50 protein-coding genes and 1 pseudogene (1 of these 51 only partly in view) are annotated in these 56,484 nt (G+C 64.4%); 32 read left to right on the forward strand and 19 right to left on the reverse strand.

Going from position 1 to position 56,484, the window contains the following annotated elements; genetic code table 11:
• The 3 genes and pseudogenes from AC0L3C_RS00005 to AC0L3C_RS00015 form a co-directional block, all read left to right on the forward strand.
• Window positions 1–309, forward strand: a pseudogene (locus AC0L3C_RS00005) (hypothetical protein); the annotation flags it as partial.
• 455 nt (window positions 310–764) lie between these two features.
• Window positions 765–2,489, forward strand: a complete 1,725-nt coding sequence (gene ilvD / locus AC0L3C_RS00010) for a dihydroxy-acid dehydratase (protein WP_473406828.1) — start codon at window positions 765–767, stop codon at window positions 2,487–2,489.
• The gene (locus tag AC0L3C_RS00015; protein WP_473406829.1) at window positions 2,476–3,297 is read left to right on the forward strand and encodes a tetratricopeptide repeat protein; all 822 of its coding nucleotides are present in this window, start codon (window positions 2,476–2,478) and stop codon (window positions 3,295–3,297) included. The genes ilvD and AC0L3C_RS00015 overlap by 14 nt, the downstream gene beginning before the upstream one ends.
• A 15-nt stretch (window positions 3,298–3,312) precedes the next feature.
• On the opposite strand, the gene xth is transcribed toward AC0L3C_RS00015, so the two are convergent.
• Entirely contained in the window at window positions 3,313–4,110 is a 798-nt protein-coding gene (xth, locus tag AC0L3C_RS00020; RefSeq protein ID WP_473265812.1) for an exodeoxyribonuclease III, read from the reverse strand.
• Window positions 4,111–4,243: 133 nt separating this feature from the next.
• Between xth and AC0L3C_RS00025 the strand changes: the two genes are divergently transcribed.
• Entirely contained in the window at window positions 4,244–6,574 is a 2,331-nt protein-coding gene (locus tag AC0L3C_RS00025) for a hybrid sensor histidine kinase/response regulator (RefSeq protein WP_473406830.1), read from the forward strand.
• 9 nt (window positions 6,575–6,583) lie between these two features.
• On the opposite strand, the gene erpA is transcribed toward AC0L3C_RS00025, so the two are convergent.
• Window positions 6,584–6,913 (reverse strand): iron-sulfur cluster insertion protein ErpA, encoded by a 330-nt coding sequence (gene erpA, locus AC0L3C_RS00030; RefSeq protein ID WP_007610737.1) that lies wholly within the window; start codon window positions 6,911–6,913, stop codon window positions 6,584–6,586.
• A gap of 134 nt (window positions 6,914–7,047) precedes the next feature.
• Here erpA and AC0L3C_RS00035 point away from each other — a divergent pair, with 134 nt between their 5' ends.
• The 12 genes from AC0L3C_RS00035 to surE all read left to right on the forward strand — a co-directional run bounded on the left by AC0L3C_RS00035 (window position 7,048) and on the right by surE (window position 19,179).
• The gene (locus tag AC0L3C_RS00035) at window positions 7,048–8,256 is read left to right on the forward strand and encodes a deoxyguanosinetriphosphate triphosphohydrolase (protein WP_473265814.1); all 1,209 of its coding nucleotides are present in this window, start codon (window positions 7,048–7,050) and stop codon (window positions 8,254–8,256) included.
• A 9-nt stretch (window positions 8,257–8,265) separates the two neighbouring features.
• Complete coding sequence (gene argS / locus AC0L3C_RS00040; RefSeq protein ID WP_473406831.1) at window positions 8,266–10,056, forward strand: arginine--tRNA ligase; 1,791 nt, start codon at window positions 8,266–8,268, stop codon at window positions 10,054–10,056.
• Window positions 10,057–10,195: 139 nt separating this feature from the next.
• A complete protein-coding gene (locus AC0L3C_RS00045) occupies window positions 10,196–11,782 on the forward strand; it encodes an SPOR domain-containing protein (protein WP_473407097.1) in 1,587 nt (528 codons plus the stop codon).
• A gap of 45 nt (window positions 11,783–11,827) precedes the next feature.
• Entirely contained in the window at window positions 11,828–12,856 is a 1,029-nt protein-coding gene (nagZ, locus tag AC0L3C_RS00050) for a beta-N-acetylhexosaminidase (RefSeq protein ID WP_473406832.1), read from the forward strand.
• Window positions 12,853–13,692, forward strand: a complete 840-nt coding sequence (locus tag AC0L3C_RS00055) for a segregation and condensation protein A (protein WP_473265817.1) — start codon at window positions 12,853–12,855, stop codon at window positions 13,690–13,692. Before nagZ ends, AC0L3C_RS00055 begins: the two co-directional genes overlap by 4 nt.
• A gap of 21 nt (window positions 13,693–13,713) precedes the next feature.
• A complete protein-coding gene (scpB, locus tag AC0L3C_RS00060) occupies window positions 13,714–14,466 on the forward strand; it encodes an SMC-Scp complex subunit ScpB (protein WP_473265818.1) in 753 nt (250 codons plus the stop codon).
• A 166-nt stretch (window positions 14,467–14,632) separates the two neighbouring features.
• Window positions 14,633–14,869, forward strand: coding sequence for a twin-arginine translocase TatA/TatE family subunit (locus AC0L3C_RS00065; RefSeq protein WP_007610722.1), 237 nt, complete (start codon window positions 14,633–14,635; stop codon window positions 14,867–14,869).
• Window positions 14,870–14,958: 89 nt separating this feature from the next.
• The gene (gene tatB / locus AC0L3C_RS00070; protein ID WP_473265819.1) at window positions 14,959–15,513 is read left to right on the forward strand and encodes a Sec-independent protein translocase protein TatB; all 555 of its coding nucleotides are present in this window, start codon (window positions 14,959–14,961) and stop codon (window positions 15,511–15,513) included.
• Window positions 15,510–16,322 (forward strand): twin-arginine translocase subunit TatC, encoded by an 813-nt coding sequence (gene tatC / locus AC0L3C_RS00075; protein WP_473265820.1) that lies wholly within the window; start codon window positions 15,510–15,512, stop codon window positions 16,320–16,322. The genes tatB and tatC overlap by 4 nt, the downstream gene beginning before the upstream one ends.
• 195 nt (window positions 16,323–16,517) lie before the next feature.
• Window positions 16,518–17,849, forward strand: a complete 1,332-nt coding sequence (gene serS / locus AC0L3C_RS00080; RefSeq protein WP_473265821.1) for a serine--tRNA ligase — start codon at window positions 16,518–16,520, stop codon at window positions 17,847–17,849.
• Between the two features lie 94 nt (window positions 17,850–17,943).
• Window positions 17,944–18,306, forward strand: coding sequence for a hypothetical protein (locus AC0L3C_RS00085; RefSeq protein WP_473265822.1), 363 nt, complete (start codon window positions 17,944–17,946; stop codon window positions 18,304–18,306).
• A 105-nt stretch (window positions 18,307–18,411) separates the two neighbouring features.
• The gene (gene surE / locus AC0L3C_RS00090) at window positions 18,412–19,179 is read left to right on the forward strand and encodes a 5'/3'-nucleotidase SurE (protein WP_473283428.1); all 768 of its coding nucleotides are present in this window, start codon (window positions 18,412–18,414) and stop codon (window positions 19,177–19,179) included.
• Between the two features lie 24 nt (window positions 19,180–19,203).
• Here the strand turns inward: surE and AC0L3C_RS00095 are convergent, their stop codons facing one another.
• The gene (locus tag AC0L3C_RS00095) at window positions 19,204–19,575 is read right to left on the reverse strand and encodes a response regulator (protein ID WP_007590670.1); all 372 of its coding nucleotides are present in this window, start codon (window positions 19,573–19,575) and stop codon (window positions 19,204–19,206) included.
• Between the two features lie 226 nt (window positions 19,576–19,801).
• Here AC0L3C_RS00095 and AC0L3C_RS00100 point away from each other — a divergent pair, with 226 nt between their 5' ends.
• On the forward strand, window positions 19,802–20,452 hold the full coding sequence (locus AC0L3C_RS00100) for a protein-L-isoaspartate(D-aspartate) O-methyltransferase (RefSeq protein ID WP_473265824.1): 651 nt from the start codon (window positions 19,802–19,804) through the stop codon (window positions 20,450–20,452).
• A 109-nt stretch (window positions 20,453–20,561) separates the two neighbouring features.
• Window positions 20,562–21,944: a peptidoglycan DD-metalloendopeptidase family protein gene (locus tag AC0L3C_RS00105; RefSeq protein ID WP_473406833.1), complete on the forward strand. Its 1,383-nt coding sequence runs from the start codon at window positions 20,562–20,564 to the stop codon at window positions 21,942–21,944.
• A 163-nt stretch (window positions 21,945–22,107) separates the two neighbouring features.
• Here AC0L3C_RS00105 and AC0L3C_RS00110 read toward each other — a convergent pair whose 3' ends face one another.
• Window positions 22,108–23,136: an ATP-binding protein gene (locus AC0L3C_RS00110; RefSeq protein ID WP_473406834.1), complete on the reverse strand. Its 1,029-nt coding sequence runs from the start codon at window positions 23,134–23,136 to the stop codon at window positions 22,108–22,110.
• Window positions 23,137–23,316: 180 nt separating this feature from the next.
• On the opposite strand from AC0L3C_RS00110, the gene yajC reads away from it, so the two are divergent.
• Genes yajC through AC0L3C_RS00140 form a run of 6 tightly spaced genes read left to right on the forward strand, consistent with a single transcriptional unit; the run spans window position 23,317 to window position 28,970 of the window.
• Window positions 23,317–23,682: a preprotein translocase subunit YajC gene (yajC, locus tag AC0L3C_RS00115; RefSeq protein ID WP_007610701.1), complete on the forward strand. Its 366-nt coding sequence runs from the start codon at window positions 23,317–23,319 to the stop codon at window positions 23,680–23,682.
• Window positions 23,683–23,741: 59 nt separating this feature from the next.
• The gene (secD, locus tag AC0L3C_RS00120; RefSeq protein WP_473406835.1) at window positions 23,742–25,346 is read left to right on the forward strand and encodes a protein translocase subunit SecD; all 1,605 of its coding nucleotides are present in this window, start codon (window positions 23,742–23,744) and stop codon (window positions 25,344–25,346) included.
• A gap of 10 nt (window positions 25,347–25,356) precedes the next feature.
• Window positions 25,357–26,376 carry a protein translocase subunit SecF gene (gene secF, locus AC0L3C_RS00125; RefSeq protein WP_473406836.1) on the forward strand — a complete coding sequence of 340 codons (1,020 nt, stop codon included), beginning with the start codon at window positions 25,357–25,359 and terminating at the stop codon, window positions 26,374–26,376.
• A gap of 60 nt (window positions 26,377–26,436) precedes the next feature.
• Window positions 26,437–26,820: an Mth938-like domain-containing protein gene (locus AC0L3C_RS00130; RefSeq protein WP_473406837.1), complete on the forward strand. Its 384-nt coding sequence runs from the start codon at window positions 26,437–26,439 to the stop codon at window positions 26,818–26,820.
• Window positions 26,817–27,680: a phytoene/squalene synthase family protein gene (locus tag AC0L3C_RS00135; protein ID WP_473406838.1), complete on the forward strand. Its 864-nt coding sequence runs from the start codon at window positions 26,817–26,819 to the stop codon at window positions 27,678–27,680. The genes AC0L3C_RS00130 and AC0L3C_RS00135 overlap by 4 nt, the downstream gene beginning before the upstream one ends.
• A gap of 45 nt (window positions 27,681–27,725) precedes the next feature.
• The gene (locus AC0L3C_RS00140; protein ID WP_473406839.1) at window positions 27,726–28,970 is read left to right on the forward strand and encodes a threonine ammonia-lyase; all 1,245 of its coding nucleotides are present in this window, start codon (window positions 27,726–27,728) and stop codon (window positions 28,968–28,970) included.
• A gap of 17 nt (window positions 28,971–28,987) precedes the next feature.
• Here the strand turns inward: AC0L3C_RS00140 and AC0L3C_RS00145 are convergent, their stop codons facing one another.
• The 7 genes from AC0L3C_RS00145 to AC0L3C_RS00175 form a co-directional block, all read right to left on the reverse strand.
• Window positions 28,988–30,166 (reverse strand): aminotransferase class V-fold PLP-dependent enzyme, encoded by a 1,179-nt coding sequence (locus AC0L3C_RS00145; RefSeq protein ID WP_473406840.1) that lies wholly within the window; start codon window positions 30,164–30,166, stop codon window positions 28,988–28,990.
• Between the two features lie 90 nt (window positions 30,167–30,256).
• A complete protein-coding gene (locus AC0L3C_RS00150) occupies window positions 30,257–30,814 on the reverse strand; it encodes a CAP domain-containing protein (RefSeq protein WP_473265833.1) in 558 nt (185 codons plus the stop codon).
• Between the two features lie 104 nt (window positions 30,815–30,918).
• On the reverse strand, window positions 30,919–32,013 hold the full coding sequence (locus AC0L3C_RS00155; protein WP_473265834.1) for an AMP-binding enzyme: 1,095 nt from the start codon (window positions 32,011–32,013) through the stop codon (window positions 30,919–30,921).
• 7 nt (window positions 32,014–32,020) lie between these two features.
• Window positions 32,021–33,448, reverse strand: a complete 1,428-nt coding sequence (trmFO, locus tag AC0L3C_RS00160) for a methylenetetrahydrofolate--tRNA-(uracil(54)-C(5))-methyltransferase (FADH(2)-oxidizing) TrmFO (protein ID WP_473406841.1) — start codon at window positions 33,446–33,448, stop codon at window positions 32,021–32,023.
• A gap of 125 nt (window positions 33,449–33,573) precedes the next feature.
• Window positions 33,574–33,726 carry a DUF1127 domain-containing protein gene (locus AC0L3C_RS00165; protein ID WP_007590701.1) on the reverse strand — a complete coding sequence of 51 codons (153 nt, stop codon included), beginning with the start codon at window positions 33,724–33,726 and terminating at the stop codon, window positions 33,574–33,576.
• A 469-nt stretch (window positions 33,727–34,195) separates the two neighbouring features.
• Window positions 34,196–35,020 (reverse strand): lytic murein transglycosylase, encoded by an 825-nt coding sequence (locus AC0L3C_RS00170; RefSeq protein ID WP_473406842.1) that lies wholly within the window; start codon window positions 35,018–35,020, stop codon window positions 34,196–34,198.
• Window positions 35,021–35,150: 130 nt separating this feature from the next.
• The gene (locus AC0L3C_RS00175) at window positions 35,151–36,059 is read right to left on the reverse strand and encodes a DUF2189 domain-containing protein (RefSeq protein ID WP_473265837.1); all 909 of its coding nucleotides are present in this window, start codon (window positions 36,057–36,059) and stop codon (window positions 35,151–35,153) included.
• Window positions 36,060–36,390: 331 nt separating this feature from the next.
• Here AC0L3C_RS00175 and AC0L3C_RS00180 point away from each other — a divergent pair, with 331 nt between their 5' ends.
• Window positions 36,391–36,780 carry a DUF3597 domain-containing protein gene (locus AC0L3C_RS00180; RefSeq protein ID WP_473406843.1) on the forward strand — a complete coding sequence of 130 codons (390 nt, stop codon included), beginning with the start codon at window positions 36,391–36,393 and terminating at the stop codon, window positions 36,778–36,780.
• Between the two features lie 53 nt (window positions 36,781–36,833).
• Here the strand turns inward: AC0L3C_RS00180 and AC0L3C_RS00185 are convergent, their stop codons facing one another.
• On the reverse strand, window positions 36,834–37,109 hold the full coding sequence (locus AC0L3C_RS00185) for a GNAT family N-acetyltransferase (protein WP_018458006.1): 276 nt from the start codon (window positions 37,107–37,109) through the stop codon (window positions 36,834–36,836).
• A gap of 103 nt (window positions 37,110–37,212) precedes the next feature.
• Here AC0L3C_RS00185 and AC0L3C_RS00190 point away from each other — a divergent pair, with 103 nt between their 5' ends.
• Window positions 37,213–38,148 (forward strand): tetratricopeptide repeat protein, encoded by a 936-nt coding sequence (locus AC0L3C_RS00190; RefSeq protein ID WP_473406844.1) that lies wholly within the window; start codon window positions 37,213–37,215, stop codon window positions 38,146–38,148.
• A gap of 63 nt (window positions 38,149–38,211) precedes the next feature.
• Here the strand turns inward: AC0L3C_RS00190 and AC0L3C_RS00195 are convergent, their stop codons facing one another.
• Entirely contained in the window at window positions 38,212–38,568 is a 357-nt protein-coding gene (locus tag AC0L3C_RS00195; protein WP_473406845.1) for a hypothetical protein, read from the reverse strand.
• A 179-nt stretch (window positions 38,569–38,747) separates the two neighbouring features.
• Here AC0L3C_RS00195 and AC0L3C_RS00200 point away from each other — a divergent pair, with 179 nt between their 5' ends.
• Both AC0L3C_RS00200 and AC0L3C_RS00205 read left to right on the forward strand, forming a co-directional pair.
• Complete coding sequence (locus tag AC0L3C_RS00200) at window positions 38,748–40,355, forward strand: acyl-CoA synthetase (RefSeq protein ID WP_473406846.1); 1,608 nt, start codon at window positions 38,748–38,750, stop codon at window positions 40,353–40,355.
• Between the two features lie 9 nt (window positions 40,356–40,364).
• Complete coding sequence (locus tag AC0L3C_RS00205) at window positions 40,365–41,225, forward strand: PCC domain-containing protein (protein ID WP_473406847.1); 861 nt, start codon at window positions 40,365–40,367, stop codon at window positions 41,223–41,225.
• A gap of 16 nt (window positions 41,226–41,241) precedes the next feature.
• On the opposite strand, the gene AC0L3C_RS00210 is transcribed toward AC0L3C_RS00205, so the two are convergent.
• Window positions 41,242–43,314, reverse strand: coding sequence for a DUF1217 domain-containing protein (locus tag AC0L3C_RS00210; RefSeq protein ID WP_473406848.1), 2,073 nt, complete (start codon window positions 43,312–43,314; stop codon window positions 41,242–41,244).
• A 1,161-nt stretch (window positions 43,315–44,475) separates the two neighbouring features.
• Here AC0L3C_RS00210 and AC0L3C_RS00215 point away from each other — a divergent pair.
• Both AC0L3C_RS00215 and AC0L3C_RS00220 read left to right on the forward strand, forming a co-directional pair.
• The gene (locus tag AC0L3C_RS00215) at window positions 44,476–45,057 is read left to right on the forward strand and encodes an SRPBCC family protein (RefSeq protein ID WP_473265844.1); all 582 of its coding nucleotides are present in this window, start codon (window positions 44,476–44,478) and stop codon (window positions 45,055–45,057) included.
• Window positions 45,058–45,059: 2 nt separating this feature from the next.
• Window positions 45,060–46,013: a YVTN family beta-propeller repeat protein gene (locus AC0L3C_RS00220; protein ID WP_473406849.1), complete on the forward strand. Its 954-nt coding sequence runs from the start codon at window positions 45,060–45,062 to the stop codon at window positions 46,011–46,013.
• A 72-nt stretch (window positions 46,014–46,085) separates the two neighbouring features.
• Here the strand turns inward: AC0L3C_RS00220 and AC0L3C_RS00225 are convergent, their stop codons facing one another.
• The 5 genes from AC0L3C_RS00225 to AC0L3C_RS00245 all read right to left on the reverse strand — a co-directional run bounded on the left by AC0L3C_RS00225 (window position 46,086) and on the right by AC0L3C_RS00245 (window position 52,445).
• Window positions 46,086–46,718, reverse strand: coding sequence for an HAD-IA family hydrolase (locus tag AC0L3C_RS00225; RefSeq protein WP_473406850.1), 633 nt, complete (start codon window positions 46,716–46,718; stop codon window positions 46,086–46,088).
• Window positions 46,719–46,760: 42 nt separating this feature from the next.
• On the reverse strand, window positions 46,761–47,339 hold the full coding sequence (locus AC0L3C_RS00230) for a YcxB family protein (protein ID WP_473406851.1): 579 nt from the start codon (window positions 47,337–47,339) through the stop codon (window positions 46,761–46,763).
• Between the two features lie 119 nt (window positions 47,340–47,458).
• On the reverse strand, window positions 47,459–50,440 hold the full coding sequence (gene uvrA / locus AC0L3C_RS00235; protein ID WP_473406852.1) for an excinuclease ABC subunit UvrA: 2,982 nt from the start codon (window positions 50,438–50,440) through the stop codon (window positions 47,459–47,461).
• 277 nt (window positions 50,441–50,717) lie between these two features.
• Window positions 50,718–51,413: an outer membrane protein gene (locus AC0L3C_RS00240; protein ID WP_473283464.1), complete on the reverse strand. Its 696-nt coding sequence runs from the start codon at window positions 51,411–51,413 to the stop codon at window positions 50,718–50,720.
• 231 nt (window positions 51,414–51,644) lie between these two features.
• Window positions 51,645–52,445: an outer membrane protein gene (locus AC0L3C_RS00245; protein WP_473265851.1), complete on the reverse strand. Its 801-nt coding sequence runs from the start codon at window positions 52,443–52,445 to the stop codon at window positions 51,645–51,647.
• A gap of 459 nt (window positions 52,446–52,904) precedes the next feature.
• On the opposite strand from AC0L3C_RS00245, the gene AC0L3C_RS00250 reads away from it, so the two are divergent.
• Both AC0L3C_RS00250 and gyrA read left to right on the forward strand, forming a co-directional pair.
• Entirely contained in the window at window positions 52,905–53,402 is a 498-nt protein-coding gene (locus AC0L3C_RS00250) for a single-stranded DNA-binding protein (RefSeq protein ID WP_007590726.1), read from the forward strand.
• A gap of 372 nt (window positions 53,403–53,774) precedes the next feature.
• A protein-coding gene (gyrA, locus tag AC0L3C_RS00255) for a DNA gyrase subunit A (RefSeq protein WP_473265852.1) crosses the window boundary here: on the forward strand, window positions 53,775–56,484 show its 5' portion. The gene runs 35 nt beyond the window's last position; only the first 2,710 of its 2,745 coding nucleotides appear in the window; its start codon is at window positions 53,775–53,777; its stop codon lies off the right edge, out of view.

Consider the following 56,484-nt stretch of genomic DNA (forward strand, 5'->3'; position numbering starts at 1 on the left):
GTTTTCCTGCGTGTGCTTTTCGCGCAGCGGACCGCGGGTGCGAGGTCAGCACCCGGCCTTCCCTGCGCCCTCTTGGACAAGAGGGGTGGAATGACCAGGCAAAGCTCGGGCGAAACGCGCCGCGAGGACGAGAAGGCGTGCGGCTACACACTCTCTGTCATCGCCCGGCTTGACCGGGCGATCCAGTACTCCGAGACAGTTATGATTGAACCGAGAAGCCGCGGCGTACTGGATTCCCCGCTCTCGCGGGGAATGACAGTGGTGCTGGGAGGACGAAGCCGTCACCTCATACTCGCAAAGACGCTTTGAGAGAGTGTGCGCACCACTCCACCCTTGCGTCTCCGATGCGCAGCGCAGAGGCCTTTGCAGCACGTAGGGGCACGCGCGGGGGGGATGATGCGCCGACTCACCCCTGGCTGCGCCTTGGCGTCGCGCCGAAGTTGCTGCGCAGGCACGTACTGGAAACCTGAAGTTGTGGATTGTCCTCCCGCCGGGGGTATTGCAGTAAGCTCGCCCGTGTCCTCCAGGCCACGATTGTGCCGTCCATGCAACACCCGTCATGGATTTAACCATCATCTCTGTCCGTTCGCATGAACGCCGCTTTTTGGCCACACCGGAACATGAATAAAATCACTCGAATGTTTTAGCGGCAGCGGTGGTCCTGGAAGGCGACGGAAATCCCCAAGGTCGATCCAAAAGGTCGATTCAAATCTTGGCTCTGATTTTTCGGGTCTGAAAGGGTTGGCCGGGGAAACTGGTTGGCGATGGACGCGAAGAGCAACATCAAGCAGAGGCTGCCGAGCCGTCACGTGACGGAAGGCCCTGCGCGCGCGCCCCATCGGTCCTACCTCTACGCCATGGGTCTGACCACCGACCAGATCCACCAGCCCTTCGTCGGCGTCGCCTCGTGCTGGAACGAGGCCGCGCCCTGCAACATCTCCCTGATGCGCCAGGCGCAGGCGGTGAAGAAGGGTGTTGCATCCGCCGGCGGCACGCCGCGCGAGTTTTGCACCATCACCGTGACCGACGGCATCGCCATGGGCCATGACGGCATGCGCTCCTCGCTGCCGTCGCGCGAATGCATCGCCGATTCCGTCGAGCTGACGATCCGCGGCCACGCCTATGACGCCCTCGTTGGCCTGGCCGGCTGCGACAAGTCGCTGCCGGGCATGATGATGGCGATGGTCCGCCTCAACGTGCCCTCGATCTTCATCTATGGCGGCTCGATCCTGCCCGGCAATTTCCGCGGCCAGCAAGTGACCGTGCAGGACATGTTCGAGGCCGTCGGCAAGCACTCGGTCGGTGCGATGTCGGACGAGGATCTCGACGAGATCGAGCGCGTGGCGTGCCCCTCGGCGGGTGCCTGCGGCGCGCAGTTCACCGCCAACACCATGGCGACCGTCTCCGAGGCGATCGGGCTGGCGCTGCCGTACTCGGCCGGTGCTCCGGCACCCTATGAAATTCGCGACGCCTTCTGCATGACCGCGGGCGAGCAGGTCATGGAGCTGATCGCCCAAAACATCCGGCCGCGCGACATCGTCACCCTCAAGGCGCTGGAGAATGCCGCCGCCGTGGTCGCCGCATCCGGGGGCTCGACCAATGCTGCACTGCACCTGCCGGCGATCGCGCACGAGGCCGGCATCAAGTTCGACCTGTTCGACGTCGCCGAAATCTTCAAAAAGACACCGTACGTCGCGGATTTGAAGCCGGGCGGCCGTTATGTCGCCAAAGACATGTTTGAAGTAGGTGGCATACCGCTTCTGATGAAGACGCTGCTCGACAACGGATTTCTCCACGGTGACTGCCTCACCGTTACCGGTCGAACGATCGCCGAAAACCTCAAAAGCGTGAAGTGGAATCCGCACCAGGACGTGGTGCACCCGGCAGACAAGCCCATCACCGTCACCGGCGGTGTGGTCGGTCTGAAGGGCAATCTGGCGCCAGAAGGTGCGATCGTGAAAGTCGCGGGAATGTCCAACCTCAGGTTCACCGGTCCGGCCAGGTGCTTCGACCGTGAGGAGGATGCTTTCGAGGCCGTCCAGAAGCGCACCTACCGCGAAGGCGAAGTCATCGTGATCCGCTACGAGGGGCCCAAGGGCGGTCCCGGGATGCGGGAAATGCTCCAGACCACCGCGGCGCTGACCGGCCAGGGCATGGGCGGCAAGATCGCGCTCATCACCGACGGCCGCTTCTCCGGCGCCACCCGCGGCTTCTGCATCGGCCATGTCGGGCCGGAAGCCGCCATCGGCGGCCCGATCGGGCTGCTCGAGGACGGCGATGTCATCGAGATCGACGCGGTCGCCGGTACCCTTAACGTAAAATTGAGCGACCAGGAGCTTGCCCAGCGCAAGACCAAATGGACCGCTCGCGCGACTAACCACACGACGGGCGCGCTCTGGAAATATGCTCAGCAGGTTGGACCAGCGGTCGGTGGGGCAGTGACCCATCCGGGCGGCGCGCACGAGAAACAGTGCTATGCGGACATCTAGGCGTACCATCGTTGCGTTTGTGTTGGGGGCTGCCGCGCTGGCCGCGCCGGCGCTCGCCTTTGACGGCGCACCCGTCAGCCAGAAGGATGCGACCATTCCGGTGGTCACGACCTTGCCGGGCGCAGCGGGCAAGGTGCGCAATGTACCGCCAGTCGTGCCCCAGGAAACCTCGCTCAGCGCCCTGCAATATGCCGCGGAGGGTGGCCACCCCATCGCGCAGTGGAAGCTCGGCCGCATGTACGCCAATGGCGACGGCGTCGTCCAGGACGATGTGCGTGCGTTCGAGTATTTCACCCGCATCGCCAACGCGCATGCCGAGGATAGCCCGTCGGCGCCGCAGGCGCAGATCGTCGCCAACGCCTTTGTGGCGCTCGGCCGCTATTATCTCAGCGGCATCCCGAATTCGAAGGTCAAGCCGGACCAGGAGCGGGCGCGGGAGATGTTTTCCTATGCCGCGTCCTATTTCGGCAATGCGGATGCGCAATACGATCTCGCCCGCCTGTACCTCAAGACACCAGACGCTTCGCGCGAGGATTTCCGCTACGGCGCACGCTGGCTTGGGCTCGCCGCGCAAAAGGGGCAGCACGAGGCCCAGGCGCTGCTCGGCCAGATGCTGTTCAACGGCGACCGCCTGCCGCGGCAGGCCGCGCGCGGCCTGATGTGGTTGACGCTGGCACGTGACAGCGCGGGCAGCGACGAGACCTGGATCAAGGAAAACTACAACCGCGCCTTCGCAAAGGCCTCCGACGACGATCGCGCCATGTGCCTGCAAATGCTGGAGCAATGGGTGCAGGGCCGCCGGGAGTAAGTGGTTGAGGCGGCCTCACGCCGCCTCAAGATCGAGATCCGCCCACACCGGCACGTGGTCCGACGGCTTCTCCCAGCTGCGTACATAGCTGTCGATACCGACATTGGCGAGCCGGTCGCTGGCCTGTGGCGACAGCAGCAGATGGTCGATCCGCAGGCCGTGGTTCTTCTGCCAGGCGCCGGCCTGGTAGTCCCAGAAGGTGTAGAGCCCGGGCTCGTCGGTGACGGCCCGAAGCGCATCGGTCAGGCCAAGGCCGAGCAGGGACTGAAAACTCTCCCGCGTCTCGGCCTTGAACAGGGCGTCCTCGCTCCAGGCGGCGGGATTATGGACGTCCCGGGCATGCGGGATGACGTTGAAGTCGCCTGCGAGGATCAGCGGCTCCTCGGTCTTGAGACGCTCCTTCGAATATTCAAGAAGCCGCGACATCCATTTGAGCTTGTAGGGATATTTCTCGGTCCCGACCGGATTGCCGTTGGGCAGATAGAGGCAGGCGATGCGCAGCACTCCGCGCTTGAGCGTCACCACGCCTTCGAGGAAGCGCGCATGCGCATCCTCGTCGTCGCCGGCCAGCCCCGACTTGGTCTCGTCGAACGGGAGCTTGGAGAGCAGGGCGACACCGTTGAACGTCTTCTGCCCGTGGGTGACCACGTTGTAGCCGAGCGCCTCGATCTCCAGCCGCGGGAAGGCCTCGTCCACGCATTTGATCTCCTGGAGGCAGACGATGTCCGGCTGGCACTCCTTCAGCCAGGTCAGGAGGAGGTCGATCCGCTGCCGGACCGAGTTCACGTTCCAGGTGGCAATTCTGATGGGCATTTCGACGGGCTCCGGGCAGGGGCATTGGTTAGAACAAAATGCAAACGCGCCCGTCAAGGACGCTGCGAAATCTCCACAAAATTAACCCGGCTTAAGTCGGGCCTGGGCCATTGATCGTGAAAAGGTTTTTCGAATGGGACGGCCGGACAAATCCATGAAGCGAACCGAGACCCGCGACGGGTTGATCGGCGCGTTCCTGTACTGGCTCGGCGGCTACGAGATCGAGGACGGCCTGACCGCCGGTCTCAGCGAGCGCGAGCTGAGCCGCATCCGCGCCAAGCAGATCGACGCGGTGATACGACTGATCCCGGTGACGATGGCCGTCACCATGCTCAACGTCGCCGTTGTGCTGATCCTGTTCTGGGGCAGGGGCTGGAACGACTTTCTCGCGATCTGGGGCATGACCCTCGCGACCGCCGCCTCACTCGCGGTGCGCGCGTGGCGGCGCTCCCACCAAAGCCCGCCGCAGGAAGCGTCACCCCGCGCCGCGCGGCAGATGTTGCGGCAGGCGTTTTTCCTCGCCGCGATCTGGGGCACGCTGCCGGTCGCGCTGTTCAGCCGCATCGAGCCGACCAGCCAGCTCGTCCTGGCCTGCCTGATGGTCGGCATGATGTCCGGCGGCGCCTTCACGCTCTCGACCTTCCCGCGCGCGGGCCTTGTCTATCTCGCGACGACGACGATCGCCTGCGTCGCGGCGTTGCTGTCGTGCGGCGCCGGGCCGTATCTCGTGACCGCGGTGTTTCTGCTGCTGTTCGCGTTCTTCATGGCGCGCAACATCGTCTCGCAAGGCAATCTGTTCCTCGGCAATCTCAAGGCCCAGCTCGAGCTCGAGCGCCAGACCGAGATCATCTCGCTGCTGCTCAAGGATTTTCAGGAGAACGCCAGCGATTGGCTGTGGCAGACCGACGCCGAAGGGCATCTGGTCGACGTGCCCGAGCGCTTCGCCGCGGTCGCACAGCTACCGCTGCCGCTGCTGAAGGGCTCGCATTTCGCCGACGTGCTCGACATGCTGTGCCCCGAAGACAAGAGCGCGGCCTACAACGTCGTCGGCCTGATGGAGCACGCCGAACCGCTGCACGAGATGAACCTCAAGGTGGTCGCCGGCGGCGAGGCGCGGCTGTGGTCGCTCACTGCAAAGCCGGCCTACGACCGCGACGGTCAGTTCCTCGGCTATCGCGGCTTCGGCCGCGACGTGACCGAGCGCTGGCGCGCGGAAAAGGCCGAGGCCGAGAGCCGTGCAAAATCGGATTTCCTCGCGGTGATGAGCCACGAGATCCGTACGCCGATGAACGGCGTGCTCGGGCTTGCCAGCATGCTGCTGGAGACAAAACTCGATCCGGAGCAGCACGAAGCCGTCACCACGATCCGCGAGTCCGGCGACAATCTCCAGCGCATCCTCAACGACATCCTGGACCTCTCGAAGCTCGAGGCCGGACGCTTCGCGTTCGAGGTGATCGACTTCGCGCCGCAGGCGCTGGTCGAAGCCGTGGCGACCGTCGTGCGCGCGAGCGCCAAGAGCAAGGGGCTCGCCGTCAAGATCGAGCTCGATCCCAACCTGCCGCCGACGCTGCGCGGCGATGTCGCACGTATCCGCCAGGTCCTGCTCAATCTCGCCGCCAACGCGGTAAAGTTCACCGACGCAGGCGAAGTCACAATCGCAGCTGTCTGTCAGGCCCGCCGCGATCTGCTCGCCACCGTCGAATGGAGCGTGACCGACAGCGGTATCGGCATCGCCGCCGAGAAGCTCGGGCAGCTCTTCTCCGACTTCGCCCAGGCCGACGCCTCGATCAGCCGCCGCTTCGGCGGCACCGGGCTTGGGCTTGCGATCTCCCGGCGCATCATCGAGCAGATGGGCGGCACCATCGGCGTCACCTCGATGCCGGGCGAAGGCTCGACCTTCCGCTTCACGCTGGTGCTGCCGTGGAGTCAGGTGCAAACGTCCGATCACGACGCAGGCCGCGAGGAAGCCGACGATCTCAAGGCGCGCATCGCAGGCCTCGACCGACCGCTGAAGGTGCTGGTCGCCGAAGACGACGCCGTCAACCGCATGGTCGTGACCAAGATGCTCGGTGCCTTCGATGTCGAATTGCGCGCCGTAACCGACGGTGTCGAGGCCGTCGCGGCCGTGTCCGAAGGCGATTACGACATCGTGCTGATGGACGTGCGCATGCCCGAGATGGACGGCCTCGCCGCGACCCGCGCTATCCGCGCCGAGGGCGGACGGTTCGCGGCCTTGCCGATCATCGCGCTGACCGCCAATGCCTTCCCCGAGGACGTCAGGATCTGTCGCGATGCGGGGATGTCCGACTTCCTCGCCAAACCGCTGCGTAAGCCTGCGCTGGTCACGGCGCTGCTTCGTGCGCTGGACGGCCAACGGGTGTCGGAGGACGCACCGCTTCAGCCAGAGCAGATGCCGGTCGAGGCGGACTGGACGGACGAGGAAAGGCAGATCACCGGCGCTTAGCCGGCGGCGTCAGATCGAGAAGCTGGTCCCGCAGCCGCAGGACGCGGTGGCGTTGGGATTGTTGACCCGGAACGAGGCGCCAATCAGGTCGTCGACGAAATCGACCTGCGACCCCGCCAAAAACGGCTGCGAGGCGGAATCGACCAGCACCACCGCATTGTCCTGCTCGATCACGAGATCGTCGTCGGTGCGGGCACGGTCAATGTCGAATTTGTACTGGAAGCCGGAGCAGCCGCCGCCCTCGACCGAGATCCGCAGCATCGCGCCAGACCCTTCGCCCTTGAGGATCTCCCCAATCCGGCGTGCGGCCTTGTCACTGATGGTCACGTCAGTCGTCATCGTTCGTCTCCGATAGCCCCGCGGTCACACCAAGGTCACCTGAGGGTCGCTTGCCCAATTCAGTTGGTATCCCGCGTCCGGCATAGTTAAGTGCCACCATACGCAGAATCAAATGGATAGGGACTAAATTCGCCGTGTCCGTCGGAATGGCTGCCCCCCACGCGCCCTATGCCTGCGATCCCGAGCGTAGTCGCGGCCGGTTGGTTGCGGAACCGCCGAGCCGGACCCGCAGCCCGTTCCGGCGGGATTGCGACCGGGTCATCCATTCCACCGCGTTCCGCCGGCTGAAGTACAAGACCCAGGTGTTCGTGTTCCACGAGGGCGACCACTACCGCACCCGGCTGACCCATTCGCTGGAGGTGGCGCAGATCGCCCGGGCGCTGGCGCGGCAGCTGGGGCTGGACGAGGACCTCACGGAAACCCTTGCGCTCGCCCACGACCTCGGCCATCCGCCGTTCGGGCACGCCGGCGAGCGGGCGCTGGACGCCTGCCTGAAGGATTTTGGCGGCTTCGACCACAACGCCCAGACCCTCCGCGTCGTTGTGGCGCTGGAACACCGCTATCCCGAATTCGACGGGCTCAACCTGACGTGGGAGTCGCTAGAAGGCATCGTCAAGCATAACGGCCCGCTGACCGATCGCAGCGGTGCGCCGGTCGGGCGTTATCGCGAGCACGGCATTCCCGTCGGCATCGCCGACTACATCAAGACCTACGATCTCGAATTGTGGAGTTTCGCCTCGCTGGAGGCACAGGTCGCCGCGATCGCCGACGACATCGCCTATGATGCCCACGACATCGACGACGGCCTGCGCGCGGGTCTGTTTCACCTCGACGACCTCAAGGTGATGCCGCTGACCGCGGAGATCATCGCCGAGACGTCTGCGCATTACCCTCATCTCGAAGACGTCAGGCGCGGCGCCGAGCTGGTGCGTGAGCTGATCTCGCACCTGATCGGTGCCGTGTTCGCCGAGGCGCAGACAAACCTTGCCGCCGTTAAACCGCAATCCGCCCAGGACGTGCGCCAGCAAAGCCGGGCACTGATTGCGTTCCCCGCCGCGGTCGCCGAAGAGGAGGCCGCCATCAAGCGCTTTCTCTATCAGCACATGTACCGCCACAAGCGGGTCATGCGGGTGATGGGCGAGGCGGAACAGATCCTGTTCGACCTGTTCGCAAAATACCTGACATCGCCCGGCGAGCTGCCGCCGGAATGGCTGGTCGGGGCGGAGGCGGACAATGAGGGCGACCGGGCTCGCCGGATCGGGAATTTCATTGCCGGAATGACCGACCGTTTCGCCCTGACCGAGCACCAGCGGCTCTTTGACTCGACCCCGGATTTGCGTTAGGCGGCGCCCATGCCCGACACATCCTCAGCACTGCACCTGTTCGCCGACGTGCTCGCACGCGTGCACGCCGTCTGCCGCGCGCTCGCGGCGGAAGCCAACTGGCCCGAGGGCATCGATTTCTCGCGCGTGGTGGTCGAGCCGCCGCGCGATGCTTCCCACGGCGACATGGCGACCAATGCCGCCATGGTGCTTGCGAAAGAGGCAAAGGCAAAGCCGCGCGATCTCGCCGAGCAGATCGCCGAACGGCTGCGCGCGGACCCGCTGATCACCAAGGTCGACGTCGCCGGTCCCGGCTTCATCAACCTGACGCTGAAGCCGGCCGCATGGGCCGAGGCGCTACGGACCGTGTTGGGCGAGGGCGCCGATTACGGCCGTGTCCGCGGCGGCTCCAAGGTCAACGTCGAATATGTCTCCGCCAACCCGACCGGACCGATGCATGTCGGCCATTGCCGCGGCGCCGTGTTCGGCGACGCGCTGGCGAGCCTGCTCGAGTTCGCAGGCCGTGACGTCACGCGCGAATATTACATCAACGACGCCGGCGCGCAGGTCGACGTGCTCGCCCGCTCCGCTTTCCTCAGATATCGCGAGGCGCTCGGCGAGGACATCGGCGCGATTCCGGAAGGCCTTTACCCCGGCGACTATCTGAAGCCGGTCGGGCAGGCGCTGGCACAGGAACACGGCGACAAGCTCCTCGCCATGAGCGAGGGCGCGTGGCTGCCGACGGTACGTGCCAAGGCAATCGCGATGATGATGGACGAGATCAAGGACGATCTCGCCGCGCTCAACATCCGCCATGATGTGTTCTTCTCCGAGCGCTCGCTGCAGGACGCCGGCAACAATAAGGTCGCCGAGACCATCGATTTCCTGCGCGCCAAGGGCGACGTCTACCAGGGCCGTCTGCCGCCGCCAAAGGGGGCCCCGGCCGAGGACTGGGAAGATCGCGAGCAGTTGCTGTTCAAGGCGACCGCCTACGGCGACGACGTCGATCGCCCGCTGATCAAGTCGGATAATTCCTACACCTACTTCGCCGCCGACATCGCCTACCACAAGAATAAGTTCGATCGTGGTTTCGCGGAGATGATCGACGTCTGGGGCGCCGACCATGGCGGCTACATCAAGCGCATGCAGGCGGCGGTGAAGGCGACGACCTCCGGCAAGGGGGCGCTCGACGTCAAGATCGTCCAGCTCGTGAAGTTGCTGCGCAACAGCGAGCCGGTGAAAATGTCCAAGCGGAGCGGGGACTTCGTCACCTTGCGTGAGGTGGTGGATGAAGTCGGCCAGGACGCCGTCCGCTTCATGATGCTCTACCGCAAGAACGACGCGGTCCTCGACTTCGATCTCGCCAAGGTCATGGAACAGTCGCGCGACAACCCTGTCTTCTATGTCCAGTACGGCCACGCCCGCGGCCATTCGATCTTCCGCAACGCCCGGGCCGAGGTGTTCCCGGAACTCCCGGTGGATACGGAACAGCGCATCGCCTGGCTCGGTGAGTCGGCGGTGGAACGGCTGTCAGACCCGGCTGAACTCGACCTTCTTAAGCGGCTCGCAATTTTTCCGCGCATGCTGGAAGCGGCGGCAAGCGCCCACGAGCCGCACCGAATTGCCTTCTATCTCTATGACTTAGCGAGCGAATTTCACGCACTTTGGACGAAGGGGCGCGATTTGCCCTATTTACGCTTCATTATCAATAATGATGCAGATCTAACGAAGGCGCGGCTGGCCATGGTCCAGGGCGTCGTCTCTGTCCTGGCATCGGGCCTCGCCATCCTCGGCGTCCATGCTCCGGACGAGATGCGGTAGTTTGGGGCGAACTACTTAAGGGATTTCGGGGGTAACCGGCAGAAGCCGGATCGCTTAGACTTGGTTGAAAGCCTTGTGGGTCGAAAGCCGTGCCTTGGTCGAGGGGCGCGCGGCTTTCCCGAAGGGACGCATCATCACGATGGCCGAACGATATCAGGACAGACCGTTTCCTTCCGATGACTATGGTCGCGGTGGCGATCAGCATGCGAGCGGCGATCCCTTGGCCGAACTTGCCCGTTTGATCGGGCAGACCGATCCGTTCGCAGCGCAAGGACGGCCCGGCGCGCACCCGCCAGCAGCGCCTGCGCCTGTCCAGAGCTATCGGGACGACGACTATCGGCAGGACGATGATCAGCAGGACTATGCTGAGCAGGCTCCTCCGCCGCCGCCCGGACCGCCCTCATGGATGCGGCGCGCCAATGTGCAGCCGCAGACGGCGCCAGCTGAGCCTTCCTATCCCGCTTCCGTAAGCCCGGTTCATCCACTGCATCGTTATTCAGCCCAGCCGACTGCGCCCGAGCCCGAACCTGATTTTCGTCAGCCGCAGGCCTATCCGGATCAGGCCTATCAACCTCCTGCTTATCAACCTCCTGCCTATCAGGATCAGGCCTACCAGCAGCATGATCAGGCTTACCAAGAGCAAGCCTATCAGCAGCAAGCCTATCAGCAGCCCGATCCGGCGCGCTACGACGATGCGCTCTACGGACGGCTGGAGGCGGGCGAGCAGGACTACCAGCGCGATCCCGCCTATCCTGACGATCCTTACGCATTCCAGAGCGACTATCCCGAGGCCGATCTCGACGAGCCGAAGAAGCAGCGTGGCGGCATGATGACGGTCGCGGCGATCCTGGCGCTTGCCGTTGTCGGGACCGGCGCTGCGTTCGCCTACAAGACCTATGTGGGCTCGCCCCGCAGCGGCGAGCCGCCCATCATCAGGGCGGACAACACGCCGACCAAAATCGTGCCGGCGCCGTCGGATTCCTCGGCCAAGGTGCCGGACCGTATGGTCACCGGTGATGGCACCGAGAAGATCGTGCCGCGCGAGGAGGCGCCTGTCGACGTCAACGCCAAGGCGGGAGGTCCCCGCGTCGTGTTCCCACCGCTGAACCAGAACGCGAACCCGCCGCCGGTGGCGAGCGTGTCGCCGTCCAGCATTCCGCTGTCGAGTGCGGGCCCGAATCCGAGCAACGGCACGCTGCCGAACAATTCGCCGCGCGCGATCAGGACCGTGGCCGTGAAGGGCGATCAGACCGACGCCACCGCGTCGCAAGCCGCCACGGTCGCGAAGCCGGCAGCTCTCCCGAAGCCCGTTGCGGCACCGGCTGCACCACGCACGCCGCCGACCTCGGCCAATGCCAGTGCCAATCAGCCGCTCTCGCTGGCGCCGCAATCGGCGCCGGCTGCGGAGCCGCCGCAGCGGATGGCTGCGACCAATCCGACGCAAATTGCGCCCCCGAGCAGCAGTGGCGGCGGCTACGTCGTGCAGGTCTCATCGCAGCAGACCGAGGATAGCGCCCACGCCTCCTACCGGGTGCTTCAGAGCAAGTACGGCAGCGTGCTGGGCTCCCGCGCACCGGTGGTCAAGCGGGTCGACCTCACCGACAAGGGCAAGGGAATCGTCTACCGCGCCTTCGCTGGGCCCTACGGCTCGCTCGAAGAGGCGAACCAAGCCTGCAACAGTCTGAAATCCGCTGGCCTGTCTGCCTGCTTCGTCCAGAGGAATTAACAGCCGTTTCCTTGACCCTCTCGCGGGTCAAGGTTAATCGGCCGTATGAGCACGCGGGCCTTCATTACCGGCGTTTCCGGAACGGAACTAACCGCCGCCGAGCGGGAGTTTATCCGCAGCGAACGCCCATGGGGTTTCATCCTCTTCAAGCGCAACGTCGAGACGCCGGCTCAAGTTACTGCACTCGTTGCGGAATTGCGGGCGGTCGCGGGTTTCGCTGATGCCCCTGTCCTGATCGACCAGGAGGGTGGACGGGTGCAGCGCCTAGGTCCGCCGCATTGGCCGGTCTATCCGCCGGGCGCTGTTTTCGCGGATCTCTACGATACTGATTCGGCGCTCGGGCTGGCCGCGGCGCGCCTCAGCGCACGGCTGATCGCGGTCGATCTCGCAGATCTCGGCATTACCGTGGATTGCCTGCCGCTGGCCGACGTGCCGGTGGCTGGCGCCAACGCCGTCATCGGGAACAGGGCCTACGGCACCGAACCGGGAAAAGTCGCCGCGATCGCCCGCGCGGTCACCGAGGGCCTGGAACAGGGCGGCGTGTTGCCGGTGCTCAAGCACATCCCCGGCCATGGCCGCGCTACGGCCGATACCCATTTCAATCTGCCGACGGTCGACACGCCGCGAGACGAACTGGATCGCACGGACTTCGCGGCATTCAAGCCTTTGGCGGATTTGCCGATGGCCATGACTGCACATGTTGTGTTTAGCGCGGTCGACCCCGCCCATCCGGCGACGACATCTGCGACAATGATCGCTGAGGTGATTCGCGGCACTATCGGGTTCCAGGGTTTGTTAATGAGTGATGACGTGTCGATGAATGCGCTGTCGGGCAATATCGCCGAGCGGACCCGCGCGATTTTTGCGGCCGGTTGCGACATGGCCCTGCATTGCAACGGCAACATCGAGGAGATGCGTGAGGTCGCCGGCCAGACACCCGAACTGGCGGGCAGGGCGCTGGAGCGGGCGAACGCCGCGCTCGCGGCGCGCAAGGGACCGCAGCCGTTCGATCGCGCGGCCGCACGCGCCGAACTGGACGCATTGATCGCACGGGCAAACACGGCATCGGCATGACCGCAGAAATCCTATCGTTTGAAACCGGGCGGCCCGCAGAGCTCGCCGAGGGTGAGCCGGCGTTGGTGGTCGACGTCGAGGGCTATGAAGGTCCGCTCGACCTGCTGCTCGCACTGGCGCGGCAGCAGAAGGTCGATCTCGCCAAGATCTCGATCCTGGCGCTCGCCGACCAGTATCTCCACTTCATCGAAGCCGCGCGAAAGATCCGCCTCGAGCTTGCCGCCGACTATCTCGTGATGGCGGCCTGGCTCGCCTTCCTGAAATCGCGCCTGCTGCTGCCGGAGCCGCCGAGTGCGGAAGGCCCGAGCGCCGAGCAGATGGCGACGGCGCTCGCCAATCGCCTGCGCCGGCTGGAGGCGATTCGTGAAGCCGCCAACCGGCTGATGAACCGGCAGCAATTGCTGCGCGACATCTTCCCGCGCGGCGAGCCCGAGCAGATCGCCGAGATCAAGCATCCGAAATACACCGCAACGCTCTATGACCTGCTCACCGCTTATGCCGCGCAGCGCCAGTCGCGCGTGCTGGCGAACGTGCATCTGGCCAAGCGCACGGTGTGGTCGCTCGCCGAGGCGCGCGCCACGCTGGAGCGGCTGGTCGGCAGCATCAGCGAGCAGGACGATTGGGGCGTTCTCGACGATTTTCTGCTTCAGCATGTCGCCGATCCGACGCAGCGCGCGACGGTGCTCGCCTCGAGTTTCGCGGCTGCGCTCGAGCTGGTGCGCGAAGGTCAGCTCGAGCTGAATCAGAAAGAGGCGTTTGCGCCCATCTATTTCCGGAAGGGGCGCCCCAAGCCGGTCATGGACGCAGCTCCTGCGCCCGATGCGCCGGTCGCTTAAGTGCAACAAGGAGAATCTGCCATGGCAAGCCTGGCTGAAGTGCGGGTAGAAGAGGCCGAGCCGATGGAGAACGAGTCCCAGGCACGTCCCGAAGAATTGCGGCTGCTGGAAGCGCTGCTGTTTGCTTCGAATGAACCGCTGGACACGGCGACGCTGGCCAAGCGCATGCCCGAGGGCGTGGACGTGAAGGCTGCGCTCGAGCAGTTGCAGGCCGACTATTCCCTGCGCGGCGTGAATCTCGTGCGGGTCGCCAACAAATGGACCTTCCGCACCGCGGGCGATCTCGCCTGGCTGATGACCCGCGAGAGCACCGAGACCCGCCGCCTGTCGCGCGCCGCGATCGAGGTGCTGGCGATCATCGCCTATCACCAGCCGGTGACCCGCGCCGAGATCGAGGAGATCCGTGGCGTCGTCACCTCGAAGGGCACGCTGGACGTGCTGCTGGAAACCGGCTGGATCAAGCCGCGGGGACGTCGCAAGACGCCGGGCCGTCCCTTGACCTTCGGAACCACTGAGGACTTCCTGTCGCAGTTCACTCTGGAACAGCTTGGCGATCTGCCGGGCCTAGAGGAGCTGAAGGGCACGGGGCTCCTGGATTCGCGCCTGCCGACCGGATTCAGCGTGCCGACGCCGTCGGATGACCCGACTTTGCGGGAGGACGAGGATCCGCTGGAACCGGGAGAGGACCTTGATCTCGCGCTGGCGCCTGCGGTCGAGCCCGAGACGCCGCCGGAAGGCGGCCAGGAGGGTGGCGAGGGCGGCAGCGAGGACTGACGTCCCGGCCTTCTACCGGCCACCTGCGACCAGTTAACACTAGCAAAATTACGTAGCGCCAACAGCGAATTGGCGCTGCCTTGGTCCTTGTTTTTGACACCTGCCAAGCCTAGGTTTCGGTGAAGATCGGCCGGTCCCCGGCCATGCGCGTTTGGAGGGTTGCAGGATGGGTTCACTCAGCATTTGGCACTGGGTCCTGGTGATCGCAGTGGTCCTGCTGCTGTTCGGTCGCGGCAAGATTTCGGATCTGATGGGCGACGTGGCGCAGGGCATCAAGGCATTCAAGAAGGGCATGCAGGACGACGACAAGGTCGCCGACAAGCCCGAGCCGGCCAAGTCCATCGAGCACAACAATGCCGCGCCGACCGCGGCACGGTCCGACGTCGGCAGCAAGGCCGTCTAAGCCAGAGAGCACGCGAGACGCGGGTAGCGGACCCGATCCTGCGCGCGAGGGATTGGGCCGGCTTGCTGCTGGCGTGAACGGAAGACCTCATGTTCGATATCGGGTGGAGTGAACTGGTCCTGATCGGGGTCGTGGCCCTGATCGCCATCGGCCCGAAAGAGCTGCCGGGCGTGCTGCGCATGGTCGGGCAGTGGATGGGCAAGGCGCGCAAGATGGCCGCCGAATTCCAGGGCCAATTCCAGGAAGCGATGCGCGAGGCCGAAATGGCCGACCTCAAGAAGAGCTTCGACGAGGTCAAGGAAGCGGCTTCCGGCTTCGCCGGCAACAATCTGATGACCTCGCTCCAAAAGGACGTCAGCGACGCACTCCGCGTCGATGCGCTGGACAAGCCGGCCGAGACCTCGACCACCGCCGTTGTCGAACCGCTGACGACCGCAAGCGAAGCGCCGGCGACGCCCACCACGCCGGAAGCGCCGACGCCAGAGACCTTCGTGGAGGCCGAGGCACATGCGGCCGCAAACGAGCCGCTCGCCATCACCCGTGAGGTCGAGCAGGCGCAGGTCACGCAAGGTTCGGTCACGCAGGATTCGGTCATCCAGGACACTGCGCCGGCCGAGGCGATCAAGGACGCCAAAGCGTCATGAGCGCCGCCGACATCGAAGCCAGCAAAGCCCCCTTGATGGACCATTTGATCGAGCTGCGTTCGCGGCTGATCAAGGCGCTGCTCGGCTTCGGCATTGCCTTCATCTTCTGCTTCTTCTTCGCCAAGCAGATCTACAACGTGCTGGTCTGGCCGTTCGTGTGGGTCGCGGGTCCCGAGAACTCGAAATTCATCTACACCGCGCTGCTGGAATATTTCATCACCCAGCTCAAGCTCGCGCTGTTCGGCGCCGGCTTCATCTCGTTCCCGATCGTCGCGACGCAGATCTACAAGTTCGTCGCTCCGGGCCTCTACAAGCACGAGAAGCAGGCCTTTCTGCCGTATCTGGTCGCGACCCCGTTCTTCTTCGTGCTGGGCGCCGCACTGGTCTATTTCGTCGTGCTGCCGATGCTGGTCCGCTTCTCGCTCGGCATGCAGCAGGCCGGCAGCGACGACACCGCGCAAATCCAGCTGCTGCCGAAGGTCGGCGAATATCTGTCGCTGATGATGTCGCTGATCTTCGCCTTCGGCATCGCCTTCCAGCTTCCGGTGATCCTGACGCTGCTCGGGCGCATCGGCATCGTCACGTCAAAAATGCTGCGCGAGAAGCGCCGCTATTTCATCGTCGTTGCCTTCGTCATCGCGGCTGTTCTGACCCCGCCCGACGTGCTCAGCCAGTGCTCGCTCGCGATCCCCTTGCTCGCGCTCTACGAGGGCTCGATCATCGCGGTGGGAATTGTGGAGAAGAAGGCGGCAGCTTCGCAAGCCTCTAGCGGCACTGACGTATCGACGCCGGCCAATCCGGCGGAGTAGGGCGACACCCCCGCTGTCATCCCCCGCGCAGCCGGAGAATCCAGTACGCCGCGGCCTCTCGGGGAATCACGGACGTCTCTGGAATACTGGATCATCCGCCTTCGCGGATGATGACAGCCGTGCTAGGAGACGCGCTGATGTGAACTGACAACGTTTGCCGTTGTGTGTTTACGCGCTGCCCCCAGGACCTCGGCCATGCACGACATCAAATCGATCCGCGACAACCCGCAAGCCTTCGACGCCGGCCTGGCACGACGCGGCCTGAAGCCGATGTCGGCGTCGCTGCTTGCGATCGACGAGACCCGGCGTGCGGCGATCCTGGCTTCCGAGCAGGCGCAGGCGCGGCGCAATGCGGCCTCCAAGGAAATTGGCGATGCCAAGAAGGCGAAGGACGAGGCGCGCGCGGCGAAGCTGATGGCGGAGGTCGCCGAGCTCAAGACCACGATGCCGGAGCTCGAGGCGACCGCGAAGGCTGCCGACGAGGAGCTCGCCAGGGAGCTGGCGGCGATCCCCAATCTGCCGCTCGGCGAGGTGCCCGATGGTGTCGACGAGCACGGCAATGTTCAGCGCCATGTCTTCGGCAACAGGCGCAACTACGCGTTCGTGCCAAAACCCCATGACGATCTCGGCGCCGAGCTTGGTGATATGGATTTCGAGACCGCGGCGAAGCTCTCCGGCGCGCGCTTCGTCGTACTGAAGAAGGGACTGGCGCGGCTCGAACGCGCGCTCGGCCAGTTCATGCTGAATCTACACGTCGATGAGCACGGCTATACCGAGATCAATCCGCCGCTGCTCGTGCGCAACGAGATCATGTTCGGCACCGGACAATTGCCGAAATTCGAGGACGACCAGTTCTGGGCGATCAAGGGCGAATTGCTCGCTGAGCCCGACCATGAGCGGCTCCAGACCGAGCGTCTCGGGATCATTCCGACCGCGGAAGTGGCGCTCACCAATCTCGTCCGTGAATCCATCCTCGACGAAAAGCAGCTGCCGATGCGGCTGACTGCGCTGACGCCGTGTTTTCGCGCGGAGGCGGGGGCCGCTGGGCGCGACACGCGAGGCATGATCCGGCAGCACCAGTTCACCAAGGTCGAACTGGTCTCGATCACGACGCCGGAGACGAGCAAGGACGAGCACGAGCGCATGCTCGCCTGTGCCGAGGAAGTGCTGCGGCGGCTCGACCTGCATTACCGCGTGATGACGCTGTGCACCGGGGATATGGGTTTCTCGTCGCAAAAAACCTATGACATCGAGGTCTGGATGCCGGGCCAGGGCGACGGCGGGGCATTCCGCGAGATATCGAGCTGCTCGGTGTGCGGCGATTTCCAGGCCCGCCGGATGGACGCGCGCTCGCGCGGCCCCGATGGCAAGCCGCGGTTCGTGCACACGCTCAACGGCTCCGGCACAGCGCTCGGCCGCGCGTTGATCGCCGTGATGGAGACCTATCAGCAAGAGGACGGCTCGATTGCGGTCCCCAGCGTGCTCCAGCCCTATATGGGCGGGCTGAAGGTGGTCGCGCGCCACTAGGCGTGCTGCCAACCTGAAACGGAGAAACGTTTGGTTGCGAAGATCGGGCGGCCGGTTATCCTGCCGGCCACCCGACAACGCGAACCGATCGTTCATGGCCTTGCACCGCGACATCTTCTGGGTCGGCAGACAATGGGCGGTGACGGGTGCCGGCATCCAGGCTGTCGATCAGCGGCTGCGTGGCGTACTCGACATCGAGATTACGCGGCTCTGGGACGATCATCTCGTCCAGAGCCGGCGGGCCAAGCCCGGTGTGAATGCCGCGGATTTCGACCAGGCACTGACGCTGGCACGCGAACGCTTTCCGCAGGCGCCGCTAGCGGACCCGTTCGTTGCACAGTTGGAGGCGCTCGGCGTCATCGAGGCTCCCATCGTGAGCCCGGTCGTGCCGGCGATGAAATTGCATGCCGAGGGCCGGCTGGCGCGCTTCCTGCCGCAATGGCGCGTTCGCCGGTAGCCGGCCCAAGCCGGCAACCGGGTGCCGGCCCCAGTCGGCCGGTTTGCCTGATGGGCCTCGGCCGGATAAGACGGCTCAGACCCGCTTCAGGAATCGACCTTTCCCATGCGCATTCTTTGCACCAATGACGACGGCATCCATGCCCCCGGCCTCAAGGTCCTGGAGGAGATCGCGCGCGCATTGTCCGATGACGTCTGGGTGGTCGCGCCTGAGCTCGACCAGTCCGGCGTGTCGCATTCGCTGTCGCTGAACGATCCGCTGCGCCTGCGCGAGGTCGGTCCGCGGCACTTTGCGGTGCGCGGCACGCCGACCGACTGCGTCATCATGGGCGCGCGCCACATCCTCGGCGCCAAGCTGCCCGATGTCGTGCTGTCCGGCGTCAACAAGGGCCGCAACGTCGCCGAGGACGTGGTCTATTCCGGCACCATCGCCGGCGCGCTGGAGGGAACCATCCTGGGACTACCGTCTTTCGCCCTGTCGCAGGAGTTCAGCGTCGAGACCCGCGACCGGCCGCTGTGGGACACTGCGCGCAAATTCGGGCCCGACATCCTGCGCAAGGTGATCGCCGCCGGTATCCCGAAGGACACCGTCATCAACGTCAATTTCCCGGCTTGCGCGCCGGAGGATGTGCTGGGCATTCGCGTGACGCGGCAAGGCAAGCGCAATCTCGGCTTCCTCAGGATCGACGAGCGCAAGGACGGCCGTGGCAATCCTTATTTCTGGATCGGCTTTGAGCGCACCGCGATGATGGATACGCCCGCCGACGGCACCGATCTCGCGGCGCTCCGCGAGCGCTACGTCTCCGTCACGCCGCTCAGGCTCGACCGGACCAACGAGGCGTTTTCCGACGCGCTAAGTGCGACGCTGAAGTAAGTCTGACCTGGAACGGGGCCTAGTCTAGCCGCCGCGAAGCGCGGCTTCGATGGTCTTGCCGAGGGCGTCGAGCTGAAATGGTTTTTGAAGCGCCGGCCGATCGCGGTACTGCTCGGGCAGGCCGGAGGAACCGTATCCGGTGGCGAAGATGAACGGGCAGCCCTTCGCCTTGATGACATCGGCGACCGGCGAGATGACCTTGCCGTTGACGTTGACGTCGAGAATGGCGATGTCGAACTCGGTTGCCTGGGCGAGCCGCATGGCTTCGGTGATGTCGCCAGCCTCGGCCGCGATCTTGTAGCCAAGCTCTTCGAGCATGTCCGCGACCATCATCCTGATCATCACCTCGTCTTCGACGAGGAATACAGAGCGGCCGGTAAGCCCCGTCGCAGTCATGGTCGAGTCCTTGCCCATCACCAAAAACGTTCGCAGATAACATGAATCGACGCAATGTGCGTTTCGACGAACGGATGCTTGAAAATGGCCATCGCGGCTCGCCCGTTGCAAGCCAATTTGTGGTCAACTACGCCATCCGAAGCCTATCATGGGTTCCCGGAGCCGGAACAAGAATCTCGCGCCCCCCGGGTTGGCGCCCCGGACCCCAAAAGACAGTACGCAGGCAATGACCTCCCATCAGCACCCGCCGGAAAAGATGATGTTTCAGCTCACGCTGAGGCGTCGGGGCATCAGCGACCAGGCGGTCCTGCGGGCCATGGAGGAGGTGCCGCGCGATCAGTTCGTCGACGACGCCGATCGCGACGGCGCCTATCGCGACAGCGCGCTGCCGATCGCCTGCGGGCAGACCATCAGCCAGCCCTTCGTGGTCGCCTACATGACCGAGCAGCTCCAGCTTCAGAAGAAGCACCGCGTGCTGGAGATCGGCGCCGGCTCGGGCTACCAGGCGGCGGTGCTGTCGCGGCTCGCCGGCCAGGTGTTGACGGTCGAGCGCTACCGCAAGCTTGCGGATGCCGCACGTATCAGGCTTGAAAAGCTAAACTATCACAACGTCGAGGTGATGCTGGGCGACGGACTCAATCTGCCCCCCAATATCGGCCCGTTCGACCGCATCATCGTCACGGCCGCGATGGAGCAGCTTCCGGAGAACCTGGTCGAGCGGCTGGAGGTGGGCGGCATCCTGATCGCGCCCGTCGGCCCGCATCAGGGCGTGCAGACGCTGATCCGCTTGAGCCGGACCGAAGCCGGGATCGAGCGCAAGGAACTCGTCGAGGTCCGGTTCGTGCCGGCGCTGCCCGGGGTGGCGCGGGAGCTGTAGAATTCCGGATTGGCTGTGCTGCCAACATCTTATTGGGAGGGTTAAGCCGTTATTTACTCGGCGCGTGTTTACTTAAAACACCAGTTCTGTTGCGTACGAGTGAGTAACCATGTCCGTTGCCGCCGAGTTGCTTTACTCGCGCCGTGTGCCGCAGGTCGCGGTGCTGGCGCTGATCTCCTTCAGCTTCGCAGGGTGCAGCGCCGACATGTCGTCGCGCATGTCCCAGTCGAACTTCTCCAATCCCTTCGCGCAGGAATCGACCGGTTCGGTGCAACAGGCGCCGCCGCCGCAGCGTGAGCTGCCGCAATATTCGCGGCCGCAGACGCAGCCCGGTTATTATCAGTCGCAGCCTTTGCCGCCGGCGGTGTCCGCGCCGCAATCCTACCCCGTTGCAGCAGGCGGTGTGTCCGGAGGCGGCCGCGGTGTCGGCTCGTACACACCCCCGGCGCAGCCGCATCTCGAGACCACGGCCACCGTGCCGCCGCGCTCGGTTGCAGCCGCCCAGCCGGTCGGTGGAACCAAGATCATCGTCGGCACCAGCGATACGCTCGACCTGCTTGCCAAGCGCTACCGCGTCACGCCGCAGGCGATTCTCGCCGCCAACGGGTACAAGGGGCCGCGCGCGCTCTCGCCCGGCCAGCAACTGATCATTCCGCACCAGGCCACGGCCGCTGCGCCCGCGCCGCTCATGGCCCCCGTTGCCGCTGCGCCGCCGCCTGCTGCGAGGCCGGTTGCGGCCGTTGCCGCGCCGTCAAGCACGCACTTCGTGAACCACGGCGACACGCTCGCCAGCATTGCCCGCAAGAACCATATCTCGGCGGCTGAACTGGCCCGTGCCAACGGCCTCAATCCCTCTGCAAAGCTCAAGCTTGGCGCCAGGCTGGCCGTGCCCGGCGCCAAGACCGCGGCCGTCGCAGCACCGCTTGCCGCGCCTCCGGTCGGAGCCGCTCCCGTCGCGAGCACGCTGCAGCCCGTTGCCGCGGCACCTGCGCCCGCCACCAAAATGGCGGCCGTCGCGCCGGCGCAAAGCGCGCGCTTGGCCCAGGCCACCGCCAATGTTGAAGAGAAGACCGCGGAAACTCCGGCGAAAGCTGCGGAGACCACCAGCGCGCTGCCGACTTTCCGCTGGCCGGTGCGCGGCAAGGTGGTCACGAGCTACGGCGCCAAGACCAATGGCAAGTCCAACGACGGCATCAATCTCGCGGTGCCTGAGGGAACCCCGGTCAAGGCGGCTGAAGACGGTGTCGTTGCGTATTCCGGCAACGAGCTGAAAGGTTATGGCAATCTCGTCCTGGTTCGGCACTCCAACGGCTACGTCACCGCATATGCCCATGCGAGTGAGCTGATGGTGAAGCGCGGCGATACCATCAAGCGCGGCCAGGTCATTGCCAAGTCGGGTCAATCCGGGGAGGTGGCGTCGCCGCAGCTCCACTTCGAGATCCGTAAGGGATCGAGCCCGGTTGACCCGCTTCAATTCCTGAACGGGGCTTGAGCCTGAAGTCGGGCGCGCCATCGCCACAAACGCGGTGTCGTCGCACGGCTTGACCGGGCGACCCAGCACGTTGCGGCGTCTCGATCGATCAAAACCGTCGCTGGAATACTGGATTCCCCGCCTGCGCGGGGAATGACAGGTGCGAGTGCCGCTACAGATTCCGCTACGTCGCCGTCAGCTTCACGCCGAGCCGTCCCGCAAGCTCCTGCACGAACTGCCAGGCGACGCGGCCCGAGCGCGAGCCGCGCGTCGTCGACCATTCAAGGGCCTCGCGCTCCAGCGCGTCATCGTCGACCTTGACGCCGAAATGGCTGCAATAGCCCCGCACCATGGCGAGATATTCGTCCTGGCTGCAGCGGTGGAAGCCGAGCCAGAGACCGAAGCGATCCGACAGCGAGACCTTCTCCTCGACGGCTTCGCCGGGATTGATCGCGGTCGAGCGCTCGTTCTCGATCATCTCGCGCGCCAGCAGATGGCGGCGGTTGGAGGTGGCGTAGAGGATGACGTTCTCCGGCCGCCCTTCGATGCCGCCTTCGAGCACCGCCTTGAGCGATTTGTAGGACGCATCATTGCCGTCGAAGGAGAGGTCGTCGCAGAACACGATGAAGCGGAAGGACGAGGCGCGAAGCTGCTCCATGAGAGCGGGCAGGCTCTCGATGTCCTCGCGATGGATCTCGATCAGCTTCAGTCTGTCGGCCGGTTTGCGCTCCGCGTTGATGCTGGCATGCGCCGCCTTCACCAGCGACGACTTGCCCATGCCGCGCGCGCCCCAGAGCAATGCGTTGTTGGCGGGCAATCCGTTGGCGAAGCGCTCGGTGTTCTCCATCAGGATGTCGCGCATCCGGTCGACGCCCTTGAGCAGGAACAATTCGACGCGGCTGACGCGCGGCACCGCCGCAAGGCGGCCGTCCGGGTGCCAGACGAAAGCATCCGCCTGCTTGAACGACTCGCGTTCGACGGCGGGCTTGCCTTGAGCGGAGAGGTGCGCCGCAATCGTCTCTAGCGCGCGAACGATGCGCTTCTGGGAGACGCTTTGGTTGGCCTTGGACGTGGTCTTGGAGCTCACCTTGGAAGTCGTCTTGGAAGCCGCTTTGGGGGCCGCCTTGGGACGTTTTGCCGCGACGCGGGCTGGCTTCGCGGCAGGGGTGCGGGGGCCTTTGCCGGCCGGGCTTTTGCTTGGTTTTTGGGGCATGTCCGAAGTTCCTGAGAATGCAGCCTTATCGGGCCTGAGCGCGCGCCGCAAGGTGGCTAAAAGGGCGGTGTGGCAGCGTTGCAATTGGAGCAATGGCCGCTATAGTCCGCGCGAATTTGACCGAACCGGTCGCCATTTGGGCCTGACCGGTTCTCCCCCGTTCTCACGAGGATCGTCCGAATGTTGATTACCCCTGCGTATGCCCAGGCTGCGGGCGCCGGCGACACCAGCGGCATGTTGATGTCGCTGCTGCCGTTCGCCCTGATCTTCGTGATCATGTACTTCCTGATTCTGCGTCCGCAGCAGAAGAAGGTCCGTGACCACGCCGACCTCGTGAAGAACATCCGCCGCGGCGACACCGTCGTGACCTCGGGCGGTCTCGTCGGCAAGGTCACCAAGGTCGTCGACGACGACCAGATCGAGTTCGAGATCGCCGATGGCGTGCGCGTGCGGCAGATGCGCTCGATGGTCTCCGGCGTGCGCGCCAAGGGTGAGCCGGCCAAGGAATCCAAGGAAAGCGCTAAGGAAGACGCCGCGTCGAAGTGAGTGCTTCCGCGAGTCTCTCAAGTTTTCCTGCAAATCTCCTGATCTGACAGGTCCAGTCGATGTTGTATTTCACGCGGTGGAAGGCGCTCGGGATTATCCTGACGGCGCTGATCGTGTGCCTCTGCGCGGTCCCGAACTTCTTTCCCGAAGCGCAGGTCAAGACCTGGCCCGCCTGGGCACAGCGTCGGCTCGTGCTCGGCCTCGATCTCCAAGGCGGCTCCTATCTGCTGCTCGAGGTCGACGGCAACTATGTGAAGAAGGAAAGGCTCGACCAGGTCCGCGACGACGTTCGCCGGACGCTGCGCGATGCCAAGATCGGCTTCACCGGCGGCGTCATCCTGCGCAACGACGCGGCCGAGGTTCGGATCACCAAGGAATCCGACCTGCAGCCTGCGCTCGCCAAGCTGCGCGAGCTGTCCCAGCCGCTGGGTGGACTGGTCGGATCCAGCGGTCAGCGCGACCTGGAGGTGACTGACGCCGGCGGCGGCGTGATCCGCCTTACCATCCCGCAGGCCGCGATGCTCGACCGCATGCGCAAGACCATCGAGCAGTCGATCCAGATCGTCGAACGCCGCGTCAACGAGCTCGGCACCGTCGAGCCCGTCATCCAGCGCCAGGGCAACGATCGCATCCTGGTGCAGGTCCCCGGCCTCCAGGACCCGACCCGTCTGAAGGAATTGCTGGGCAAGACCGCGAAGATGGAATTCCGCATGGTCGATACGTCGGTGCCGCCCGATCAGGCGCAGCAGGGACGTTTGCCGCCGGAATCCGAGCTTCTGATGAGCGCGTCGCCACCGCCCACGCCCTATGTGGTCAAGAAGCAGGTGCTGGTCGCCGGCGGCGATCTGACCGATGCCCAGGCGAGCTTCGACCAGCGCACGAGCGAACCCGTCGTCAGCTTCAAGTTCAATACGTCAGGCGCGCGCAAATTCTCGCAGGCCACGCAGGAGAACGTCGGGTTGCCTTTCGCGATCGTGCTCGACAACAAGGTCATCTCGGCGCCCGTGATCCGCGAGCCCATCACCGGCGGACAGGGCCAGATCTCGGGCAATTTCACCGTGCAATCGGCCAACGATCTCGCGATCCTGCTGCGCGCCGGCGCGCTGCCGGCACCGCTCACGGTGGTCGAGGAGCGCACCGTCGGTCCGGGCCTCGGCCAGGACTCGATCGAGAAGGGCGAGCTCGCCGCCTATGTCGGCTCGATCCTGGTCATCATCTTCATGCTCTTGACCTACCGGCTGTTCGGCGTGTTCGCCAATATCGCGGTGGCCATCAACGTCGCCATGATCTTCGGCCTCCTGTCGCTGCTCAACGCCACGCTGACGCTGCCCGGTATCGCCGGCATCGTGCTCACCGTCGGCATCGCGGTCGATTCCAACGTGCTGATCTACGAGCGCATCCGCGAGGAATTGCGCGGCGGCCGCAACGCGATCTCGGCGATTGACGCCGGCTTCAAGCGGGCGCTTGCGACCATCCTCGATTCCAACATCACCACTTTCATTGCCGCCGCGGTGCTGTTCTACATCGGCACCGGTCCGGTGCGCGGCTTCGCCGTGACGCTCGGAATCGGCATCATCACCACGGTGTTCACCGCCTTCACCCTGACCCGGCTGATCGTGGCCTGGTGGGTGCGGTGGAAGCGGCCGCAGAGCGTGCCGATCTAGGAGCCTGATCGTGAATCACACCGTTCTCATCGGGCTCGGCGTCCTCATTGCCATTCTCACCGTGGTTGCGGCATTCGGCTGGCTGCCGTCGCTGCGCATCGTTCCCGACGATACCCATTTCGATTTCACGCGGTTTCGCCGGGTCAGCTTCCCGATCTCGGCGGCGCTGTCGATCGTCGCGATCACGCTGTTCTTCACCCATGGACTGAATTTCGGCATCGACTTCCGCGGCGGCACGCTGCTGGAGGTGCAGGCCAAGTCCGGCACAGCCGATATCGCGGCGATGCGTACGACGTTGGATGGCCTGCGTCTCGGCGAAGTCCAGTTGCAGCAATTCGGCGGCCCCGCGGACGTCCTGATCCGCGTCGCGGAGCAGCCGGGCGGCGACGCCGCCCAGCAGGAGGCCGTGCAGAAGGTCCGCACCGCGCTTGGCGATTCGGTCGACTATCGCCGCGTCGAGGTCGTGGGACCGCGCGTATCGGGCGAATTGCTCGCCTACGGCATGCTCGGCCTGATGCTGGCGATCGTCTCGATCCTGGTCTACCTCTGGTTCCGCTTCGAGTGGCAGTTCGCGCTCGGCGCCATGATCGCCAACGTGCACGATATCGTGCTGACGATCGGCTTCATGTCGATCAGCCAGGTCGATTTCGACCTGACCAGTATCGCGGCGCTTCTGACCATTTTGGGCTATTCGCTCAACGACACCGTCGTCATCTACGACCGTATCCGTGAGATGCTGCGGCGCTACAAGAAGATGCCGATGCCGCAGCTCCTCAATGAATCGATCAACTCGACGCTGTCGCGCTCGATCATCACCCACTTCACGGTGACGCTGGCGCTGCTGGCTCTGCTGCTGTTCGGTGGCCATGCCATCCACAGCTTCACCGCGGTGATGATGTTTGGCGTGGTGCTGGTCGGCACCTATACCTCGATCTTCATTGCGGCCCCGATCCTGATCTATCTCGGCGTCGGCGAGCATCGCGAAGATGCGGCCGATAAGGCTACGCCCGCGAAGAAAAGCAGGGCATGATCCGAACCGCGTGCCCTCGCAGGAGTTTGCGAGGGCAGTAAGCTCATTCGGACGAAGCTCATGGCCGGCGATCCCAACGCACCGCATTTCCCCCGCTCGGCGCCGATCGAAGCCTATGGCAAGGGCGGCTTTGCCTTTGCCGGCATGTCGCATCGGGGATCGTTGCTTTGCCTGCCCGACGCGATCTGGGCTTGGGATATAACGGACCCCGCGATGATCGACCGCTATTCGCTGGATCGAGTCTTCAAGTCCGCCAACAGCATCGACACGCTCCTGATCGGCACCGGAACCGGAGTCTGGCTGCCGTCGGCGGAACTGCGCCAGGCACTTAAAGCGGCGAGGGTGGTTCTGGATACGATGCAGACCGGTCCCGCCGTGCGTACCTACAACATCATGATCGGCGAACGGCGGCGCGTCGCGGCCGCGCTGATCGCCGTGCCATGAGTGGCTCCGCGCCGCCGCCGGATTCTGCTGCGTTCTGTGCGGACCTCGTGCGCAGCCACGACTTTCCGCGCTATGCCGCGACCCTGTTCGCGCCTGCTGCCGAGCGCCGCGCGCTGCTGGCGCTCTATGCCTTCAATGTCGAGATCGTCCGCGTCCGCGACCAGGTGACCCAGCCTTTGCCCGGTGAAATCCGCCTGCAATGGTGGACGGACATGCTGTCGGGCCAGGTCCATGGCAGCGCCGAGGGCAATCCGGTCGCGGCGGAGCTGCTCCGCGCAATCCGTGATTTCGACCTGCCGATCGAACCGCTGTCGCTGCTCGCCGACGAGCATCAATTCGATCTCTACAACGATCCAATGCCGACCATGGCGGCGCTGGAGGGCTACCTCGCGGCGACCTCATCGGCGCTGTTCGATCTCGCCGCCCGGATCATGGGACCACTGTCGGAAGCGGCCGAGCATCTCGCCCGCCACGCCGGGCTGGCGCAGGGCATCGTACAGGTCATCGCGAACTTGCCCCGTGATGCGGCGCACCGGCAATTGTTCCTGCCGCAGCAGGTCCTGGCGAGCCACAATTGCAACATGGAGGACGTATTCGCCGGCAAGGAGACGGCGAATTTGCGCGCCGTCCTGGACCAACTCGTGGGCGAGGCCGGGCAGCATTTGACCACGGCCTTGTCGCTGTTGCCGGAGGTGCCGGTGTCGGCACGGCCGGCGTTTCTGCCGCTGAGCCAGGTAAGGGCCGACCTCAAGCGCCTGTCGCAGCCCGGGCGCAATCCGTTTACGCCGCAACCGTCATCGCGGCTGCGTACGCTGTGGACGCTTTGGCGGGCTTCACGTTCGCGGGAATTTACCAAATAGCGGTTGGCTTATCGCCTCAAACTGTCAAATGCCCTATGCTGTCCTATGGCTGAGTTGTCGCAAAGCATCTCCTGTGATCTCAGCGGCCTTCCGGTCGCACCGGCCGACATCCATGCCGCCGCCGAGACGATCCGCGGCGCCGTCGTCGAGACGCCCTGTAGCTACAGCCGCACGCTGAGCAATATCTGCGGCTGCGACATCTGGCTGAAATTCGAGAACCTCCAGTTCACGTCCTCGTTCAAGGAGCGCGGCGCGCTCAACCGCCTCAAGGCGCTGACGCCGGAGGAGCGCGCCCGGGGCGTCGTCGCGATGTCGGCGGGTAACCACGCGCAGGGCGTCGCCTATCACGCCAAGCGGCTCGGCATTCCCGCCACCATCGTCATGCCGGTCGGCACGCCCATGGTGAAGGTCGAGAACACCAGGCATCACGGTGCCGAGGTGGTCGTGACGGGCGCCACGCTGGAGGAGGCGGCCGCGTATGCGCGCAACCACGGCGAAGCCCGTGGCATGATCTTCGTCCATCCCTATGACGATCCGCTTGTCATCGCGGGGCAGGGCACTGTCGGGCTGGAAATACTCAAGGCCGTGCCGGAGCTCGATACGCTGGTCGTCCCGATCGGCGGCGGTGGCCTGATCAGCGGGATCGCCATTGCCGCGAAATCGATCAAGCCGTCGCTGCGGATCCTCGGCGTCGAGGCCTGGCTCTACCCCTCGATGTACAACGCCATCCACGACGGCAATCTGCCGGCGCGCGGCGACACGCTCGCCGAAGGCATCGCGGTGAAATCGCCCGGCAAGCTCACCACCGAAATCGTCCGCCGCCTCGTCGACGACATTGCGCTCGTCAACGAAGCCGAGCTCGAGCGCGCGGTGGCGACCCTGATCTCGATCGAGAAGACGGTCGTCGAAGGCGCCGGCGCCGCCGGTCTCGCCGCGCTGATGTCCGACCCGTCCCGTTTCGCCGGCCAGAAGGTCGGGCTGGTGCTGAGCGGCGGCAATATCGACACACGGCTGATCGCATCGGTCCTGACCCGCGAGTTGGCGCGCGAGGGGCGGCTCACCCAGCTGTCGCTCGACATCCCCGACAGGCCCGGCCAACTGGCTGCGGTTGCGGCACTGCTGGCCGAGGCCGGCGCCAACATCATCGAGGTCTCGCACCAGCGCACCTTCTCGGATCTTCCGGCCAAGGCGACGCTGCTGCAGCTGGTGATCGAGACCCGCGACAGCGCCCATCTCGACGAGGTCATGGCGAAGCTTGGCGCATCCGGATTGAGTGCGCGCTGTACCTGAGCGGTGCATGATCGCCGCTATCGCGGCGTCAAACCCGCCAAATGGGCGATCAGCCGATCGATCTCGGCTTCCGTATTGTAGTAATGCGGGGAGGCGCGCACCACCGGCGGCAGCGAGCGAATTTCGGCATCGATGCGCGTGCTCGACGGATCTGAGGCACCGATCGTGATGCCGGCTGCGGCCGCGTCGCTGACGACGGCTTCCGCCTCGTAGCCTTCCACCGTGAAGCTGACGATGGCTCCCGGAGCGCGTCCGAGGTCGCGAATTCTGATGCCGCGAATGGACGCAAGGCCACCCCGGAGGCGGTCCGCCAGCATGCGGCAACGCTGCTCGATGGGGCTGATCCCGATATCGAGGGCATAATCGACAGCCGCGCCGAGCCCAAGCCGGGCTGCGTAGTTGTTCTCCCAGGTCTCGAAACGGCGCGCATCGTCACGCAGCCGATAAGCGTCTCGCGAGACCCAGGGTGCGGCGAAGTGGTCGATCATCGGCGGTTCGAGCGCCTGCAGCGTCGCGCGGCGGACGTAGAGAAAGCCGGTGCCGCGCGGGCCGCGGAGGAATTTGCGACCGGTCGCCGACAGCATGTCACAGCCGATGGCCTCGACGTCGACCACCATCTGTCCGACCGCCTGGCAGGCGTCGAGGAGATAAGGAATGCCTCGCGCTCGCGCGATCTTCCCGACGGCCGCAGCCGGATTGACCAGCCCGCCATTGGTCGGAACCCAGGTGATCGCAATCAGCTTCACGCGCTCGTCGATCATGCGTTCGAGCGCGTCGACCTCGAGCTCGCCGCTGGCATCGCTCGGCACGATGTCGATCGCGACGCCTGTTCGCTTCGCGACCTGAAGAAAGGCGACATAGTTGGCCGCGTACTCTGCTTCGGCAGTCAGGATCCGGTCGCCATCGCGAAACGGAAGCGCGTAGAACGCCATCTGCCAGGCAACCGTCGCGTTCTCCATCAGGGCGATCTCATCGGGCGCGGCATTCAGCAGGCGCGCCACGGCGCCGTAGACTGAATCAAGCCGGCGGGCCTCGTGGTCGGCGGCCGCATAGCCTCCGATCTCGCTCTCCAGATCGATATGCTGCTTCATGGCTTCGACGACAGGAACGGGCATGAGAGCCGCACCCGCGTTGTGCAGGTACGCAAGCCGGGAGGTGGCTGGCGTGTCGGCACGTATTCGCCCGATGTTGATCAAGTGCGCCGCCTTTGCTCTCGCGATCGTCCCGAATAGATTAGACCGGCGAGGAATGCGGACAAGAGGCCAGCTGCAACATCTGATCTCGTCTCAGATGCAGAGGCCGAGCAGCTTGATGTGGCAACCGCTGGATTTCGGCTTGCTCGCGGGCGCGGCCTCGCGCTTCACGGCAACCAGAGGTTCCCCGTCTTTCCTGCCTTTGCCTTTGCCCTTCGGCTCGTAGTCGCCGGCGATCACCATCGCCCAATAGGTGCGTTTGCCGCTGGCGTTTTTCGCGCTCGCGATCCCGACGCGGGAAGCGTTGTGCAGCAGCAGGTTCTTGCGGTGTCCCGACGAGTCGATCCACTGTCCCAGGGTCTTCTCGAAATTGTCGTAGCCGTAGGCGATGTTCTCGGCGGCGCGGCCTGCGCCTGCCGGTGCGACGCGGCGGTTGAACGGGCCGAGTGCGTCGTGACTGAGGTCGTCCTTTGTCGCCATCGCGCGCGCCTGGTCCATGGCGATGCGGTCGAGGGTTGAATCGCGGACGACGCGGACTTCACCATGCTTGAGGCGGAAGCTCGAGATCAGCTCGGCCGGGGACTCGGCCATCGCGGACGTGGTGGCGAGCAGCAGAAGGCCGGCGATCAGGCCGCCAACCACACGGTGCATCATCGTCCCCCGAGTGCCCATGACCCCGCCAAGTCCCTCCGCCAAGCTCGAATATCGGATCGCTTCTCTATCGCCAATGTGGACGCTTCAAGGCGTGATCCACGCTAGCCCGCCGGCAGATCGGCCTCGAAATTGAAGCGGTCGCGCAGGTTCTTGCGCTGCTCCAGGATGTCCTTGAGGAAAGCGCGGTCCTGGTCGTTCTTCATCATCGGCTCGATCAGGTCGAGCTGGTTCATGGCGACCAGTTGCAGGATCTCTGTGCGCGGCTTGCCGTCGGCGTTGCGTGGTAGTGCGTGCACGACCTGGATGTGTTCCGGCGGCTTCGGCCCCTTAGCGGCGCCAAGCTCGTTCCGCAATTGGCCTTCGAGCGCGGCCTGATCGGCTTCGACGAAGGCATAGAGCCCGACACCGGAGCGGCGGTCGGCAAAGGCGACGATGGCGGTGTCGCGCACGGCGGGGTTCTTGCGGATCAGTTCCGCCAGCACCGGCGCGTCGTTGACGAGCCGGCGGCCGCCGCCTTCACGGTCGGTGAAGTTGAACAAGCCGCGGGTGATTGCCCGATAGACCTTCTTGCCGGTCGCGAGCCACAGGTTGGCGGCGAAGGACTTCTTCGCCAGGATCTTGCGCTCACGCGGCGTCAGCGCTTCAGGCGCGTAGGAGCGCTTGTGCTTGAGCAGATGCCGCAAGTCTTCATAGGCGAGGGTGCGATAGAGCCGGCCGCGTCGGTTGAAGCAAGCCGCGAGCTGGAAGTCGGTCACGTAGGCGAGCCCGTCGCGGCCGACCAGCCAGTTCTGTTCCTTGGCAAGGTCGTTGTGGCAGATGCCGGCGCGGCGCAGCCGGCGCAGCGCGGCCTTGGCCGAGCGAAAATAGGCGAGGTCCCCATGCGGCTTCGCCAGATGCAGCGCGACGCCGTCGACAAAGCCACGCACCAGTGCGCGGCGTCCGGCCCACAGCAGCTCGGGGCCGACATCGAGGCCTTTGGCGAGCACCAGCGCATGCTTTTCGCGGGCGAACAGATGGCGGGCCAAAAGGAATGACCACCACGGCACCTCGTCGAGGCGGCGCAGCACCGCGTCGACCTCGCCGTCGTCGTCGCGGAAGCGGCCGCGCTCGACAGTCGAGAACACGTCGCGCTTGAGCAGCACGCCCTCGATCCAGCGCGCCGAGAGTGTTGCGGCGTCGTCTTTGGGAAGGTTCATCGAAAACTCACGCCGCGGCGGCAATGCGCAGGTGATCGGCGATCCAGCGATCGAGATCGGCGAGCGCCAGGGCGCTCATCGCCTGCTTCTTGGCCACCGTCTTCTCGTTGCCGCGCAGCCGGCTTCCGTCGGGCTTTTTCGTCGGTGCGCTGGCGAGCGGCGGGAACAGGCCGAAATTGATGTTCATCGGCTGGAACGAGCGCGTGCCGGGCTCGATGGTCTCGATATGGCCGCCGGTGATGTGGCCGAGCAGGGATCCGAGCGCGGTCGTGCCCGGCGGACTCGCAAGCGTCTCGCCGCGCACGTCCGCTGCCGCATAGAGGCCGGCAATCAGGCCGACGCTGGCGGATTCCACATAGCCCTCACAGCCCGTCATCTGGCCGGCAAAGCGCAGTCGTGGTTGTGCGCGCAGGCGCAACTGGCCGTCGAGCAGCTTTGGCGAGTTGAGGAAGGTGTTGCGATGCAGGCCGCCGAGGCGGGCAAATTCGGCCTTCTCCAGCCCCGGAATGGTGCGGAAAATGCGTTGCTGCTCGCCGTATTTCAGCTTCGTCTGGAAGCCGACGATGTTGTAGAGCGTGCCGAGCTTGTTGTCCTGGCGCAGCTGCACGATCGCGTAGGCCTTTGTGGTGGGATCGTGCGGATTGGTGAGGCCGACCGGCTTCATCGGCCCGTGGCGGAGAGTCTCGGGGCCGCGTTCAGCCATGACCTCGATCGGCAGGCAGCCGTCGAAATAGGGCGTGTTGGTCTCCCATTCCTTGAACTCGGTCTTCTCGCCGGCAACCAGCGCTGCGACGAAGCCGTCATACTGCTCCTTCGTCATCGGGCAGTTGATGTAGTCGGCACCGGTGCCGCCGGGACCGACCTTGTCGTAGCGCGACTGGAACCAGGCCACCGACATGTCGATGGTTTCGCGGTGCACGATCGGTGCGATCGCGTCGAAGAAGGCGAGGGCGTTCTCGTCGGTCAGCTCGCGGATCGCGTCGGCCAGCGGCGCCGAAGTGAGGGGGCCGGTCGCAACGATGACGTTACTCCACTCGGCCGGCGGCAGGCCTGCGACCTCGCCGCGGGCGATCTCGATCAGGGGATGATCGTTCAGCGCCTTGGTGACGGCCGCTGAGAAGCCGTCGCGGTCTACCGCAAGCGCGCCGCCGGCGGGCACCTGGTTGGCGTCGGCTGCGCGCATGATCAGCGAATCGAGGCGCCGCATCTCGGCATGCAGCAGGCCGACGGCGTTGTTGGCGGCATCGTCCGAGCGGAACGAATTGGAGCAGACGAGCTCGGCAAGCCCATCGGTGCGGTGTGCCTCGGTCATGCGGGTCGGCCGCATTTCGTGGAGCACCACGGGCACGCCGGATTTGGCCACCTGCCAGGCGGCTTCGGAGCCGGCAAGGCCTGCGCCGATCACGTGCACAGTAGTTGATTGGGGTCCTGTCATGGGCGGACAGGTAGCGCTTTTCGGCGGTCAGTGGAATCGCCGAGATCGAGTTTTCTGCCTCCGGATGCGACAACGCCCGCACGAGGCGGGCGCTATCGGTTCGTCCGGTTAAGGGCTGAACGATATCAACCCTGATACTGACCGGCGGCAACGCGCGGGATGTCCGAGCGATCGAGGCCGATATCGGCCAGCTCGCGATCGCTGAGCTGGGACAGCTCGGCAACATTGCGCTGATAGTCCCGGAAAGCCTGGATCATGCGGATGAGCGAGAGCAGCATTGGTAGTCTCCTGTAGTTCGATTCAGCTCTTGCCCGAGCCTCATCGTTGAAATGAATATAGATGAGAGTGGTGCAGTGCGAAAGTTCCGATGTTGCGATGCAGCTAAGCGTTGGATGCATGGCATCGGTAACGGACGATTAACCCAGGAGCACTCCCGCCCAAAGGGTGGGCGGAATGGGAAAAAGGTGCTGGAAATGCCCTTCAATTCACGGATTTATCGCAGATCAGCCGGTTCCATTCGCATGCAAATAGGTTGCTTTTCGGTCGTCAGCAAGCTGGTTGACTAGCCTCTATACCCAAGTCTTGCATGCGCGAATCGCATGATAGCGGAGTAATAGAACTGAATCATAATTCAATTACCGGCAGTCGCGTACCCTTTGCCAGCTGTAGGCAGCGGTGCGATTGGACCCGCGGATCGACATGACGAGGACGCTGGTGCAGTGGCACACACGCCGAACTATGGGGCTGCTAGGGGGCGCGCGCGAGCTGGGTGGCGAAATAAGCGATGGTCTTGGAGTAGACCTCGCTCTTGTTCCACTGCTGCAGCACCGCGAAGTTCGGGCTGCCCGGCTGCCAATCCTTGCCCTTCTGCCAGCCATAACCGGCAAGATAGTTCGCCGTGGAAGCGAGCACGTCGGGGGCGTTGTGCAGGAGATCGCGCTTGCCATTGCCGTCGAAATCGACGGCGTATTTCATCCATGACGACGGCATGAACTGGGTCTGTCCGAGCTCGCCGGCCCAGGCGCCCTTCATGTCGGCCGGTGCGAGGTCGCCGCGCTGGACGATGCGGAGCGCATCCAACAGCTCGGCGCGAAACTGCTCGGCGCGCCGGCAGTCATAGGCCAGCGTCGCCAGCGAGCGGATGGTCGCGAACTTGCCGGTATTGACGCCGAAATCGGTCTCGAGACCCCAGATCGCGACCAGCACCTCGCCGGGCACGCCGTAGGTCTGCTCGATGCGCGACAGCACCGAGCCGTATTGCTTCATCATGTTGGAGCCGCGCGTCAGGCGCGGCGGCACCATGCGGCCGGAAAACTCTTCGAAGGTCTGGCTGAAGACCTTCTGCGAGCGGTCGCGGTTGAGCACGTTCTGATCGAGCGTCACACCGGCGAGCCCGGCGGAAATGGCCTGTTGCGAGACGCCTTTGGCCGCGGCGTCGGTTTTGAAGTCTGCAAGCCACGCGTCGAAATTGCCCGAGCCGCAGGCAACCGCGGCGAGCGCGGGCTGAGCGGATAGGATGGATGCGGTGATGGCTAAGGCGGCGAGGGCGAGACGAGAAATCGTCGGGGTCATTCGAGCAAATAAATTCCGTGAAGTGATCTGACCGGCGTGCGCAATCTCGATGGAAACCGCGGCCAAAGCAAGGCGTATGACAGTCCGCGATCCTGCCCGCACCGGGGCAGGATCGGATCTCACGATATCGTCAGGCGTCGGTCCGATTGCGCCAGGGGAAGAGGTTGACGGGGAAGTCGGCGGCCGGCTTGCGTGGACGATGCGGCGGAGGTGGCACCGGACGCGCGCCCGGATCGGCCGCGATCACCTTGCGGTAGAGATGCCAGGTGGCGTGGCCGAGCACGGGGACCACCACGGCAAGGCCGAGGAAGGCGGGAATCGTGCCCAGCGCCAGCAGGACGGCCACGATCAGGCCCCAGGCCGCCATCGGCACCGGGTTCTTCGCGACGACCCGGAGCGACGTCACCATGGCCTCGAACGCGCCGGCATGGCGGTCGAGCATCAGCGGGAACGACACGGCGCTGATGCAGAGCGCGGCAAGGGCGAACAGGAATCCGGTGCCGCAGCCGACCACGATCAGCCACCAGCCTTGCCGGCTCGTGAGCACGCGCGTCAGAAAATCCGAGATCCCGGACGCGCCTTCATAGCCGAAAGCGGCGACGTAGATCGCCTGCGCGGTCGCAACCCAGGTCACGAACAGGGCCAGCAGCAGCGCGCCGAGGCCGAGCATGGCGCCGAAGGAGGGCGAACGCAGCACCTCCATGGCATCCCAGGCGCTGGCCTCTTCATAACGCTCCCGCCGGCTGGAGAGCTCGTAGAGACCGAGAGCGGCGAACGGGCCGATCAGGGCGAAGCCAGCGGCCAACGGAAACAACAACGGCAGCACTGAATAGCCCATCACCACGCGGGCGAGCACGAGGCCCAGCACGGGATAGATCACGCAGAGGATGATGGCGTGGCTCGGCACCGCCTTGAAATCGTCCCAGCCGCGCTTGAGCGCATCGTGCAGATCGGAGAGTTGGATGGTTCGGATCACCGGTCCAGCCGCTTCGGCGGTCTGGCCCATAGTTGGGACATTGCCCTGGTAGAGTGTGGCCATGGTCGCTAGCTCCCTTGCCATGCGGCCGCATCTGGCGCCAGCAACGGCGCAAGTGGCCGCTATTCTGAATTTCGCGATCCCGACCAGACGCGAATTCCGGATGGCGTCGCGAACTGAACATCAACCGTACGCCCATTTGCGAGTCCTGTCCCTCACGCTTGGGTGAGATTCGATGCCGCAGCGCAACCTCGACGATGTCATTCGGTCGTCATTTCGCCGCAGATAAGCTGATGCTGCGTGTTGGTTCGCGGAACTTCGCGGGCGCAACGACGCATCTTGGTCTATAAGGGCCACTCAAGGCCCTTCCACGGGTCCTTTTCGGGGAGCAGACATGAGCATTTTCGGGAAAATTATGGGCGCGATCTTCGGTAGCCATCCAGCTTCCGCCGCGCCCGCAGGCAGCGCACCGTCGGGCAGCGCGCCCGCAGGGGCCGCGCCGGGCGGATCGGCGCCTACGGCGACGGTGGACGTTGCCTCAATCGTCGACGCCGCGGTCGCCGCGCACAAGGGCGAAAAGCTGGAATGGCGCACCTCGATCGTCGACCTCATGAAGGCGCTCGACATCGATTCCAGCCTCGCCGCGCGCAAGGACCTCGCCAAAGAGCTCGGCTACAGCGGCGACACCAACGATTCCGCAAGCATGAACGTCTGGCTGCACAAGCAGGTGATGTCCAAGCTCGCGGCGAATGGCGGCAAGCTGCCGCCGGAGATCAAGCACTGACCGATCGCCCGCTCGCAATCCAAGGGCCCGCGATCGCGCGGGCCCTTCTGCATTCAGGCGACGAGATCCGCATCTTCCGGATGTCTGTCGAGATAGTCGACGACGAAGCCGCAACCGGCGATCACCTTCCTGCCGTCGCGACGGATCAATTCCAGCGCGCCCTTGACCAGCTCGGAGCCGATGCCCCGGCCGCGCAGCGCACGCGGCGTCTCGGTGTGGGTGATGATCACCGCCGACGGCGTCAGCCGGTAATTGGCGAAGGCGATCTCGCTGCCGACATCGAGCTCGAAGCGGCTTCTGTCCTTGTTGTCCCGTACCGATGGCGCCATGCAAAATCCTTCCGACGTACTGCTTGCCTCTGATCTAGGCGCCTGAACCAGCCCTTGCCAAGGTGCGACCAAGAGAGGTTGCCGCAGGGGAGATATCCGGAAAATGCGTGTCCCGCTCAGCCGCCTGGCGCTGCTCGCCGCGCTGATCTCGCCGGCGCCGGCGCCGGCTGCGGCGGCAGGCGGTCCGGCTTGGGAGGCTTGCGTCGAATTGACCAGCACGCCGGACGAGCGGATCAAGGCTTGCTCGACCGTGATCGATACGAAGAGCGAGAGCGGACCCCGGCTCGCCGGCGCCTATTGCAATCGCGGTCATGGCCTCGCGGAGAAGCGCGAGCTCGACGCGGCGCTGTCCGATCTCGACGAGGCGGTCAGGCTCGACCCCGGCTATGCCTGCGCCCACAACAATCGCGGTCGCGTCTACAGTTTCAAGCGCGACTATGATCGCGCCATCGCCGATTACGACCAGGCCATCAAGCTCGATCCGTCGCTGGCGCTGGCCTACGGCAATCGCGGCGAGTCGCGTTTCAACAAGGGCGATCTCGACGGTGCGTTCGCCGACTTTGACGCCGCGATCAAGCGCGATCACAAATACGCCATGGCCTACGCCAATCGCGCACTGGTGTATTACCGCAGGCACGACATGGCGCACGCCATCGCCGACTACACCACGCGGATCAAGCTTGCGCCCGATCTGCTCGCCTATATCGACCGCGGCAACGTCTATCGCGACAGCGAGCAGCTCGATCGGGCTGCCGCCGATTATGGCGAGGCGATCCGTGTTGCGCCGACCGACGCGCGCGGCTGGCGCAATCGTGGCGTGATCCGGCTCTATCAGGGCGACAGCAAGGGCAGCCTTTCCGATTACGACAAGGCGCTGCAATACGATCCCTCCGACGTGTTCTCGTGGAACAATCGCGGGCAGGCCAAGCTGCGGCTCGGCGACAAACAGGGCGCGATTGCCGATTTCAGGAAGGCGCTGGAATTGAAGCCGGGCCTGCCGACAGCGCAGGAGTCATTGCGGAAGCTCGGGGCGTTGTAGCTCCCGGCCGCTTCTCGCGACGACGGGGCTGCACCTCCATCAGGTCCTGAGAGTCCGGATGCTTCAATCGGTCGCCTTGGCGAGCCGGGAATCCTCCGGCTGCCCCTGCGGTCGCAGGCAACCCTGGCAGATGACGAGGGAACGGTTGACCTTGGCGTCCTGTTCCGCCTCGACGCCATCCTGCGCCTGCCACCATTCTTTCGAATAGGGCTGAAGCCCGGCTTGCGACCTGTTGCGCTCGGATCGGGCAGTGCGTGCTGGTTCCGAGGCGGCGCGCGGGTGATTGGGATTTTCGCCGGCGCCGTCCCAGGCATAGCGGGCAGGCCTGAAGGCGGGATCGGCGGCGAGGTGCGCTTGTGGGCCCACGGCGCATCCGGCAAGCGCCAGCGATAACAGGAGGAGGGCGGGCGCTTTGACCATGATGCGGCACTCTGTACGCGAGAACTGAGTGAGGTTGCGCCGATCATGTTTAAAATTCCCTGAATGGTGGGATGGGCTGCGCTGCGCCCGGCAGCCTTGCAGGGGTCTTGGCGATGGCGATAAATGGGCTGCAATGAGCGGGCGGCTCGCGTGCCGTCCGCCGCCGAAGAGGAAGCCCGATGCAGCCCCTGCGCATGTCCCGCCGCGTCATGAATCTCGCTCACATGCTGACCCAGAATGCGCGGCGGCATGGGGCACGTCCCGGTTTCGTCTGGGGTGACCGATCCTGGACCTGGCGCGAGATCGATGCGCAGGTCTCGGCGCTGGCGGCAGCGCTCGCGGCGCGCGGCATCGCCAAGGGCGACCGTATCCTCGTCCATTCGAAGAACGGCGATGAGATGTTCTTCTCGATGTTCGCCGCGTTTCGCCTCGGCGCCGTCTGGGTGCCGACCAATTTCCGCCTGATGCCGGACGAGGTCGCCTATCTCGCGCAGGCTTCCGGCGCGAAGGCTTTTCTGTGCCACATCGATTTTCCCGAGCACGCCGCGGCGGTGAAGGGTGGAGCGCTGGAATTCACCTGGAGCATCGATGGTCGGGCGCCATTTGCCGAGACCTCGGTTGCGCATGCCGTCGCGTCGCGCCCCGGCACGGTGGTCGAGAACGTCGCGGTCGAGCACGACGATCCCTGCTGGTTCTTCTTCACGTCGGGGACCACCGGCCGCTCCAAGGCTGCGGTGCTCACCCACGGTCAGATGGGCTTTGTCGTCACCAATCATCTCGCCGATCTCACCCCCGGCGTCACCGAAGCGGATGCTTCGCTGGTGGTGGCGCCGCTGTCGCATGGCGCTGGCGTGCATCAGCTGGTGCAGACCGCGCGCGGCGTGCGCACGGTGCTGCTGCCGACGGAGAAATTCGACATCGACGAGGCGTTCCGCCTGATCGAGGCGCATCGGGTCAGCAATCTCTTCGTGGTGCCGACCATTCTGAAGATGATGGTCGAGCATCCCGCCGCCGACAAATACGATCATTCCTCGCTGCGCCAGGTGATCTATGCGGGTGCGCCGATGTATCGCGAGGACCAGAAGGCTGCGCTGAGAAAGCTCGGCAAGGTCATCGTGCAATATTTCGGCCTCGGCGAGGTGACCGGCAACATCACCGTGCTGCCGGCGGCGCTGCATGACCCCGAGGACGGGCCGCACGCGAAGATCGGCACCTGTGGCTTCGAGCGTACCGGCATGCAGGTCTCGATCCAGGACGACGAGGGCCGCGAACTCGGCGCCAACCAGAGCGGCGAGATCTGCGTGATCGGCCCCGCGGTGCTTGCCGGCTACTACGACAATCCCGAAGCCAATGCGAAGGCGTTCCGCAACGGCTGGTTCCGCACTGGTGATCTCGGCCACATGGACGAGGAGGGGTTCGTCTACATCACGGGACGAGCCTCCGACATGTACATCTCCGGCGGCTCCAACATCTATCCGCGCGAGATCGAAGAGAAAATATTGACCCATCCTTGCGTCGGCGAGGTCGCGGTGCTCGGCGTGCCCGATGCGACCTGGGGCGAGGTCGGCGTTGCCGTCTGCGTCGCCCGCGAAGGCGCGAAGCCGGTGAGCGAAGCGGAGATGGCGGCGTTCCTGTCGCCCAAGGTGCCGCGCTACAAAATGCCGAAGCGGTTCTTCTTCTGGGAGGCCTTGCCGAAATCCGGCTACGGCAAGATTCCCAAACGGATGGTTCGCGACGAACTCGAGGCGCGCGGGCTGCTCGATCTCGACAAGACACGGGCAAGCTGAGCGAAGGTCATGCGCAGCATCAAGCAACCCGGCGTGCCGGTCGCCGAACGCATCCAATGGGTGGAGGCGAAGGGGCGTCCCTTCTCCTTCACGCTTCAAGCAGGTCTGCCGCTGCTGGAGGCGGCGCGCCGCGGTTTTGCCGCGGAGGGATTTGCCGGCGGCGTGCTCAACTTCGGGCGGGGCGCGCTCGGGCCGTTCGGCTATGTCATGCCGGCGCTGTCGAAGACCAGCGAGAACGCCGCGTTCTATAGCGACACGTTCCGGCCGGGTGGCGTGACGCGCACCAGGCTCGGCAGCATGACGCTGGGCACACGAGATGGCGCGCCGTTCTTTCATTGCCATGGGCTGTGGACGGAGGCCGATGGCCGCGCCAGTGGCGGCCACATGCTGCCGGACCAGACTGACGTCGCTGAGCCGTTCGAGGTCGAGGCCTTCGGTATCGATGGTGCGATGTTCAGCGCCGAGCCCGATCCCGAGACCAATTTCAAGCTGTTCGGGCCGGTGGCGGCTGCGAGCACCGGCGCACGCACGACCAGCCGCGCTTTCGCGCTGCGGCTCCGCCCCAATCAGGATTTTGCCTTCTGCCTCGAAGACTTCTGCCGCGCGCAGGGCATCGCGCGCGCCAGGATCCATGGCGGTGTTGGTTCGACCATCGGCGCCCGATTTACCCATGGCGGCGTGACCGAGCCCTTCGCGACCGAGCTTGCGGTAACAGCCGGCACGATTGCGGCCGGCTCCTTCGGCACGCTCGAAGCCGCACTCGACGTCGCCCTGATCGACTACACCGGCGGCATGGCGGAGGGCCGTCTGATCCGTGGCGACAATCCCGTGCTGATGACCATGGAGCTGGTGCTCGAGGTGTTGGACTAGTCCCGACGAGCGATCATCAGTGGGTGCGTAGCTTGGCAATGGCCAGGTATGTGGAGTCACTGATTCCCGAACCGGAGCCCTGAAAGAGGTTGAGCAGGGGGGATTGACTCTGACCGGTGCTCTGGCCGTTTCTGATGTCATACATGGCGGAGAAACGGTTCAGCAGCTTCGTAACCTTCGCGGGATCGGACAGGTCCTTGATCTTCATGAATCTGTCCACGAACTTGGCCTGCTGGTCGATCGGCATCGCCGCCATCGAGTCAGGCAGATCGAAGGTGGTCCTGAACACCTCCGAAAGAGCCTTGTCGGCAAGGATGTCGTACGCGGACGTGATGTCCCCCGCCTTTCGCTGGAAATAGAGCGCCAGGCGCACGCCGGGATTGGCATCCCCTTGCTGCTGCTCCAGGCTTTGCTCGACATAGTTCGCTTGTGTTTCCCGAAACTGATCCCGCTTCTGCGGACCCATCATCGGAAGACGGGCGACATTGCCTTTACTGTCGAAATTGAACGACGCCACGATTTCCGCAAAGCGAGGATCGTTCTCGGTGTTCGCGAAGCTCTTTGGGTCGTTCAGATCGGAGGCGAAGATCTTCTTGAGAAATTCGGTGCTGACCTTCCTGGGATCCAGACCCTTGGCCAGGAGAATGAAATCGACCATCGGCCTGTTTGCGAGAAGATCGGAAACACTGTCGATGCCGGCGATGGCCTGCTGATATTCCGACGCATCCTTCGTGGCCTGGGCCCGAACTGCGGCCTGCTGTTGGGGCGTTGCCGTGCTTGCGCTCTTCACCGCTCCAATGACGTAGTCCTTCGCGATCTGGAGGACTTCAGCCGAGTCCTGAGCCACCAAGGGGGTCGTCAGATTGCCTTTTGCGTCGAAGTTGAAGGCGCGTGCCAGCTCCAGATATCGGTCGTCCTTGAGGGTATAGACGTAGCTCTTGGGGTCGTTGAGGTCGCTTTCGAGCACAGCCTTGACAGTCGACGGCGAGACGTTTGCGGGATCGAGGCCAGCGGCTCCCAGCGCAAAATTATACACGCCTGGTGTCGATACGAACGTCTGGACTGAATCGATCTTGAGGATGGCAGTTCTGAATTGCCTGATTGCAAAGGCTTCGTTCAACGGGCTTGCCGCCGAATAGACGTCGGACTTGCTGTCGTCGAACTTCTGTTTCGTGATCGCGACATTTGCAGCAGTCTGCGCCGACACACCTGACGGAAGCGACCCGTCGGAGGAAAATTCGAACGCGCCGGCCAGGTCGACGAACCGGCCGATCGTCCCTATCTGGTCGCTGAGGCTGGAAATGCTGCTCGCATATGACTCCAAATGATGCTTTTCGACCAGGATCTGGACGTTCAACTGGGTCACGTTCGCGCCCGGTAGCGATAACTGGGTGGTGTAGTCGGCTATCCTTGAATTGGCCGCGGTGACATCCGATCGGGCTTGAGCAAGATCGGCGTTGAGGCCACTCAATTGAGAGGCGAAGGTGGTGTTGACGTAGCTGTTGGGATCGGATGGATCGCTGCGCAAGACCTGGCTTATCGTGTCGCGCGACCACTTGCTTTGATCGATCCCGTACGCCGAATAGACGTAGTTGCGAAGACGGTCGTTGTTCAGGAGCTGGTCTGCACTGCTGATGTTGCCGATTTCGGCGCTGTAATAATTCGAGTCGCCGGCAAGTGCATCGACCTGGCTCTTCCTGGTCGCCGTGTACAGACCGATCATCTCGTCGGTCTGGTTCTCCGATTGCGCAACCGGCGTTGCACTGCCATTGAAGGAAAACGCGGCGGCGAACTCACGGTAACGCTTGTCGACCAGCTTGTTGACAAAGCTGTTTGCGTCGGAGAGGTCGCTCTCCAGCACCTTTTTCATGAAGGCCTTGGCGTAGGCCATGTCTTCCAGGCCATACGCCTTCGTTGCATAATGATAAAGGCGATAGTCTTTCATGAAGTCATCGACGGACTTTACCTTGCCGATGTGGGCCTTGTAATAGGCGGCCTCTCGCGCCACGTCCTGTTGCTGTTCGACCCGCGTCAGGGACTGCTTGAGATTGCGCGTGATGTAGCTGTAACTGAAATACGTTGATACCATCGCGCACTCCTCGCGGCTGTTGCGGTCCCGGACGTCCGTCAATCATTGCGGGGTCGCGAGGTGGGGGCTGGCTTCATGCCAGGAAACTATCTCAGCTGCGTCTTCCCATGACGATTCTGGTCACATTCTCAGGTTACAATTTGCGTCCAAGTGACGGATACCGGGTTTTGTTGCCGTTTGTTTCTAGCTGTTTCCCAGATGCAGCTTTCGCGAGGCTTTCGTACTTGGCATGTTGCTGTCGCCAGCGCGCCAGATAGAGTTCCACGCTCGTGTCCCGGACAAGCTGCAACGCGTAAGCGTTGCGGCGTAGAGCCGGGATCCAGAAACCGTGCATTTGCCGCTGCGTGGGCCCCGGCTCTGCGGCGCCCCGCCGAAGGGGCGCTGCGCCGCGTCCGGGGCACGCGCGCAAAATCCATCTTCGCATTTCAATCCACAGAGTCCGCGCAGTTTCGCATTCTCGCGGCCTGTGCGGCCCGAGCTTTGCGGAATTCTTTGCCCTCAAAAATGCCGAGGGCGCAGGGAAGACCGGGTGCCGGCTGGCACCCACGGTCCACTGTGCGAAGGTTGCGCTACAAGAGGCTGCACAGCGGCATACAGGTGAAGCCCAACACACGGCCTTCCCTGCGCAGTGGTTTTACGGCTTATATCGTGCTCTCCCCGGGGAGCGATGCACTATTGCCCCCGTCGCCTTGCGGATGACTGATGCTGCGGACCCGGTCGGGCCGCCACATCACCGCAACACTTGGCGCACAGACCCCGGGCGCCAGGACCACACGATTTTGCCGTACGCGGGCTGCACCGGTCGTGTGCGCGACGCCTTCGCTCACGGTTGCCCGCCCTGCAAAGCCCTTCGCGCCGACGCCGCCTGCGTCCACCACGTCCCATCCCGCGTTCGTGACGATCGCGATCCGCCCCTCGGCCGGGTTGGGATGGCTCTCTATATGATAATCCGAAATACGGATAAAGAGAAATATTTTTACGCACCATGATTGACCCTCTGCTTGGGTGTTTTGCCCCGCCGGGCGGCAAGGGGTTGTGGGGCGCGCGGACGGCCGCCGCAACGCGGCCACGAACGGGTCTCCCCCCGGCCGCAAAATGCGCTACCATGATCCCAGCGCGCATCAAGTCGCGCATGATCAATGAGACGCATGAGGAAACGAGATGAGGGTGACGATTGGACGGCGCACGGTCCTGGCCGCGGTGCTGACGGCCGCGGGCGCGGCGGCTCTGACGGCGGCGTTTGGCCCGGTTTTGACGTCGGCCTGGGCCCACGGGCCGACCCGGCAGAAGGTGCGCGAATCCATCGAGATCAACGCCGCTCCGGCCAAGGTGTGGGCCGCAATGGGCAATTTCCAGGACATGAGCTGGCTGCCGCCGGTTACCAAGACCGAGGGCGAGAAGGGCAACGAGATCGGCGCCACGCGGAAGCTGACGCTGACGGGAGGCGCGACCGTCGACGAGGAGCTCTACAAGTTCGACGCCGCCGCCATGAGCTATTCCTACCGGATCACCAATGTGGACGTGAAGGTGCTGCCGGTGACCAATTATTCCTCGACCTTGACGGTGACGCCGAACGGCGACGGCAAGGGTGCGACGCTGGAATGGGCAGGCGCGTTCTACCGCGGCTTTCCCAACAACGATCCGCCGCCGGAGCTGAGCGACGAGGCGGCCAAGACTGCGGTGAGCGGGCTCTACAAGGCCGGCCTCGAGTCGTTGAAGAAGAAGATCGAGAGCGGAAGCTGACGGTGCGGGCGCTGGTCCTGGCGGCGCTCGCCGTCAGCCTTTGCCTGGACGGCATCGCGCACGCCTCCGCTGAGGAGGCGTTCGTCACCAACCAGCTCAGCGACGATCTGATGGTCGTGGACCTCGCCACCGCGCGCAGCGTTGCGACGATCCCGATCGGCGGCAAGCCGGCCGGCGTCGCCGTCAGCGCCGACGGGCGCTTTGCCTATGTGACGAGCCCGGATGCCAAGGCCGTGACGGTGGTGGACGCGGCAACGCGGCAGGTTGCGGGACGGATCGAGGTCGGCGGTGGGCCGCTCGGCATTGCCGTCGCGCCGGATGGCCGCACCGTCTATGTCGCGGACTGGTACGCAGCCGCCGTGCGGGTGATCGACGCGGCGAGCCGCAGCGTCACGGCCAGCATTGCGGTCGGCGCCTCGCCGTCGGGCCTCGCGGTGACGCCGGACGGCAAGCTGCTGCTCTCGGCCGACCGCGACGACGACAGCGTCTCGGTGGTGGACACGGCGACACGCCAGCGCAGGGCGATGATCACGGTCGGCACCCGTCCGTTCGGCGTCACAATCGATGCCGAGGGCAAGCGCGCCTACACCGCCAATGTCGGCTCCGACGATGTCTCGGTGATCGACATCGCAGAGGCGCGCGAGATCGGGCGCGTGCGGGTCGGGATGCGGCCTTATGCGGTGGCGCTGGCTCAGGACCGCGGCTTCGTCACCGACCAGTATAGCGGCACTGTCAGCGTGTTCGATCTGGCGACCTTGAAGCCGATCAAGCGCATCAATGTCGGCGATTATCCCGAAGGCATCGCCGCGACCGCCGACGGCAAGCGGATCATCGTCGCCTGCTGGGAAAGCAATACGCTCGACATCATCGATGCCGCCGAGCTGAAGCTGATCGGCGAGGTCAAGACCGGCGACGGGCCGCGCGCGTTCGGGGCGTTCTTGCGCAGGACGGAGTAGGGGATTGTAGCCTGCATGGAGCGAAGCGGAATGCGGGGACACTTTCCCGGATTGCGCGTTGCTCCATCCGGGCTACGACGCCGGGCGCAATGCGCGCGCAATCTCGTCCATCCGTTCAAACATGTGATCTGGCGCCAGCGCCCGCAGCGCCGCCGGCGCCGCATAGCCCCAGCCCACCGCGCCGCAGGCAATCCCCACGGCCCGCGCCGCTTCGATGTCACGCACCTCGTCGCCGATCGCAACGACCTTGCCCGGCGCCACGCCGGCGCGCCGCATGACCCGTCGAAATTTTGACGGCTTGCCGAACAGCGACGCCGCGCAATCGAAATGGGCGAACAGTGCCGCACAATCGCCGAGCTTCTCGCGCGCATTGGCCTCGCTGTCCGACGTCACCAGCGCGAGCTGCACGCCATTCTCAGTCAGTGTCCGCAGCATGGCTTCGACGCCCGCAAACAGCGAAATCTCCGCCGCCGCCTCCGCCTTCAGCCGCCGCGCATGCCGCGCGATCGCCGGCAGCTTCCACAAGGGCACCTCGAGCCGGTTGAGGATCTCGCGCGATGACGCATGCCGCAGCCCCTCGACATCCTCATCCGCGACGCGGCGGAAGCCGAAGCGGTCGGCGACATCGTTGATGGTGCGCAGAAACCACGGAAAGCTGTCGGCCAGCGTGCCGTCGAGGTCGAAGATGGCGAGGGAGTAGGGCATTGGGGAGCAAGTGCGGGCGGACCCGGCCGATGAGATTCGGGATCAGACGGATTTAATCACACTCGACAGGGCAGTCGCGGACCGCAAGCGTTTACAGGCCCATTCCGCAAAGGCCGTGCGCGCGGCAGAGTCGGTGAAGACGCTTGCTGGGATGAAAAAACCTTGCTTTGTATTGTACCATATTACGACCATGACCTGGGTATCCCCAACTTCCGCAATCGTATCCCAAGACATCCGGCTTTCAACGTTGGGAGTTCTCACGAGGATGGAGAGGTCATCAAAAGTAACACGCCAGGTCATCTGCGCCATGCCGTCTAGCTCATGCAGTTTGTCGAATATCCGGCGTGTGGACCACGTCGTTAAGAAAGCCATGTAGATCTGCCCCAATAGAAAGCAGATTAACAACGCAAATATAGTTGGCGACGTTAGCCAACCTTGATCCACGCCGATCCAGCTAACCGCAATAATTACCCCGGAGACGATGAGCGTGATAATCCAAAAGCCACGCCGATCGACGTGCGCCTTCAGCCTTTGGGTCAGAAGAGTTCTGAAGAATCGATCTTCGTCTATCGAACTGTTGAATTCAAAATGAAAATTGGATTGATCAGTTGCGTTGCTCAAATCTGACTCCCCTGGACGAGGTCAGCAATCTATACCCCGACAGTGAACTTAACCAGAGGTTGTCTCTCATCAGTCAGAGTTCTGCGGCCTGCGAAGAGCGACAAAGACTGCGAGGCGCGCTACTCCGCCGCCTCGCTCGCCGTCCGTCTCCGCTTCGGCTTCCGCGCCTTCGCCAGCACCGGCGCCAGGAACTTGCCCGTATAGCTCCGCGGCGCTTTCGCAATGTCCTCGGGCGGGCCCCAGGCGACGATTTCGCCGCCGCCGTCGCCGCCTTCGGGGCCGAGGTCGATGACCCAGTCGGCGGTCTTGATGACTTCGAGATTGTGCTCGATGACGACGACCGTGTTGCCCTGCGCGACCAGCTCGTGCAGCACCTCAAGCAGCTTCTTGACGTCGTGAAAATGCAGGCCGGTGGTCGGCTCGTCCAGGATGTAGAGCGTGCGGCCGGTAGCGCGCTTGGACAGCTCCTTTGCCAGCTTGACGCGCTGGGCTTCGCCGCCCGACAGGGTCGTGGCCTGCTGGCCGACATGGATGTAGTCGAGGCCGACGCGATGCAGCGTCTGGAACGTCTCGCGCACGCGCGGGACCGCCTTGAAGAACTCGGCGGCTTCCTCGACGGTCATGTCGAGCACATCGGCGATGCTCTTGCCCTTGAACAGCACCTCGAGCGTCTCGCGGTTGTAGCGCTTGCCCTTGCAGACGTCGCAGGTGACGTAGACGTCGGGCAGAAAGTGCATTTCGATCTTGATGACGCCGTCGCCCTGGCAGGCCTCGCAGCGGCCGCCCTTGACGTTGAAGGAGAAGCGGCCGGGCTCGTAGCCGCGCGCTTTCGACTCGGGCAGGCCGGCGAACCATTCGCGGATCGGCGTGAAGGCGCCGGTATAGGTCGCGGGGTTGGAACGTGGCGTGCGGCCGATCGGCGACTGGTCGATGTCGATGATCTTGTCGATGTGCTCGAGGCCCTCGATGCGGTCGTGCGGCGCCGCGCCTTCGCTGGCATTATTCAGCTTGCGGGCGATCGCCTTGTACAGCGTGTCGATCAGCAGCGTCGACTTGCCGCCTCCGGAGACGCCGGTGACGCAGGTGAACAGCCCGAGCGGGATTTCGGCCGTGACGTTCTTGAGATTGTTGCCGCGCGCGTTGACCACCTTGATGGTGCGGCGATGGTTCGGCGGACGCCGCTCCGGCACCTCGACCTCGAGCTCGCCCGTGAGATATTTGCCGGTGAGCGAGTTGGGGTTGCGCATGATCTCGGCGGGCGTGCCTTCGGCGATGATGTTGCCGCCATGCATGCCGGCACCGGGCCCGATGTCGAGCACGTGATCGGCGAGCAGGATCGCGTCCTCGTCGTGCTCGACCACGATCACGGTGTTGCCGAGGTCACGAAGTCTCTTGAGGGTGTCGAGCAGGCGCGCGTTGTCGCGCTGGTGCAAGCCGATCGAGGGCTCGTCGAGCACATAGAGCACGCCTGTTAGCCCCGAGCCGATCTGCGAGGCCAGGCGGATGCGCTGGCTCTCGCCGCCGGAGAGCGTGCCGGAGGAGCGGGAGAGCGTGAGATAGTTGAGGCCGACGTCGAGCAGGAAGGTGAGGCGCTCGCGGATCTCCTTCAGGATGCGGCCGGCGATCTCGTTCTGCTGGGTGTTCAGCGCCTCCGGCACGGTCTCGAACCACGCGCCTGCGCCCTTCACCGACATCTCGGAGATGTCGCCGATATGCTTGCCGCCGATCTTGACGCAGAGCGCCTCGGGCTTGAGCCGAAAGCCGTGGCACCCCTCGCAGGGCACGTCGTGGAAATACTTCGCCAGCTCCTCGCGCGCCCACTCGCTCTCGGTCTCGCGATAGCGGCGGTTGATGTTGGTGATGACGCCCTCGAACGGCTTCTTGGTGTCGTAGGAGCGGACGCCGTCCTCGTAGGAGAACTTGATCTCGTCCTCGCCGGAACCATGGAGGATCGCGTTCTGCGTCTTCTTGGGCAGATCCTTCCATTTGGTGGTCAGCGTGAACTTGTAGTGCTTGCCGAGCGCAGTCAGCGTCTGAATGTAATAGGGCGACGAGGACTTGGCCCAGGGCGCGATCGCGCCCTTGCCGATGGCGAGCTCCTTGTCGGGAATGACGAGGTCTTCGTCGACGTGCTGCTCGACGCCGAGGCCGCCGCAGGCGGGGCAGGCACCATAGGGATTGTTGAACGAGAACAGGCGGGGCTCGATCTCGGGGATGGTGAAGCCGGACACCGGGCAGGCGAACTTTTCCGAGAACAGCATGCGCTCGGGTCCGCTCTTGTCGTGGATCTTTGCGGTCTTCTTTTTCTCTTCCGCGGGTGCTGTCGCAGCCGGCGCATCGGCGAATTCGATGACGGCGAGGCCCTCGGCAAGCTTCAGCGCGGTCTCGAAGCTTTCGGCGAGGCGCTGGCCGATGTCGGCGCGCACCACGATGCGGTCGACGACGACGTCGATGTCATGCGGGAATTTCTTGTCGAGCACAGGGGCTTCCGCGAGCTCGTGGAAGGCGCCGTCGATCTTGACGCGCTGAAAGCCCTTCTTGAGCCATTCGGCGAGCTCTTTGCGGTACTCGCCCTTGCGGCCGCGCACGACGGGCGCGAGCAGATAGAGGCGCGAGCCCTCGGGCAGCGCCAGCACGCGATCGACCATCTGCGAGACGGTCTGGCTCTCGATCGGCAGGCCAGTGGCTGGCGAATAGGGCACGCCGACGCGTGCCCACAGCAGGCGCATGTAGTCGTAGATTTCGGTGACGGTGCCGACGGTGGAGCGCGGGTTCTTCGACGTCGTCTTCTGCTCGATCGAGATCGCCGGCGACAGGCCGTCGATCTGGTCGACGTCGGGCTTCTGCATCATCTCCAGGAACTGGCGAGCATAGGCGGAGAGCGATTCGACGTAGCGGCGCTGGCCCTCGGCGTAGATGGTGTCGAAGGCGAGCGAGGACTTGCCGGAGCCCGACAGCCCCGTGAACACCACCAGCTTGTCGCGGGGAATCTCGACGTCGACGTTCTTGAGGTTGTGCTCGCGCGCGCCACGGATCGTAATTGCGCGCAGGTTTGATCCCACGTTCTGTTGTTGGCGCTTCGCCTTGATCACTTCATCCATCCTGGTGGTCCTCAGGGAATCCAAAAGCGCGCGATCGCGCCAACTCAATAGGCGCGCTTCGCCCGGAACCGGGATCGGCGCCGATGGGTATGTGAGCGAACGTAGGAAGAACGGGGACGGATTTCCAGTGGCGTTTGCGAATCGTCAACGGATTGTTGGCGCGCTGGCGGCAACTGGCAGGAGCAGGGCGGGTGGAACTGCGCAGTAACGTGCCCGGCAAACAAAAAGGCCGGCGCGAGGCCGGCCTTTCGTAACACGATGGCGTCGATAGCGAAGATCAGTACTTCGCGACGATCGGGCCCCCGAAGTGATAGTTCACGCCGACCTGCACGGTGTGGAAGTTGAGCGTGCCGGACGGCAGCGCAGCGCCGAGGCTCGAGAAGTAGTTCTCGCTGCCGAGGCTGCGATAGAGGTACTCGCCCTTGACCGACCACTGCGGAGCGAAGAACGCTTCGACGCCCGCACCGACGGTCCAGCCGGAGTGCCACTTGCTGTCCGAAGCGGTCACGCCGAGCGCGCTGATGCTCAGCTTGTTGTCGATCCAGGCGTAACCACCGGTGCCGTAGAACAGCACCTGGTTGACGGCGTAGCCGATACGGCCGCGCACGGTGCCCATCGCATCGGTCTTCGAGCTGAAGGTGGTGCTCACGACGCCAAATCCGGGGACGGCAACTGGGCCAGTCACAGACGCGTTCACGTCAGCCCAGGCGCCATCGGCCTCGATGCCGAACACGACGTTGCCGGTCTGCCAATTGTAGCCGGCGGTGCCGCCGACGAAGCCGCCCTGCATCCGCGGGCTGTTCGAATCTTCCCAGGCGCCGCCACCGACGACACCGAGGTAGAAGCCGGTCCAGTTGTAGACCGAAGCCATGGCCACCGGGGCCTTGGTGTAGGGGCGCGCCGCGAGATCAGCGGCCGAAGCCGGGGCAGCGAGAGCGAACAAACAGGCCGAAGCCAGCAAAACCTTTTTCATTTTCAACTAATCCCAGTCCCAGTTTCTGATTGTGCCTTCCACGATAGGGAAGGGCATCGGACTCACTTGCCCAACTGAGGCCGTACTTACACCATTGAAGCTGCAAGTTGTGTCACTGGATAGCCACAGCGGCCTGAAAATGGCGCAGTTACTGACCTATGGTCCTCCATGGGACCAGCAACAAAAAAAGGCCGGCACGAGGCCGGCCTTGATTGATGAATGTCAGTTCGATCAGTACTTTGCGATGACCGGACCGCCCCAGCGATAGTTCAAGCGGACGAGTCCCATGTCGACGTCCTGGCCGATCCGGTCACTGCCGAAGACCGCACCCGCGGGCGTTGTGAAGCCGATCGTGCGATTGCCGAGGAAGATGTGGTCGTACTCGAGGCCCAGCGACCAGTTTGGTGCGAAGCCGAACTCCAGACCGGCCCCGACCGTGCCACCCCAGCGAGTTTCACGGGCGGAAGCCAACAGGGTGCCCGCGCCGGGCGTGCCCGCAGCAGCGTAGACGTCGTACTTGTCGCCGACGACGGCGGCGCCGCCCTTCACGTAGAACAGCACGTTATTCCAGGCGTAACCGACTTGCCCGGTGATGAGGCCGAAAGCGTCGATGCGAGAACGGTTGCGATCACCCGTCACCAGAGCGGTGCCAGGGAAGAGGGTGCTCACGTTGTCGCCCCGGAAGTCGGCCCAGTTGCCTTGGCCTTCAAGGCCGAACACCCAATTGGTGGATTGCCACCGATAGCCGATCTGGCCACCGACGGTGCCCCCCGTCGCATTGTGACAGCCTTCGCTGGCCAGAGCACCTGGGACCCCGGTCACCGCGCCGGTCGCATCCAGGAAACTCCAGCAATTGCGGCTCGAGCCCCCGCCGCCGTTGATGCCGATGTAGAAGCCGCTCCAATCGTAGATGGTGGCAATCGCCGGCGCGGGGGCCTTGGTATAGGGACGCGCAGCCAGATCCGCCGCGCTTGCGGGAGCCGACAGGCCCATCGCCACTGCACCTATTGCACCAATAAGAAGCTTATTCATTGCCAGTCTCCCCAGGTTCGTCCGCTTCTTATGTCCCCGAAGCGGCTGATCAGGCGCGAGGGCCCATATGAACTAAGTCCGAGGCAACGGTAACTCTGCGGAGCGGCAGAGTCCGTCTCCGAAATGCAACAAGAACGGGGCAGTGCGAGTACCCATAACCTGCTGAATGTTAAGTTCTTTCTCCCGTTTCAGGGAACCTACAAAGGTTCCAATCTACCCGTGCCTTCCCGCAGCACATCGGCCGATCGATCTCACACCTTCAGTGCTGTCGTTCGCCAAGAACAAATCTGGAACGAGCCGGAGGTCGATGCTATATGTGGGGATAACCGGAGGGGTGACGGACTGATCGGCGTCCGCAAGCGTTCGGCGAGCGTATAGGGTCGCCTCAACAGGCACGGCGGAACGCGGGGAGCGGACCGGCCTTCTTGAATTCAATGGCATTCGGAGCGGAGAGCGGAGATGGCGGGAAGCGTCAACAAGGTCATTCTGGTTGGAAATCTCGGCAAGGATCCTGAAATCCGCCGCACCCAGGACGGGCGTCCGATCGCCAATCTGAGCGTCGCCACCTCGGAGACGTGGCGCGACAAGGCAACCGGCGAGCGCAAGGAAAAGACCGAGTGGCACCGCGTCGTGATCTTCAATGAAGGGCTCTGCAAGGTCGCCGAACAGTATCTGAAGAAGGGCGCCAAGATTTACGTCGAGGGTGCGCTCCAGACCCGCAAATGGACCGACCAGAGCGGTGTCGAAAAGTACTCGACCGAAGTCGTGCTGCAGGGCTTCAACTCGACCCTGACGATGCTGGACGGTCGTAGCGGCGGTGGCGGAGGCGGCAGCTTCGGCGACGAGCCGGGCGGCGATTTCGGCTCCTCCGGTCCGGTCAGCAGCGCGCCGCGGCGCCCCGTTGCCGCTGGCGGCGGTGGCCGCAACAGCGACATGGACGACGATATCCCGTTCTGAGCGACCGCGTTCTGAGAACGCGGCGTCTCGATGCGGAGGCACCGGCCGGATGAGCGGCGCTTCTCATCTTGTGTCAGAAAATCCCACTAATCGGCAGGGCGGGCTCGGGATTTCCGGGCCCGCTTCATGTTTGGGGTGAGCTCGGATTGCGGCTTGGCAAACGCGCTGACGGGGCAAGCCCGTCGCGCGGTTTTCCGCGCGCAACGGGCGATTTTGCAAGGCCGATGCGGGGGCCGTCCGAGACATCGCTCGCAAGGGCTTAAGTTGTTGGAAAAATAGGCGGAAAAAGCGCTTCCCAGAACCCCGCGAGGGTGGTTATCAGAGGCTCGATGCGCTATATGATTCCCAGATAAAACCTCACCGGATTTCCCCTTGGCTGACGACGACGACAAGCCCGGCGACCAGCCGGCGCAACCCTCGGATATTCGCCCCGTCTCCATCTTCGAGGAGATGAAGAAGTCCTATCTCGACTACGCCATGAGTGTGATCGTGGCGCGGGCGCTGCCTGACGCCCGCGACGGTCTGAAGCCGGTGCATCGCCGCATCCTGTACTCGATGAACGAGCAGGGGCACACGCCGGACAAGAAGTACGTCAAGTCCGCCCGCGTGGTCGGTGACGTCATCGGTAAATATCATCCGCATGGCGACCAGTCGATCTACGACGCCATGGTCCGGATGGCGCAGGACTTCTCCATGCGCGTGCCGCTGATCGATGGCCAGGGCAATTTCGGCTCGGTCGACGGCGATCCCCCGGCGGCCTATCGTTACACCGAAGCTCGATTGACGAAGGCGGCGCTGGCTCTGCTGGCCGACATCGACAAGGACACGGTCGATTTCCAGCCGAACTACGACAACAACGAGACCGAACCGTCGGTCTTGCCGGCCAAGTTCCCGAACCTCCTCGTCAACGGCGCCGGCGGCATCGCCGTCGGCATGGCGACCAACATCCCGCCGCACAATCTCGGCGAGGTCATCGACGCCTGCGTCGCGCTGATCGACAACCCCGCGCTCACCATCGACGAGCTCATCAACATCGTGCCGGGGCCGGATTTCCCGACCGGCGGCGTCATTCTCGGACGGCAGGGCATCCGCGCCGCCTATCACCTCGGACGCGGCTCGGTCATGATGCGCGGCAAGGTCGCGATCGAGACCATCCGCAAGGAGCGCGAGGCGATCATCATCACCGAGATTCCCTACCAGGTGAACAAGGCGACGATGGTCGAGCGCATCGCCGAGCTGGTCAAGGAAAAGAAGATCGAGGGGATCGGCGACCTGCGCGATGAATCCGACCGCGACGGCTACCGCGTCGTCATCGAATTGAAGCGCGACGCGGTGCCGGATGTGGTGCTCAATCAGCTCTACAGGTTCACGCCGCTGCAGACGAGCTTCGGCGTCAACATGGTGGCGCTCGACAGCGGCCGTCCGCGGATCATGCATCTGAAGGACCTGCTGGCGATCTTCGTCGACTTCCGCGAGCGCGTCGTCACGCGGCGCACCAAGTTCCTGCTCGCCAAGGCCCGCGATCGCGCCCATATCCTGGTCGGTCTGGCGATCGCGGTCGCCAATATCGACGAGATGATCCGCGTCATCCGGACCTCGCCCGACCCGACCACCGCGCGCGACACCCTGATGTCGCGCGATTGGCCCGCCCGGGACGTCGAGGACATGCTGACGCTGATCGACGATCCGCGCCACCGCATCAGCGAGAACGGCACGATCCGGCTGTCGATGGAGCAGGCGAGGGCCATTCTCGATTTGCGCCTGCAACGCCTCACCGCACTCGGCCGCGACGAAATCCGCGAGGAGCTCGACAAGCTCGCCGGCGAGATCGCCGACTATCTCGACATCCTGCGCTCGCGCGACCGCGTGCTTGAAATCATCAAGTCCGAGCTCGCCGAAGTGAAGGCCGAGTTCGCGACCCCGCGCCGCACCGTCATCATCGAGCAGGAAGGCGAGGTCGAGGACGAGGACCTGATCCAGCGCGAGGACATGGTCGTCACCGTCTCCCACGCCGGTTACGTCAAGCGCGTGCCGCTGTCGGCCTACCGGGCGCAGCGCCGCGGCGGCAAGGGCCGCGCCGGCATGCAGACCCGCGACGAGGATTTCGTCAGCCGGCTGTTCGTGGCGTCCACGCATACGCCGATGCTGTTCTTCTCGTCGCGCGGCCAGGTCTACAAGATCAAGGTCTGGCGCCTGCCGATGGCCGCGCCGAATGCGCGCGGCAAGGCGCTGATCAACATCCTGCCCCTGGAGCAGGGCGAGCGCATCACCACCATCATGCCGCTCCCGGAGGACGAGTCCACTTGGGGCAATCTCGACGTGATGTTCGCCACGACCGGCGGCAACGTCCGGCGCAACAAGCTGTCCGACTTCGTCGACGTCCGCCGCTCCGGCATCATCGCGATGAAGCTCGACGACAACGAAGCGATCGTCGACGTGCAGATCTGCACCGAGCATGACGACGTGCTTTTGACCGGCGCCGGCGGCCAGTGCATCCGCTTCCCCGTCACCGACGTGCGCGTGTTCACCGGGCGCACCTCGATGGGCGTGCGCGGCATTGCGCTTGCCGAGGGCGACAAGGTGATCTCGCTGGCGATCCTGCGCCACGTCGAGACGACGTCCGACGAGCGCTCGGCGTACCTGAAGATGCGTCGTGCGGTCGCCGGCGAAGCTGCGGCCGAGGAGCCGGCGGCGGACGCCGAGGCCGAGGAGACCTCCGGCAGCTTCCAGCTCGCCCAGGAGCGCTACATCGAGATGTCGGCGCAGGAGCAGGTCGTGCTGACCGTCTCCGTCAACGGCTACGGCAAGCGGACCTCGTCCTACGAGTACCGCACCACCGGCCGGGGCGGCAAAGGCATCGTGGCCATGAGCGTCAACAACCGCAACGGCAACCTCGTAGCGTCGTTCCCTGTGGAGGACGCTGATCAAATCATGCTGGTCACCGACAAGGGCCAGCTGATCCGCTGCCCGGTCGAAGGCATCCGCGTCGCCGGCCGCTCGACCCAGGGCGTGATCGTGTTCGACACCGCCGAGGACGAACACGTCGTCTCGGTCGAGCATATTACGGAAGAGGCCGAGAGTG

The organism is Bradyrhizobium sp. WSM4872 (genome assembly GCF_055811715.1).

What these genes read in the sequence shown, in the direction of transcription:
- AC0L3C_RS00065 (WP_007610722.1), top strand. Translation starts at nt 14,633, where the DNA reads ATGGGTTCACTCAGCATTTGGCACTGGGTCCTGGTGATCGCAGTGGTC.
- secD (WP_473406835.1), top strand. Translation starts at nt 23,742, where the DNA reads ATGTTGTATTTCACGCGGTGGAAGGCGCTCGGGATTATCCTGACGGCG.
- scpB (WP_473265818.1), top strand. Translation starts at nt 13,714, where the DNA reads ATGGCAAGCCTGGCTGAAGTGCGGGTAGAAGAGGCCGAGCCGATGGAG.
- uvrA (WP_473406852.1), bottom strand. Translation starts at nt 50,440, where the DNA reads ATGGATGAAGTGATCAAGGCGAAGCGCCAACAACAGAACGTGGGATCA.
- AC0L3C_RS00210 (WP_473406848.1), bottom strand. Translation starts at nt 43,314, where the DNA reads ATGGTATCAACGTATTTCAGTTACAGCTACATCACGCGCAATCTCAAG.
- AC0L3C_RS00245 (WP_473265851.1), bottom strand. Translation starts at nt 52,445, where the DNA reads ATGAATAAGCTTCTTATTGGTGCAATAGGTGCAGTGGCGATGGGCCTG.
- AC0L3C_RS00135 (WP_473406838.1), top strand. Translation starts at nt 26,817, where the DNA reads ATGAGTGGCTCCGCGCCGCCGCCGGATTCTGCTGCGTTCTGTGCGGAC.
- ilvD (WP_473406828.1), top strand. Translation starts at nt 765, where the DNA reads ATGGACGCGAAGAGCAACATCAAGCAGAGGCTGCCGAGCCGTCACGTG.
- AC0L3C_RS00190 (WP_473406844.1), top strand. Translation starts at nt 37,213, where the DNA reads ATGCGTGTCCCGCTCAGCCGCCTGGCGCTGCTCGCCGCGCTGATCTCG.
- AC0L3C_RS00180 (WP_473406843.1), top strand. Translation starts at nt 36,391, where the DNA reads ATGAGCATTTTCGGGAAAATTATGGGCGCGATCTTCGGTAGCCATCCA.
- AC0L3C_RS00250 (WP_007590726.1), top strand. Translation starts at nt 52,905, where the DNA reads ATGGCGGGAAGCGTCAACAAGGTCATTCTGGTTGGAAATCTCGGCAAG.
- trmFO (WP_473406841.1), bottom strand. Translation starts at nt 33,448, where the DNA reads ATGACAGGACCCCAATCAACTACTGTGCACGTGATCGGCGCAGGCCTT.
- AC0L3C_RS00225 (WP_473406850.1), bottom strand. Translation starts at nt 46,718, where the DNA reads ATGCCCTACTCCCTCGCCATCTTCGACCTCGACGGCACGCTGGCCGAC.
- AC0L3C_RS00015 (WP_473406829.1), top strand. Translation starts at nt 2,476, where the DNA reads ATGCGGACATCTAGGCGTACCATCGTTGCGTTTGTGTTGGGGGCTGCC.
- AC0L3C_RS00185 (WP_018458006.1), bottom strand. Translation starts at nt 37,109, where the DNA reads ATGGCGCCATCGGTACGGGACAACAAGGACAGAAGCCGCTTCGAGCTC.
- AC0L3C_RS00130 (WP_473406837.1), top strand. Translation starts at nt 26,437, where the DNA reads ATGGCCGGCGATCCCAACGCACCGCATTTCCCCCGCTCGGCGCCGATC.
- tatB (WP_473265819.1), top strand. Translation starts at nt 14,959, where the DNA reads ATGTTCGATATCGGGTGGAGTGAACTGGTCCTGATCGGGGTCGTGGCC.
- AC0L3C_RS00055 (WP_473265817.1), top strand. Translation starts at nt 12,853, where the DNA reads ATGACCGCAGAAATCCTATCGTTTGAAACCGGGCGGCCCGCAGAGCTC.
- AC0L3C_RS00085 (WP_473265822.1), top strand. Translation starts at nt 17,944, where the DNA reads ATGGCCTTGCACCGCGACATCTTCTGGGTCGGCAGACAATGGGCGGTG.
- AC0L3C_RS00110 (WP_473406834.1), bottom strand. Translation starts at nt 23,136, where the DNA reads ATGCCCCAAAAACCAAGCAAAAGCCCGGCCGGCAAAGGCCCCCGCACC.
- yajC (WP_007610701.1), top strand. Translation starts at nt 23,317, where the DNA reads ATGTTGATTACCCCTGCGTATGCCCAGGCTGCGGGCGCCGGCGACACC.
- surE (WP_473283428.1), top strand. Translation starts at nt 18,412, where the DNA reads ATGCGCATTCTTTGCACCAATGACGACGGCATCCATGCCCCCGGCCTC.
- serS (WP_473265821.1), top strand. Translation starts at nt 16,518, where the DNA reads ATGCACGACATCAAATCGATCCGCGACAACCCGCAAGCCTTCGACGCC.
- AC0L3C_RS00150 (WP_473265833.1), bottom strand. Translation starts at nt 30,814, where the DNA reads ATGCACCGTGTGGTTGGCGGCCTGATCGCCGGCCTTCTGCTGCTCGCC.
- AC0L3C_RS00095 (WP_007590670.1), bottom strand. Translation starts at nt 19,575, where the DNA reads ATGACTGCGACGGGGCTTACCGGCCGCTCTGTATTCCTCGTCGAAGAC.
- AC0L3C_RS00215 (WP_473265844.1), top strand. Translation starts at nt 44,476, where the DNA reads ATGAGGGTGACGATTGGACGGCGCACGGTCCTGGCCGCGGTGCTGACG.
- AC0L3C_RS00165 (WP_007590701.1), bottom strand. Translation starts at nt 33,726, where the DNA reads ATGCTGCTCTCGCTCATCCGCATGATCCAGGCTTTCCGGGACTATCAG.
- argS (WP_473406831.1), top strand. Translation starts at nt 8,266, where the DNA reads ATGCCCGACACATCCTCAGCACTGCACCTGTTCGCCGACGTGCTCGCA.
- AC0L3C_RS00205 (WP_473406847.1), top strand. Translation starts at nt 40,365, where the DNA reads ATGCGCAGCATCAAGCAACCCGGCGTGCCGGTCGCCGAACGCATCCAA.
- AC0L3C_RS00200 (WP_473406846.1), top strand. Translation starts at nt 38,748, where the DNA reads ATGCAGCCCCTGCGCATGTCCCGCCGCGTCATGAATCTCGCTCACATG.
- AC0L3C_RS00140 (WP_473406839.1), top strand. Translation starts at nt 27,726, where the DNA reads ATGGCTGAGTTGTCGCAAAGCATCTCCTGTGATCTCAGCGGCCTTCCG.
- tatC (WP_473265820.1), top strand. Translation starts at nt 15,510, where the DNA reads ATGAGCGCCGCCGACATCGAAGCCAGCAAAGCCCCCTTGATGGACCAT.
- AC0L3C_RS00240 (WP_473283464.1), bottom strand. Translation starts at nt 51,413, where the DNA reads ATGAAAAAGGTTTTGCTGGCTTCGGCCTGTTTGTTCGCTCTCGCTGCC.
- AC0L3C_RS00025 (WP_473406830.1), top strand. Translation starts at nt 4,244, where the DNA reads ATGGGACGGCCGGACAAATCCATGAAGCGAACCGAGACCCGCGACGGG.
- xth (WP_473265812.1), bottom strand. Translation starts at nt 4,110, where the DNA reads ATGCCCATCAGAATTGCCACCTGGAACGTGAACTCGGTCCGGCAGCGG.
- AC0L3C_RS00155 (WP_473265834.1), bottom strand. Translation starts at nt 32,013, where the DNA reads ATGAACCTTCCCAAAGACGACGCCGCAACACTCTCGGCGCGCTGGATC.
- erpA (WP_007610737.1), bottom strand. Translation starts at nt 6,913, where the DNA reads ATGACGACTGACGTGACCATCAGTGACAAGGCCGCACGCCGGATTGGG.
- AC0L3C_RS00170 (WP_473406842.1), bottom strand. Translation starts at nt 35,020, where the DNA reads ATGACCCCGACGATTTCTCGTCTCGCCCTCGCCGCCTTAGCCATCACC.
- nagZ (WP_473406832.1), top strand. Translation starts at nt 11,828, where the DNA reads ATGAGCACGCGGGCCTTCATTACCGGCGTTTCCGGAACGGAACTAACC.
- AC0L3C_RS00045 (WP_473407097.1), top strand. Translation starts at nt 10,196, where the DNA reads ATGGCCGAACGATATCAGGACAGACCGTTTCCTTCCGATGACTATGGT.
- AC0L3C_RS00195 (WP_473406845.1), bottom strand. Translation starts at nt 38,568, where the DNA reads ATGGTCAAAGCGCCCGCCCTCCTCCTGTTATCGCTGGCGCTTGCCGGA.
- AC0L3C_RS00105 (WP_473406833.1), top strand. Translation starts at nt 20,562, where the DNA reads ATGTCCGTTGCCGCCGAGTTGCTTTACTCGCGCCGTGTGCCGCAGGTC.
- AC0L3C_RS00175 (WP_473265837.1), bottom strand. Translation starts at nt 36,059, where the DNA reads ATGGCCACACTCTACCAGGGCAATGTCCCAACTATGGGCCAGACCGCC.
- AC0L3C_RS00100 (WP_473265824.1), top strand. Translation starts at nt 19,802, where the DNA reads ATGACCTCCCATCAGCACCCGCCGGAAAAGATGATGTTTCAGCTCACG.